General features: G+C 29.4%; 49 protein-coding genes (2 of these 49 only partly in view). 15 read left to right on the top strand and 34 right to left on the bottom strand.

Annotated features, from left to right (window positions below):
- Together ord and ACTG45_RS02505 are read right to left on the bottom strand one after the other, a co-directional pair.
- Positions 1-258, bottom strand: the 5' portion of a protein-coding gene (gene ord / locus ACTG45_RS02510) for a 2,4-diaminopentanoate dehydrogenase (RefSeq protein ID WP_479919734.1). 810 nt of this gene lie to the left of the window's left edge; only the first 258 of its 1,068 coding nucleotides appear in the window; it begins with the start codon at positions 256-258; the stop codon falls past the left edge of the window.
- Positions 259-488: 230 nt separating this feature from the next.
- Entirely contained in the window at positions 489-1,889 is a 1,401-nt protein-coding gene (locus ACTG45_RS02505) for a sigma-54-dependent Fis family transcriptional regulator (protein ID WP_044212443.1), read from the bottom strand.
- Positions 1,890-2,139: 250 nt separating this feature from the next.
- On the opposite strand from ACTG45_RS02505, the gene ACTG45_RS02500 reads away from it, so the two are divergent.
- Complete coding sequence (locus tag ACTG45_RS02500) at positions 2,140-2,961, top strand: MBL fold metallo-hydrolase (RefSeq protein WP_479918025.1); 822 nt, start codon at positions 2,140-2,142, stop codon at positions 2,959-2,961.
- A 253-nt stretch (positions 2,962-3,214) separates the two neighbouring features.
- Here ACTG45_RS02500 and ACTG45_RS02495 read toward each other — a convergent pair whose 3' ends face one another.
- Both ACTG45_RS02495 and ACTG45_RS02490 read right to left on the bottom strand, forming a co-directional pair.
- On the bottom strand, positions 3,215-4,381 hold the full coding sequence (locus ACTG45_RS02495) for a MalY/PatB family protein (protein WP_479918024.1): 1,167 nt from the start codon (positions 4,379-4,381) through the stop codon (positions 3,215-3,217).
- A 14-nt stretch (positions 4,382-4,395) separates the two neighbouring features.
- Complete coding sequence (locus tag ACTG45_RS02490) at positions 4,396-5,301, bottom strand: DMT family transporter (protein ID WP_479918023.1); 906 nt, start codon at positions 5,299-5,301, stop codon at positions 4,396-4,398.
- Between the two features lie 178 nt (positions 5,302-5,479).
- On the opposite strand from ACTG45_RS02490, the gene ACTG45_RS02485 reads away from it, so the two are divergent.
- Positions 5,480-6,370 carry an AraC family transcriptional regulator gene (locus tag ACTG45_RS02485; RefSeq protein ID WP_479918022.1) on the top strand — a complete coding sequence of 297 codons (891 nt, stop codon included), beginning with the start codon at positions 5,480-5,482 and terminating at the stop codon, positions 6,368-6,370.
- 1,031 nt (positions 6,371-7,401) lie between these two features.
- Positions 7,402-7,602 carry a cold-shock protein gene (locus ACTG45_RS02480; protein ID WP_021384215.1) on the top strand — a complete coding sequence of 67 codons (201 nt, stop codon included), beginning with the start codon at positions 7,402-7,404 and terminating at the stop codon, positions 7,600-7,602.
- A 583-nt stretch (positions 7,603-8,185) separates the two neighbouring features.
- On the opposite strand, the gene ACTG45_RS02475 is transcribed toward ACTG45_RS02480, so the two are convergent.
- A complete protein-coding gene (locus ACTG45_RS02475; RefSeq protein WP_479918021.1) occupies positions 8,186-8,335 on the bottom strand; it encodes a phage tail assembly chaperone in 150 nt (49 codons plus the stop codon).
- Between ACTG45_RS02475 and ACTG45_RS02470 the strand changes: the two genes are divergently transcribed.
- Complete coding sequence (locus ACTG45_RS02470) at positions 8,330-8,842, top strand: site-specific integrase (protein WP_479919733.1); 513 nt, start codon at positions 8,330-8,332, stop codon at positions 8,840-8,842. The genes ACTG45_RS02475 and ACTG45_RS02470 overlap by 6 nt on opposite strands.
- A gap of 84 nt (positions 8,843-8,926) precedes the next feature.
- Here the strand turns inward: ACTG45_RS02470 and rlmD are convergent, their stop codons facing one another.
- The 3 genes from rlmD to ACTG45_RS02455 are packed head-to-tail and all read right to left on the bottom strand — an operon-like array spanning position 8,927 to position 11,357.
- Positions 8,927-10,282 (bottom strand): 23S rRNA (uracil(1939)-C(5))-methyltransferase RlmD, encoded by a 1,356-nt coding sequence (rlmD, locus tag ACTG45_RS02465; RefSeq protein ID WP_479919732.1) that lies wholly within the window; start codon positions 10,280-10,282, stop codon positions 8,927-8,929.
- A 23-nt stretch (positions 10,283-10,305) separates the two neighbouring features.
- The gene (locus ACTG45_RS02460; RefSeq protein WP_479919731.1) at positions 10,306-11,028 is read right to left on the bottom strand and encodes a pseudouridine synthase; all 723 of its coding nucleotides are present in this window, start codon (positions 11,026-11,028) and stop codon (positions 10,306-10,308) included.
- Complete coding sequence (locus ACTG45_RS02455) at positions 11,028-11,357, bottom strand: DUF1904 domain-containing protein (RefSeq protein WP_021383005.1); 330 nt, start codon at positions 11,355-11,357, stop codon at positions 11,028-11,030. Before ACTG45_RS02455 ends, ACTG45_RS02460 begins: the two co-directional genes overlap by 1 nt.
- Before the next feature lie 192 nt (positions 11,358-11,549).
- On the opposite strand from ACTG45_RS02455, the gene fba reads away from it, so the two are divergent.
- Positions 11,550-12,476, top strand: a complete 927-nt coding sequence (gene fba / locus ACTG45_RS02450; RefSeq protein ID WP_021382993.1) for a class II fructose-1,6-bisphosphate aldolase — start codon at positions 11,550-11,552, stop codon at positions 12,474-12,476.
- 110 nt (positions 12,477-12,586) lie between these two features.
- On the opposite strand, the gene ACTG45_RS02445 is transcribed toward fba, so the two are convergent.
- From ACTG45_RS02445 to hadA, 9 genes are all read right to left on the bottom strand, one after another.
- On the bottom strand, positions 12,587-12,973 hold the full coding sequence (locus ACTG45_RS02445) for a hypothetical protein (protein WP_479919730.1): 387 nt from the start codon (positions 12,971-12,973) through the stop codon (positions 12,587-12,589).
- Positions 12,974-13,316: 343 nt separating this feature from the next.
- A complete protein-coding gene (locus ACTG45_RS02440) occupies positions 13,317-14,948 on the bottom strand; it encodes a sigma-54 interaction domain-containing protein (RefSeq protein WP_021383016.1) in 1,632 nt (543 codons plus the stop codon).
- Between the two features lie 482 nt (positions 14,949-15,430).
- Entirely contained in the window at positions 15,431-16,468 is a 1,038-nt protein-coding gene (locus ACTG45_RS02435; protein WP_021382901.1) for an electron transfer flavoprotein subunit alpha/FixB family protein, read from the bottom strand.
- 18 nt (positions 16,469-16,486) lie between these two features.
- Positions 16,487-17,272: an electron transfer flavoprotein subunit beta gene (gene etfB / locus ACTG45_RS02430; protein WP_021382957.1), complete on the bottom strand. Its 786-nt coding sequence runs from the start codon at positions 17,270-17,272 to the stop codon at positions 16,487-16,489.
- A 32-nt stretch (positions 17,273-17,304) separates the two neighbouring features.
- Positions 17,305-18,438, bottom strand: coding sequence for a putative isocaproyl-CoA dehydrogenase AcdB (gene acdB, locus ACTG45_RS02425; RefSeq protein ID WP_021382942.1), 1,134 nt, complete (start codon positions 18,436-18,438; stop codon positions 17,305-17,307).
- Positions 18,439-18,485: 47 nt separating this feature from the next.
- Complete coding sequence (gene hadC, locus ACTG45_RS02420; RefSeq protein ID WP_479918014.1) at positions 18,486-19,613, bottom strand: (R)-2-hydroxyisocaproyl-CoA dehydratase subunit beta; 1,128 nt, start codon at positions 19,611-19,613, stop codon at positions 18,486-18,488.
- Complete coding sequence (gene hadB, locus ACTG45_RS02415; protein WP_021382983.1) at positions 19,613-20,839, bottom strand: (R)-2-hydroxyisocaproyl-CoA dehydratase subunit alpha; 1,227 nt, start codon at positions 20,837-20,839, stop codon at positions 19,613-19,615. Before hadB ends, hadC begins: the two co-directional genes overlap by 1 nt.
- A 14-nt stretch (positions 20,840-20,853) precedes the next feature.
- Positions 20,854-21,654 carry a 2-hydroxyisocaproyl-CoA dehydratase activator HadI gene (hadI, locus tag ACTG45_RS02410; RefSeq protein WP_021382982.1) on the bottom strand — a complete coding sequence of 267 codons (801 nt, stop codon included), beginning with the start codon at positions 21,652-21,654 and terminating at the stop codon, positions 20,854-20,856.
- 38 nt (positions 21,655-21,692) lie between these two features.
- Complete coding sequence (gene hadA, locus ACTG45_RS02405; protein ID WP_021382914.1) at positions 21,693-22,892, bottom strand: isocaprenoyl-CoA:2-hydroxyisocaproate CoA-transferase HadA; 1,200 nt, start codon at positions 22,890-22,892, stop codon at positions 21,693-21,695.
- Between the two features lie 685 nt (positions 22,893-23,577).
- Here hadA and ACTG45_RS02400 point away from each other — a divergent pair.
- From ACTG45_RS02400 to ACTG45_RS02390, 3 genes are all read left to right on the top strand, one after another.
- Entirely contained in the window at positions 23,578-24,576 is a 999-nt protein-coding gene (locus ACTG45_RS02400) for a D-2-hydroxyacid dehydrogenase (protein ID WP_021382911.1), read from the top strand.
- Positions 24,577-24,908: 332 nt separating this feature from the next.
- Positions 24,909-25,436, top strand: a complete 528-nt coding sequence (locus ACTG45_RS02395; protein WP_021382968.1) for a TIGR04002 family protein — start codon at positions 24,909-24,911, stop codon at positions 25,434-25,436.
- A gap of 26 nt (positions 25,437-25,462) precedes the next feature.
- Entirely contained in the window at positions 25,463-26,059 is a 597-nt protein-coding gene (locus ACTG45_RS02390; protein WP_021382917.1) for a TIGR04100 family radical SAM protein, read from the top strand.
- Positions 26,060-26,243: 184 nt separating this feature from the next.
- Here the strand turns inward: ACTG45_RS02390 and ACTG45_RS02385 are convergent, their stop codons facing one another.
- The 11 genes from ACTG45_RS02385 to ACTG45_RS02335 all read right to left on the bottom strand — a co-directional run bounded on the left by ACTG45_RS02385 (position 26,244) and on the right by ACTG45_RS02335 (position 35,837).
- Positions 26,244-27,107, bottom strand: a complete 864-nt coding sequence (locus tag ACTG45_RS02385; RefSeq protein ID WP_479919729.1) for a GRP family sugar transporter — start codon at positions 27,105-27,107, stop codon at positions 26,244-26,246.
- Positions 27,108-27,159: 52 nt separating this feature from the next.
- On the bottom strand, positions 27,160-28,092 hold the full coding sequence (locus tag ACTG45_RS02380) for a D-aminoacyl-tRNA deacylase (protein ID WP_479919728.1): 933 nt from the start codon (positions 28,090-28,092) through the stop codon (positions 27,160-27,162).
- Positions 28,093-28,235: 143 nt separating this feature from the next.
- Entirely contained in the window at positions 28,236-28,787 is a 552-nt protein-coding gene (locus ACTG45_RS02375; RefSeq protein ID WP_479919727.1) for a helix-turn-helix domain-containing protein, read from the bottom strand.
- Positions 28,788-29,012: 225 nt separating this feature from the next.
- Complete coding sequence (locus ACTG45_RS02370) at positions 29,013-29,504, bottom strand: hypothetical protein (protein ID WP_021382913.1); 492 nt, start codon at positions 29,502-29,504, stop codon at positions 29,013-29,015.
- Between the two features lie 28 nt (positions 29,505-29,532).
- On the bottom strand, positions 29,533-30,093 hold the full coding sequence (locus tag ACTG45_RS02365) for a 5' nucleotidase, NT5C type (RefSeq protein ID WP_021382987.1): 561 nt from the start codon (positions 30,091-30,093) through the stop codon (positions 29,533-29,535).
- Between the two features lie 151 nt (positions 30,094-30,244).
- Positions 30,245-31,402 carry a class I SAM-dependent methyltransferase gene (locus tag ACTG45_RS02360; protein WP_479918011.1) on the bottom strand — a complete coding sequence of 386 codons (1,158 nt, stop codon included), beginning with the start codon at positions 31,400-31,402 and terminating at the stop codon, positions 30,245-30,247.
- 36 nt (positions 31,403-31,438) lie between these two features.
- Complete coding sequence (locus ACTG45_RS02355; protein ID WP_044212433.1) at positions 31,439-32,380, bottom strand: hypothetical protein; 942 nt, start codon at positions 32,378-32,380, stop codon at positions 31,439-31,441.
- Positions 32,381-32,466: 86 nt separating this feature from the next.
- Positions 32,467-33,159: a metallophosphoesterase gene (locus ACTG45_RS02350; RefSeq protein WP_021382970.1), complete on the bottom strand. Its 693-nt coding sequence runs from the start codon at positions 33,157-33,159 to the stop codon at positions 32,467-32,469.
- 109 nt (positions 33,160-33,268) lie between these two features.
- Positions 33,269-34,081 (bottom strand): GTP pyrophosphokinase, encoded by an 813-nt coding sequence (locus ACTG45_RS02345; protein WP_021382941.1) that lies wholly within the window; start codon positions 34,079-34,081, stop codon positions 33,269-33,271.
- A gap of 50 nt (positions 34,082-34,131) precedes the next feature.
- A complete protein-coding gene (locus ACTG45_RS02340; protein ID WP_021382912.1) occupies positions 34,132-35,043 on the bottom strand; it encodes an MBL fold metallo-hydrolase in 912 nt (303 codons plus the stop codon).
- Positions 35,044-35,087: 44 nt separating this feature from the next.
- The gene (locus tag ACTG45_RS02335) at positions 35,088-35,837 is read right to left on the bottom strand and encodes a YkgJ family cysteine cluster protein (protein ID WP_021382926.1); all 750 of its coding nucleotides are present in this window, start codon (positions 35,835-35,837) and stop codon (positions 35,088-35,090) included.
- An 88-nt stretch (positions 35,838-35,925) separates the two neighbouring features.
- Here ACTG45_RS02335 and ACTG45_RS02330 point away from each other — a divergent pair, with 88 nt between their 5' ends.
- From ACTG45_RS02330 to ACTG45_RS02320, 3 genes are all read left to right on the top strand, one after another.
- Positions 35,926-36,177 (top strand): hypothetical protein, encoded by a 252-nt coding sequence (locus ACTG45_RS02330; RefSeq protein ID WP_021382967.1) that lies wholly within the window; start codon positions 35,926-35,928, stop codon positions 36,175-36,177.
- Positions 36,178-36,402: 225 nt separating this feature from the next.
- Positions 36,403-36,822, top strand: coding sequence for a hypothetical protein (locus ACTG45_RS02325; RefSeq protein WP_021382997.1), 420 nt, complete (start codon positions 36,403-36,405; stop codon positions 36,820-36,822).
- Positions 36,823-36,846: 24 nt separating this feature from the next.
- Positions 36,847-41,904, top strand: a complete 5,058-nt coding sequence (locus ACTG45_RS02320) for a DUF5724 domain-containing protein (protein WP_479919726.1) — start codon at positions 36,847-36,849, stop codon at positions 41,902-41,904.
- A 162-nt stretch (positions 41,905-42,066) separates the two neighbouring features.
- Here ACTG45_RS02320 and ACTG45_RS02315 read toward each other — a convergent pair whose 3' ends face one another.
- A complete protein-coding gene (locus ACTG45_RS02315) occupies positions 42,067-42,804 on the bottom strand; it encodes a LytR/AlgR family response regulator transcription factor (protein ID WP_479919725.1) in 738 nt (245 codons plus the stop codon).
- A gap of 18 nt (positions 42,805-42,822) precedes the next feature.
- Positions 42,823-43,758: a sensor histidine kinase gene (locus tag ACTG45_RS02310; protein ID WP_479919724.1), complete on the bottom strand. Its 936-nt coding sequence runs from the start codon at positions 43,756-43,758 to the stop codon at positions 42,823-42,825.
- Positions 43,759-43,965: 207 nt separating this feature from the next.
- On the opposite strand from ACTG45_RS02310, the gene ACTG45_RS02305 reads away from it, so the two are divergent.
- The 3 genes from ACTG45_RS02305 to ACTG45_RS02295 are packed head-to-tail and all read left to right on the top strand — an operon-like array spanning position 43,966 to position 47,597.
- Complete coding sequence (locus ACTG45_RS02305) at positions 43,966-46,542, top strand: ABC transporter permease (protein ID WP_021382904.1); 2,577 nt, start codon at positions 43,966-43,968, stop codon at positions 46,540-46,542.
- An 11-nt stretch (positions 46,543-46,553) separates the two neighbouring features.
- Complete coding sequence (locus ACTG45_RS02300; protein ID WP_021382936.1) at positions 46,554-47,216, top strand: ABC transporter ATP-binding protein; 663 nt, start codon at positions 46,554-46,556, stop codon at positions 47,214-47,216.
- A gap of 39 nt (positions 47,217-47,255) precedes the next feature.
- Positions 47,256-47,597 (top strand): hypothetical protein, encoded by a 342-nt coding sequence (locus ACTG45_RS02295; protein WP_021382906.1) that lies wholly within the window; start codon positions 47,256-47,258, stop codon positions 47,595-47,597.
- Positions 47,598-47,957: 360 nt separating this feature from the next.
- Here the strand turns inward: ACTG45_RS02295 and adhE are convergent, their stop codons facing one another.
- Complete coding sequence (gene adhE, locus ACTG45_RS02290) at positions 47,958-50,600, bottom strand: bifunctional acetaldehyde-CoA/alcohol dehydrogenase (RefSeq protein ID WP_479918005.1); 2,643 nt, start codon at positions 50,598-50,600, stop codon at positions 47,958-47,960.
- Positions 50,601-51,477: 877 nt separating this feature from the next.
- Here adhE and ACTG45_RS02285 point away from each other — a divergent pair.
- Positions 51,478-53,076 (top strand): putative manganese-dependent inorganic diphosphatase, encoded by a 1,599-nt coding sequence (locus ACTG45_RS02285; RefSeq protein ID WP_021382899.1) that lies wholly within the window; start codon positions 51,478-51,480, stop codon positions 53,074-53,076.
- An 82-nt stretch (positions 53,077-53,158) separates the two neighbouring features.
- Here the strand turns inward: ACTG45_RS02285 and ACTG45_RS02280 are convergent, their stop codons facing one another.
- The 3 genes from ACTG45_RS02280 to ACTG45_RS02270 all read right to left on the bottom strand — a co-directional run.
- A complete protein-coding gene (locus ACTG45_RS02280; RefSeq protein WP_479919723.1) occupies positions 53,159-55,723 on the bottom strand; it encodes a DNRLRE domain-containing protein in 2,565 nt (854 codons plus the stop codon).
- Positions 55,724-56,465: 742 nt separating this feature from the next.
- Entirely contained in the window at positions 56,466-56,990 is a 525-nt protein-coding gene (locus ACTG45_RS02275) for a peptidylprolyl isomerase (RefSeq protein ID WP_479918004.1), read from the bottom strand.
- A 64-nt stretch (positions 56,991-57,054) separates the two neighbouring features.
- Positions 57,055-57,671: the 3' portion of a patatin-like phospholipase family protein gene (locus ACTG45_RS02270; RefSeq protein ID WP_021382895.1), read on the bottom strand. Its footprint extends 136 nt past the window's final position; only the last 617 of its 753 coding nucleotides appear in the window; the start codon falls outside the window, past its right edge; it ends in the stop codon at positions 57,055-57,057.

Here is a 57,671-nt window from a genome sequence, read left to right as displayed (position 1 = left end):
AGCCTTTTTAGTAAATGAATCAGTTGCTAATAAAACAACATCTACACTTTTTTCTTTAAAAACTTCTTCATAATTTCCATTGATAATAACTTCCGGTCTTTCTCCTCTTTCAATTTCTAAGATGTCATACATGCTTTTCCCTGAAGTACTTCTACTACAAACAGATACTATTTCCATACCTTCTTTTTTTAGAATCATATTAGCCATACCTATTCCCATAGCTCCAAATCCCCATATTCCAACTCTTACTTTTCTCATATATACACCCTCCTAAAAATTTATATCTTCTCAATAATTAGTTAAAGCATAAATCATGCCAACTTTGAAATTAAAATAAATATTTATTGAAACGTTGAAACTATAATTACTTTGTTATGTGTTTTCATAAATAAAAAATAATATTTTATTTATGAAATAAAAAAAGAGCAAAAAATTTTGCTCTTTTATAATAATTTTGCTCCTTTATTTTTCTTTTTTATTTTACTTCTTTATAAGACTTTGATATTATATTTTTTCATTTTATATTGTAAATTTTGCCTATTCATACCTAAAATAGATGCAGCCTTAGTTATATTATACGAGGTCTTTTTTAATGATTCACATATATACTTTTCTTCTATCTCACCAAGAATACTATTAAGTGTCTTATTCTCCAAATCATTTAAAGAGTAATTATTAATCTCTTTATTCTCTTTAAGATTGTAATAGTCATTTAGATTAATCATGCTTGTTTCTATTTGTATCTCATCTTCCATCATACTCATAGTACAATAAATTATGTTTTCTAGTTCTCTTATGTTACCTTGCCAGTCATAATTTTTCAAAATTTTGATAGCTTCATCTGAAATACCTACCACTTTTTTATTTAGTTTTTTATTATACTTTGAAATAAATTTTTTGCATAACAAAGATATATCTTCTTTTCTATCTCTAAGAGGAGGAATCTCTATATGAATTATGTTAAGTCTGTAATATAAATCTTTCCTTATTTTATTCTCATTTAAAATAACTCTTGGACTTTCATTTGTTGTTGCAATAATTCTTACATCAACAGGTATGTCCTTAGTTCCACCAACTCTTCTTACATAACCTTCTTGTAAAACCCTTAGTAATTTAGCCTGTAACATAATAGGCATGGAATTTATTTCATCTAATAATAAAGTTCCTTTGTTAGCTTGTTCAAACAAACCTGGTCTATCTACTGCTCCTGTAAATCCTCCCCTGCTAGTCCCAAATAGTATTCCTTCAAATAGTGACTCTGGCAAAGCTGCACAATTTTGTGCTATAAATGGATAATTTTTTCTATTACTTCCATAATGAATAGACTGACTAAATAACTCTTTACCCGTTCCAGTTTCCCCATATATAAATACTGAAGCGTCAGACTTACAGGCTTTCTTAGATTTTGATATTGCCTCTTTAATCAGATTACTTTCCCCTAAAATATCATCAAAGCCATAACCTTTCTTTTGTTGATTATTAACTTTGTTGATTAAATTCTTTTTATAATTTCTGTTTAGTAACGTTTCTATGGTTGTCATATTCTTTGATATTTCAAGTGCCCCTACAAATTCTCCTTTAACATCAATTGGTATCGTAGTATTAATTGCTGTTATTTCTTTCCCATTTTTATCTAGATATTTTTGAACATTGTCTTTGATAATTTTCCTATTCTCCAAAACTTCTACTAGTGTACTTCTATTTATTTTCATTTTGCTGACTATATCAAAAAATGAATTCGTTAAAATATCTTGTCTGTTCATTTTTTCCATTTTTTGTACAGAATCATTGTAGATTATAGTTTTCCCTTCTTTGTTAACAAAATGGACCCCTTCGTCAATATTTTCTAATATTTCATTCATTATTTTAAAAAATATCTCTTGGTTCAACTATATCACCCCAATACTTAAATATATAAAAACCCAAAAAATTAATAAAATGGTATTACTGTATTTATATTATCATATATTTATGATATTTTTTATGCACATTGTATTAATATATCCTTAAGCCTATTCATATATTTCTGTTATTTCATATTTATACATGATATAATCTACTAAATCAAAATTTTGTTAAGCAGTTTTAAGTGTAGATTATTTATGTAATCTAATATTTTACTAAGGAGGTATGATAACTTTGAAATTAAAAATTATTGGTAGTGGTGGTATGTCAATTATTCCAAGTTCATTTTGTAAATGCAAAATATGTGAGGAAGCCAGGCAAAAAGGTGGAAAATATGAACGATTAGGCCCAAGCCTATATATTGATGATATAAAAATGTTGATAGACACACCTGAAGATATTGCAGTAGCTTGTAACAGACAGAAAATCTCAGAAGTAAAACACCTTTCGATTTCTCACCATGACCCAGACCATGTTAAAGGCATTAGAATTGTCGAAAAAATTGGCTATGATTTTATCGCAGATAAAAATACTCCTATTGAATTTTATGCATTGCCTGAAGTGATTGAAGATATAAATCGAATGAACCTTGATTGTCTTAAATATTATGGGGATATTCTACACTGCATTTCTGTTAATGAAACTTCTCATATAAAGATAGATAATTTTGATATTGATTTGTTTAACAACAACCGAGATAGGAATATAACTTTCTATGTTATCAAAGAGAATGATAAAAAGGTCATATATGCTTGTTGCAATCCAAAGCCATTTACTCATAATGATATGTACTTTGATGCAGATGTTTTAATAATCAGTTTAGTTTCTGATGATGGCATATTAAATGATGGAACAGAACTTAAAGATGCACCATTCAAGGATGAAATATTTACTTTGGATGAAGTTATAGAAATTAAAAATTATTACAGAATTAAAAAAGTTATAGTTACACATATTGATGAAATGTGGGGAAAATCCTATGGTTATTATAGTGAATTAGAGAAGGGGCTTGATAATATTTCCTTTGCTTATGATGGTATGGAAATTATAGTTTAAAGTTTCAGATAATAAGCACAATGCAAAGTTGGTAAATTTAACATTATAGTTAAAAGCCGTGACCTCAAACTGACACGGCTTTTATTTGTATAAAATCTCAAGTAATGTATAAAGTAAACATTGAATTCCCACCATTTACTGTAAAAAGTGTTCCTATCTTTGAGATTGCTGAAGCCAACAACAAAAAAATTCTGCCTCAATTTTTTCTCCAATTAAAAAACCTATATTCATTTCATCATTCCTTTTCTTTTGCTCAAATTGAATCATCTATTATGTGTACCATTCTTATCAATGCTGCATCAAGAAGTGAGCGTGGACAAGCTAAATTTATTCGAATGAATCCAGCTCCATCCTTTCCATATTCTAAGCCATCAGAAACGTATACATTTGCCTTTTCAGAGAAAAATTCCTTAATAGATTTTCCCCCAGTCTGTAATTCTGAACAGTCCACCCAAATCAAATATGTTCCTTCTGGATTCACAGCTTTACATCCTGGAAATTTTTTTGAAATGAAGGTCAAAGCAAACTCTTTGTTTAACTTTAAATATTCCTTCAATTTGCTAAGCCATTGCTCTCCATTTTTATAAGCAGTATAAAAACTATACATTGCAAAAATATTAGGCCTTTTACTGTCAATAGCCAACAGCTCCATCTCATATTTCTCCCACATATTTGGATTTGGAATGATATTAACTGCTACCTGCAATCCCGCTATATTGAATGTTTTTGTCGGTGACATACAGGTAATGGTTATATTTGCTATTTCTTCATTCAACGATGCTATTGGAATATGTTTATGTGGTTTATATACCATATCACAATGTACTTCATCTGAGACAATCACGACTTGATTTTTTCTACATATTTCCCCAATACGGAGCAGTTCCTCTCTAGTAAACACACGCCCAGTTGGGTTTTGCGGATTGCATAGCAGAAATATTTTGGCTTTTGGATTTTGCACCTTTTTTTCTAAATCATCGAAATCAATACGATATTGTCCATTTTCATAAATGAGGGAGTTACATACTGGTTGACGCTTGTTTGTTACAATCAGTTCATGAAACAGATAAAATGCTGGGGTTTGATAAACAACCTGATCACCTATGTTTGAAAATGCTCGCACTGCATTTCCCATACTCGCAATTACTCCATGCGAATAACTTAACCATTCTTCTTCTATATTCCATTTATAATGATTTTTACACCACTCTGAAAAAGGATGGTAATAATCTGTTCTTGGAACCACATATCCATATACCCCAAAAGCAGCTATTTTTTTTACTTCATCAACAATAACATCTGGTGTATGGAAATCCATATCAGCTGTGCTGAGTGCAATGCTATTTTTATCTTTTACACCACTCCATTTCATTGAAAATGTATTATTCCTATTTATAATCTCATCAAAGTTATACTCCATAGTACACGTCCTTTCTAAACATTTTTCATAGTTTCTTTAGATGGTCTGCATAATAAAATAAGTGCAGTAATGGTAACAGCCAGCCCAAAGACTGACAAAGCTGTAGAATTTTCCGAGAAAAACATTATCCCAAATATCATAGCAGCTATTGGCTCTCCTCCAGCAACCAAAATGGATGCTTTCACTGTTTCGATAAAAGTGAGTGCAATTGTATATAGAACATAAGGTAGTACAGAAGTACATACAGAGTGCATCGCTAAAAATATAATATTTTCCACTGGAGCTATGTCTATAAAACCACCTACTGTTGCCCAATTTGTAAAAGGCAGTAATACAATCGTATTGATTAACAAACTATAGAACGTAATCGTAAATACGTTATATCCCTTTTCCATCCCTATTTTTGAAAATACACTGTACATCGCATAAAAGAATGCAGATAATACACCTATAAAAATTCCTACCATTGACCATTTTATTGCAGAATTGTTTTCCAAAATTCCACTTGATAGTGTACACCCCACAATTGCTAAACACATACATCCAAATTTCTTTAATGTGATTTTTTCTTTAAAGAGAACAGCCGCCATAAACATAACAAATATAGGGAATAAACTGAGTAAAACTGCTGCAAGGGATAAGGTTAGGCGATTGATAGATTCGTTATAACAGAAATTTAATCCAAGCATTCCGAGTAATCCTCCACCAAGAAACACCCATATATCTTTTACTCTGATTTTAAGCAATGATTTATCATAAATCAGTATACCAATAAGTAATATAAATACTGCTACAAGCGTCCTTGATGATAACACGGTATAGCTATCCATTCCATATGTGTTCAACCGCCTCACAAATATACCAACTGACCCCCACAAAACACCAGATAATATTGGTAGCAAAAGTAATAATTTTTTCATTTTTTCCTCCTTGTGACCTTTAACTAAATTCTAAATAAAAATCTCATTCTTCTCTCTAGCAACTATTTATTTCCCTCAATATTGTATATTATCACATATTAAATCATGTAATTGTTGCAAAATACCACCTATTTATGGTAAAATATCACCAAAATAAAAGAAAGGACACAAAAACATCATGCAGATTTTTGAAATTACAACAGACGATACGCTCAAATCAACTACACAATCTGGCACATCTGAATTTCGCTTTGAGTATTACTTTGATGAAATTGAAAAATATAAAAACCAATGCGTAGAATGGCATTGGCATAATGATTTTGAATTTGTTTATGTTTTATTAGGACCTGTTGTTTGTCAAATTGGAAATACAAGCCTTCTAATGGAAGGTGGCGATGGCTTATTCATAAATAATGGAATTATCCATCGTTTTGAGACAACTGCAAATGGGCAGATGATTTCTATTTTGTTTGCACCTGAATTTGTAGCTCCCTCATCAACTTCCATATATAATAAATACATTTCTCCTGTACTGACTTCTGACTGTAAATATTATTTTTTGCAAAAAAATAATCCAGCACATACAGGATTATTGCAAACATTAAATTCGATTCGCCAGCAAGCGCAGCAAAAAGATTCCTTATGGGAACTTAGAATATTTAGAGATGTTGTTTTATTGTGGGAAAAACTTTTTGTCACGATAAAAGACCAGCTTTCAATCCAAAGAAATTCATCCAATTTTCTTCGTCAAGCTCGGATGCAAAAAATGCTACAGTATATACACGAACAATATATGACATCTCTAACGTTGGATAAAATTGCCCATGCTGCCAATATAAGCAAAAATGAATCTTTACGTTGTTTTCAGGCAAGTATTCAAACTACACCTATCAATTATTTGAATAAATACCGTTTGGAACGTGCTAAGGATATGTTACTTACTACAACAGATACTATCACTTTTATTTCGTCAAGTATAGGGTTTGAGAGTGTTGGATATTTCTGTAAAGTATTTAAGAAATATTTAGGGCAAACACCTGCTGAATATAGAAAATCCAATCTGCCATAATAAAAATTCTTATTTTTAAATATTTTCTCTTGCTGCTTTCCTGCTAGAAATGTTGTATTTAGATGGACACTTAAGAGAAAATATCTGAATTAAAACTACTATGGGCACTCAAGAATGTATTACATCCCTCTAACATTTACGACACCAGATTTATTGAAACTACTGCACTATATCATACTATATTAAATTTTTTAATAAAAAACAAATTATTTTAAATAGGTGGTAAAACATAATTTGCCACCATTTTATTCATCATCTTTTAAATTTCTAAACTCTTCTTCCATCTCATATCGCTCCCTAATTCAGTCTAACTTAAACTGATAATAGGAGCTTTTTAAGACAAAAACTACAGGTGAAATTTACCACACATTCTACTTTTTTAGTTTTTTTTAATATAAAAAATATTATTTCATATCTATAAACTTATTCAGTTTTCAAACATACATGTTGAGTAATAACTAGTTATATTATATTGTTTTAATTGTAGCATAAAACTAAATCAGTAAAACTAGAGAACTTTAGTAGCGTAAATATACATGGACTAAGACTTGTAAAATGAGTTATAAGTTATATTAGCAAGTTATCAAAAACATATACTTTTTTGTTTTTGTGAAAGTTTTTTAGGTGTGTAATAATATATATTTAAAAATAAATTGTATCGATGTACACATATATTAACTGCTTATACTGATATTTAATATGATTATTATAATTTTATAGATATGCACTTAGATGATACTATAGTATAGAATCATCTATTAGAATCTTATTCACATCAAGTGATAGTATTAGTAAGTATAATTAAATAGATTTTGTTTTATAGAAAATCCTTTTTAGCTTTATCTATATTCGTATTAATCTATAGTAATACAAAGGTCTTAAATATATTTTCAATATTAAGAATAAGCAGAAATGTTAACTAAAAAATACAATTAAGTAGACATTTCTATTACTCTGTGATATAATAATATTTGTGTTAATGCACAATTAAATCAAGTATATCTTGATACAGGTTAATAGGAGTATTTTTAATGAATAATGGAATAGTGAAATGGTTTAATAATGAAAAAGGATTTGGATTTATATCAATAGAAGGTGGAGATGATGTATTTGCTCATTTCTCAGCTATACAAACTTCAGGATTTAAGTCATTAGAAGAAGGTCAACAAGTAAGCTTTGATATAGTTAAAGGTGCTAGAGGTCCTCAAGCAGAAAATATAACTATATTATAATATATAGATTTTTCGGGAAAGACTCTTTTAGGGTCTTTTTTTATTGCTAGTATATATAATATATAATTATTGATGAAGTAGGTAATGTTATTTGGAGAAATGAAAAAGTACCCGCCTACATGTTTGTAAGTGCTTACTATATACAACATTTTATAATTAAATTTATTCATCCAGTTATATTCATCATTATTATGTATAAAAAATTTCATCTTTTTATTGACTATAAAAAATATTATAGGCAATATTTTGTATCGGTTGGTGTCCATTGTTCCACCATTTTGTCGCATAATACATTCTACTATACAACATATATCCATCTATTTCCAAAATTGTAACATTTTCATATATTAGTAATGTGACTATACCAATTTAATCTTTAGCTTTAAGTTCTATCTTCTCCTACCTCTCTTTTTCTCTCTTTCAGCTTCTTTCATTGCTTCTTCTTCATCTTCTATCTTAACAAGTAATGAGGTGGCTGCTAATGCTCTCTCATTAACTTCTAAATTCATATATTCACTAGGTTTCCACTTTAATTTTTGGATACAATAATGAGTAAAGCTATCATCAAATCCACCACCTCGAATTAGTTTTTTGCTTCTTCTACTTTATCTTCAAAAGATGTATCAAATCCATTAACTTCATTTACTTTTACTATATAATTTACATACTCTCCTACTGTAAGCATTGTTTTTAATAACTGGTCTTCTTCCATTACTCCATAGCTATTTTGCAAATCAGCATCCTAACTGCTTTACAATGGGATGATATATACTTAGAAAACAAAATTATACACGTTAGACATACTTTGATAAGCAAAGGAAAAGAAGGTTTTGAATTAGGCACACCTAAAACAGAAAGCTCTTACAGAAAAATAAATATCAGTGATACATTAACAAAAGTTTTAAGGGAACATAAGAAGTTGCAAAAAGAAATGAAATTAAAATTTGGTGAATGGTATATAAACTCTAACTTTATATGCACAAAAGAAATGGGTGAATATGTAACAACAAATAGTTTAAAATATTTAGGTAGAGTTGTTAATTATGATCTTAGTATAGATTTTAATTTTCATAGTTTAAGACATACACATGCTACGATGTTATTAGAAAATGGTGCTAATATAAAATATATACAACATAGATTAGGGCATGCTAAAATGTCAACAACTATGGATACATATTCACATGTAACTAACAACATGAGAAACCAAACAGTAAATATTTTTGAAAGCATTGTATAGTAAATTTGCCACCGAAAAATAATTACGGTGGCAAATCGGTGGCAAATTCACCTTTATAGTATCATACAAATAGCTAGAACCCTGCTATTCTCTAATAAGTTTAACTACAGTCTCGCAATGAGGCGTATTCGGGAACATATCCATACACTTAACCATCTTAATCTCATAACCATATCCCTTAAAATCAACCAAATCAACAACCAAAGACTTCGGATTACAAGAAATATAAACAATCTCCTTAGCGCCAAATCCACAAATATCCCTAATAGCATCCTTATGAATACCTGGTCTAGGAGGGTCAACAATAATCAAATCAGGCTTGTCCTTCAAATCCTTAACAACCTTCGCCACATCTCCAGCAATAAACTCACAATTAGTAAGCCCATTCAACTTAGCATTCTCATTAGCCGCAACAACAGCTTCCTCGACTATCTCAATACCATACACCTTCTTAGCTGCACCAGCCATAACCTGTCCAATAGACCCAGTCCCACTATACAAGTCAAACACAACCTTGTCATTGTAATCTCCAATAAAATCTCTAGCGATACTATAAAGAACCTCGGCTCCCTTAGTATTAGTTTGGAAAAATGAGAATGGAGAAATCTTAAATTTAAGACCTAAAATTTCTTCTTGTATATAATCTCTTCCATACAATACTCTTAACTCATCACATTGGACTGCATCTGCTAAACCATCGTTAATAGTATGAAGTATCCCTACTAACTCAGCTTTGAAATCAATCCCTAAAAGCATCTCTTTAAATTCGTTCATGTCAAAATCTTCTTGAGAAGAAGTTACTATATTAACCATAATCTCATTAGTATGAATCCCTTTTCTAACCACAAGATGTCTCAAATATCCTTTATGATTCATTGTTCTATAATAAGGAAGCTCTTTTTTATTAAAAAACTCTACACTAGAAACTAATATCTTTGAGAAGTCTTTATCAACTAACATACACTCCTCAACAGTTTGTATATCTATATGCTTTCCTTTTTTATGAAGCCCTAATGTCAAAGGTCCATTTTTTACTTCATCTCCAAAAGTATACTCCATCTTATTTCTATAATATTTGTTTTCTGGACTTCCTTCTATCCCTAAAAATTGAAATCCAAATAAATCTTGCTTTAAGAATAAATCCATAACTTGCTTTTCTTTTATTTCCAATTGCTTCTCATATGGTACTGATAGTAATGTACATCCTCCACACTCTCTAAAATGCTTGCAAGCTTCTTCAGTTTCAAGTGGTGAGTACTCTAATAATTCTATCATCTTAACTTCGGCTTTCTTACTTCTAACTTTTTTAACACCAGCTCTTACCTTTTGACCACTTATTCCACCCTTCATGTGAATAACTCTGTCTCCAATTTGGCCTAATGATGTACCACCAAATTCCATTTTATCTATTTCAAATTCTACAATATCCTTTTTCTTCACAAACCTTCCTCCAATTTATTATATTATCTTTCTTCAATCATCTTTACTTCTTCATCTGTTAACTCTCTATACTCACCTAATTCTAGGCTCTCATCCAATTTCAAATTACCCATAGACAATCTTTTTAAGTATACTACTTTTTTACCCACACTTTCAAACATTCTTTTTACTTGGTGAAACTTACCTTCATGTATTGTAAGTTCTATCTCTGATTCATCATCGCTCTTTAATATATTTAACTGAGATGGCATAGTTTTATATCCATCATCAAGCACTACACCTTCTACAAAAGCTTCTACATCTTCTTCAGTAACTACTCCGTCAATTTTTGCATAATAAGTCTTAGGCACATGCTTCTTAGGAGATAAAACCCTATGAGAAAGCTTCCCATCATTAGTTAAAACCAATAATCCCTCTGTGTCTTTATCTAGTCTGCCAACAGGAAATGGCTCGAAAGCTAAGTATGATATATCAATTAAATCTAAAACTGTTGGGTCGTATTTATCAGTAGTTGCCGATATATATCCATCTGGCTTATTCATCATTAAATATATATATTCTCTATATACAACTTCTTCTCCATTAAATAATATCTCATCATTTTCAGTGTCTACTTGAGTTCCTGGATTTGAAACTTCACTTCCATTTACTACTACAGACCCCTGCTTACAATATTTCTTTATTTCACTTCTACTTCCATAACCTAAGTTTGAAAGAATCTTATCTATACGTTGCTTTTTAGCCATTAAAAATGTTCTCCATTCTCATAATATTTTTCTTTTTCAAATACTGTAAATGCTAAATCCATACTTTCTACATCTAAATTATTTCTTATACTATCAGTTATTATTCTTGCTACTATATCTTGTACTTCTTGTCCTCTATCAAACCAAGCTACTTCAACAAAAGGATATACATCTGCTATTTTGCCATCCCTTATTGCAACTGACTTTATACATTCTATCTCAAAATAATCCCTTGGACATTTTACAGCTTCAACTAAATCATCTATCATTTTTTCACTTATTTTGCATATATCATTCTCATGAATTCCTCTTATTTTTATCTGTGGCATGGTTAAGTCTCCTTTATCTTAATTCTTCTTAAAATGCTTATATTCTTTCTTATTTTACCTAATCCTATTATCTTATATTTAACATTATACTTGTAATTTATAGTTATTACAATTTACTATATACTTTTTTTGATTTAACGTTATAATATAAGTGATGGGTAAATTTTAAAAGTTAATAGGAGGAGTTTTAAAATGGCATTAATTACTACAAAAGAAATGTTTAAAAAAGCTTACGAAGGTGGATTTGCTATAGGTGCATTTAACATAAGTGACTTAGAACAATTACAAGGTGTTTTAAAAGCTGCTAAAGCTAAAAACTCTTATGTTATGATACAAGCTTCTATGTCAGCTGTTAAATATGCTGGACCTCATACATTAGTTGAAATGGTTAAAGTTGCTTCTGATGAAATAGGTGTAGACGTAGCTCTTCATTTAGACCATGGTCCAAATATGGATGCTATTAAAACTTGTATTGATGCTGGTTTCTCTTCAGTTATGATAGATGGTTCTCATTTTGACTTTGAAGAAAATGTTAAAATAACTAAAGAAGCTGTTGAATATGCACACTCTAAAGGTGTTGTTGTTGAAGCAGAACTTGGTGTTTTAGCTGGAACAGAAGATGATGTTACTTCTGATGTTCACAAATATACTCAACCAGCTGAGGCAGTTGAGTTTGTTGAAAGAACAGGAGTTGATTCATTAGCAATAGCTATAGGAACTTCTCATGGTGCTTTCAAATTCAAAGGAGAAGCTAAATTAAGATTTGATATACTAGAAGAAATCCAAAGCAAGTTACCAGGCTTCCCAATAGTTCTTCATGGTGCATCTGCTGTTGACCAAAATGCAGTTGCTACATGTAATGAATTTGGTGGAAATATAGCTGGAGCTAAAGGTGTACCTGTAGAAATGTTAAGAAAAGCATCTTCTATGGCTGTTTGTAAAATAAACATGGATACTGACTTAAGACTAGCTATGACTGCTGCTATCAGAAAATTCTTAGCTGAAAATCCAAAAGAATTTGACCCAAGAAAATACATTGGTGCTGGTAGAGATGCTATACAAGCTGTAGTTGAAAGCAAAATAGATGATGTTTTAGGTTCTGCTAACTCTATAAACTAATATAACTTTTAAATATTTATAAAAGAAAAGAGATGACTTATAGTAATTAAATTTACTTCTAAGCCATCTCTTTTAAGTTGCATATATCTTTTTATATAAACAAAGATATATTATTTTTCTACTTTATCTTTAATGATAGTACCATCTTCAAGTCCTTTAGATATTTCTTCTGAACTTAATTTAGTAGGGGCTTTATCAGATGTTTTTTCATTATCTATAGTGATTTTATTTTCACCAGTACCTTTTCCTGTATTTGCATCTTCATTCTCTTCAGTAGTTATTTCATACTTATCAGTACCTTCTTTTTTATCTCCATTTTTATTATCTTCTTTCACAGTATCCTTAAATATAGTACCATCTTTAAGTCCTTTAGATATTTCTTCCACACTTGTTTTTACCTTATTAGAAGTATCTGCAAATGATTTATTTGTAAGCAAACCAAATCCACCTAAACCAATCAATCCTGTTAATCCTAAAACCATAAATTGTTTTTTCATAATTATTATCTCCTTTTTATTATTTTCTTAAGAATACTATAAAAATGTTTATTGAATGTTTATGTGCTAATACAAAAAACACTTTTAGCAATAAGACTCCTTACTACGATTGGTGTAATTATAAATGTATTATTCAGTCTAGTAGATTCTTACTTTTTTAGAAGACTGGAACAAGTCAGATGAGTACAACATCTACAGTACTTCTACCAAAAAACAAAAAAATATTACTGGAATCAAAACTTCCAGCAATATTTAATAATAAAAAATATATTTACATAAATCTATGTACATTTTCCTAATAAGTTATATCTTATCAATTCTAATTACCTTACTAAACTAATAACTACACATGAATGTGTCCACTCTTTATCTTTCTATGAATGGTAGAAGGATATATACCTATAACTTCAGCAGCCTTTGTTATTGAACCATACTTATTTATAGCTTTACTTATCATCATCTGGTCTACTATTTTATATGCATCATTAAGATTCATAATTCCATTTACCACTATTGGTGATAAATCATCTGTTTCATTATCAATCATATCTAGGTTTATAAGCATATTAAATTCATCTTCTCCAATTATATTTTTAGCTGATAAAACTACGAATCTTTCAATGATATTTTTCAATTCTCTTATGTTACCTGGCCAAGAATATTCTTCCAATAATTCAATAACCTTAGGTGAAACTTCTACTTCTCTATTATACTTTTCATTGTAAAGTTTTAAGAAATAATTTACTAATGGTACTATATCTTCTTTTCTCTCTCTAAGTGGTGGTATTTTTACTGGGATAACACTCAATCTATAGTACAAATCTTGTCTAAATTTAAGGTTGTTTCTAAGGTCTTCATGAGAAATATTAGTAGCACTTATGTACCTAACATCTATCTTTATAGGTTTGCTACCACCTATTCTAGTAATCGTATTTTCTTGTATAACTCTAAGTAATTTTTTTTGCATCTGCATTGGTAACTCACCTATCTCATCCAAAAAGATAGTTCCACCATTTGCCTCTTCAAAAAGTCCCTTTTTACCTTTTTTCTTAGCTCCAGTAAAAGAACCTTCTTCATATCCAAAAAACTCTGATTCTAATAGTTCATTTGGTATAGCTCCACAGTTTATTGCAATAAAAGGCTTTTCCCTTCTCGAACTATACTTATATATCGTTCTTGCTATTATTTCTTTTCCTACACCTGATTCTCCATTTATAAATATAGAAGAATCTGACGCTGCAGCTCTCTTTACAACTTTTTTTATGTTGTCCATAATCTTACTTTGACTTATATACTCTGTATCCTCTGACATATCACTATATCTTATCTGAGATTCAAGCTTAATGACCCTTGAAATATCTCTTCCTGTAAGTACTCCTCCTGTAAGTTTTCCTTTAGAGTCCCATCTTGGAACTGCTGTATAGGCAATAAGTTTTCCATCAGGATAAACGATATTTCTATAAATCTTTTTCTTCACTTTGAGCATATTTAATATTATTGGTTCTTCTACTAATCCTTGTCTTACAAGGTCTGTTATATTTCTACCAAGTACTTCAGTTCTTTTAAAAGGTAATATCTCATCACTAACATTATTCATCTTTTCAATTACCCCATCTTTGTTAAATACAACGACAACTTCATCTATATGTTCTATTATATCCTCAACTACTTTATCCGATATTACAGATTTCTCAAATAAATAAACTATAGTATTTTCATTATTATTATCTTTCATATTGTATATATGTGCAGTCATTCTTAATTCTCTGAAAGCTATTTTCTTTTTACTCTCTGTCAGAATTTCTTTTTTGTCAAAGTTAGAATCTAATTCATTTATATTTTTAGGCTTTTTTATATCTAGAAAACTAAAAATACTATCTATTAGATGATTACAATATATTATTTCGCCTGATTCCTTACATAAAATAGCTGGATTTTCTACATGTTCTATAAGCCCTATTAAGTTATTATCCATTAATATTCGCACCTTTCATTAAGTAATTTATTGAACTACATACAAAATTTATTGTTTGCTTACAATAAATACCATTAGCACATACAACCAACTCCTTGTAATATTTGTCTTTTTAAATAGCTTTCTTCATTAAAATGTAACTAAGATATAATTTTAATGATTATAGTTTGTTAAAAATTTCATTTTGCTTTTAATTGTATTTTATCACACATTTAGTAATTATTTGTCTATTTAGTACAATTTAATTAAATTTAAGATTTATTTTAAAAAACAAAGATAATCCTTATAGAATATAACTCACATTTTGTAAGCAATACACATATAAGGATTATCCAAATTATCTTGTATTATAAAATTTTATTCAAACAGACTTTTTAATAACTGACAAATACACACTAGCAATAACTTATCAAAGGGTTAATAATTATGTTACTAACTAATAAGACTTATTCAATCAGTAATATTTATATAATTTGTGTCTATTAAGCTTTTATAGCTTCTAATAAATCATCAACGCTATCTAATTTATCTATAAGCATTGGTACTATTTCATGTAAATCTCCAACTACTCCATAATCAGCGATTTCTAAAATTGGAGCTGCTGGGTTTTTGTTTATAGCAATTATGAAATCTGATGATTGCATACCTGCTAAATGTTGTATTGCTCCTGATATACCACAAGCTATGTATAGGTTTGGTTTAACAGTAGTTCCTGTTTGACCTACTTGGTGAGAATGGTCTATCCATCCAGCATCTACAGCTGCACGAGAAGAACCAACTACTCCACCTAATTTGTCAGCTAATTTCTTAAGCATTTCAAATCCTTCTGGTCCACCTAATCCTAAACCACCTGATACTATAACATTTGCATCTGTAAGAGATACTAAATCTTTTTTAGTTTTAACTGTTTCTAAAACAGTAGTTCTTATATCATCTTGAGTTATTTTATAGTCTAATGCTATAACTTCACCAGTTCTTGTTTCGTCTTGTTCAGCTTTATCCATAACACCAGGTCTAACTGTAGACATTTGAGGTCTATGGTTTGGACATATGATTGTAGCCATTATGTTTCCACCAAATGCTGGACGAGTTTGTTTTATTTTCTTATCTTCTGGGTCTATTTCTAACTTAGTACAGTCAGCTGTTAATCCAGTTCCAACTCTTGAAGCTATTCTAGGTGCTAAATCTCTACCTATATGAGTTGCTCCGAAAAGCATTATTTCTGGTTTTATTTCATCTATTGCATCTTTTATTACTTTTGTATATGCATCAGTTGTATATTTTTCTAAAAGAGCATCATCTGCAACATAAACTTTATCTGCTCCAAAAGTGATTAACTCTTTAGCTAATCCATCAACATCTTTTCCTAATAATACTGCACAAAGCTCAGCATCTACTTCTGTAGCTAATTTTCTTCCTTCTCCTAATAATTCGATAACTACTGGAGCTATTTTTCCTTCTCTTTGTTCTGCAAATATCCATACGTTTTTATAAGAACTTAAATCTTTTATATCATTCATAGTTTGTACTCCTCCAACTTATATAATGTGCTTTTGTTTTAGACCGATTATTATTTTGTTAGCTATTTCATCAGCTTTACCTTCTAAGATTTCTCCTTTTCCTCTTGGGTCAGGAGTAAATGATCTAAATACTTTAGTTGGTGATGCTTTTAAACCAACCTCTTCTTTATTTACATCTAAATCATCAATTGTCCAAACTTTTACATCATGTTTATATGCTTTTACTATTTTATCAACAGACATGTATCTAGGTGCATTTAACTCTTTTACTGCTGTTAAAAGTACAGGTGTACTTACTTTTATTAATTCATATCCATCTTCTAATTGTCTTTGAACTATTATGTCTTTTCCTTCTATTTTGAAGTCTTGTACATATGTAACTTGAGGAATGTCTAATTTTTCTGCAATTTGTGGTCCAACTTGTGCAGTATCTCCATCTATTGCTTGTCTTCCTGCAAATATTATGTCATAGTCTCCTACTTTAGCTATCCCTGCTGCAATAGTATTTGATGTAGCCCAAGTATCAGCTCCTCCAAATGCTCTATCACTTAATAATATTGCATCATCAGCACCCATAGCTAAACACTCTCTTAGCATAAAGTCAGCTTGAGGAGGTCCCATTGTTATAACTGTTATAGTTACATCATCATGCTCATCTTTAATTTTTAAAGCTTCCTCTAATGCGTTAGCATCATCTGGATTTAATATACTTGGAACCCCATCTCTTATAAGAGTACCTGTTTCTTTATTTATTCTTACTTCGTTAGTATCTGGAACTTGTTTTACGCAAACTAATATTTTCAAAGTCTATACCTCCAATTTCATTAGATTATTTATTATTTTAATACGTTTGATGAAATTACCATTTTTTGAACTTCTGATGTACCTTCGTATATTGATACGATTCTAGCGTCTCTGTACATTCTTTCGATTTCATAATCTTTTATGAATCCATATCCACCGTGAAGTTGTAATGCTTTATAAGCAACTTCATTTGCAACTTCTGCTGCATAGTATTTAGCCATTGCAGATTCTTGAGCAACTCTCATTCCTGCATCTCTCTTTTGTGCTGCATCATAAACTAATCCTCTAGCTGCACAAACTTTTGTTTCCATATCAGCTATAGTAAATTGAGTGTTTTGGAATTTAGCGATAGGCTTACCAAATTGAACTCTTTGTTTTGTATATTTAACAGCTTCATCTAAAGCACCTTGAGCAATTCCTAGAGCTAAGGCAGCAACACCTATTCTACCTACTTCTAAAGTACCCATTGCTATTTTAAATCCATTACCTTCTTTTCCTATAAGGTTTTCTTTTGGAACTTTAACATTTTCAAATATTAAGTCAGAAGTTTCAGTTCCTCTTATACCCATTTTATCTTCATGAGCTCCTGTTGAGAAACCATCCCATTTACTTTCTACTATAAATGCTGATGTACCTCTAAGACCTTTACTTCTATCTGTAACTGCTATTACTATAGCTATGTCGCAGAATGGTCCATTAGTTATGAAAGTTTTTCTACCATTTAATATATAGTGGTCTCCAACTAATTCTGCTGTTGTTTGTTGCCCACCAGCATCAGAACCAGCTCCTGGCTCAGTTAAACCAAATGCTCCTATTAATTCACCTGTTGCTAAACCTTTTAAGTATTTTTGTTTTTGCTCTTCAGTACCATTGTAAAGTATTGGTAATGTAGCAAGAGAAGAACCTGCTGTAACGAAAGTAGCTGTTGATGCACATCTTCTAGCTATTTCTTCCATTATGATAGCATAAGAAACATATCCTGCTCCCCCACCACCATACTCTTCTGGAATATTACTGCTTATAAATTTTGTTTCAGCTAATTTTTTGATTAATTCCTTAGGCATTACACCTGTTTTATCCATTTCTGCTGGCAAAGTGTCTAATTCTTTACTAACAAAATCTCTTACTGCTTTTCTTAAAAGTTCTTGTTCTTTGTTATATAACATAGCTTCCTCCAATTTTCACATTTTATAGTAAATTTATTTTAATGAACTTACGCTAAACTCATCATCTCAGCAAAAGTTTGAATACGAGTTCTGGCTTGTTCATTATTCTGAGTTTGTTGGTCAATTTCAACATATAAAGTAGGTATTCCACTATCTTCTATATCTTTTCTAACTAAAGGATAATCGTATTCTTCTGGGTCACAGAATTTCATCATACAGAAGATAACACCATCTATATCTTTCTTTTTAACTTCATCTACTATAAGTGACCCACGTTTTTTCTTAGGGTCATAAGCTAATGAACATCCTTCTATATTTGACCATTGTCTTGCTAATCTTTCTAACGCATCATCACCTGCTGGTACATCTGTTCTGAATTGTCTTGTTTCCTGAGCTAAATCATCTGCTACAACTGATATATTGTTGTCTTCTAAAATATCTAATATATCTTTAGAATCAGCTACTATACCTGTTAATAAAACTTTCTTTCCAGAACAGACTTCTTCTGGCATAGCATTTAATTTTGCTATTAATTCTTTTACTAATTCAGTGTGCTCTTCTTTTCTCATAAAGAATCCACTTTTGATTACTAAGCTTCTTACTGATGGTTTTATAGTATTAGAATGTTTATAAGCTACTTCAACAAAGTCTCTCATAGTTTTTCTATGTTCATTGTAAACTTCTATACTTTCATGAATTTTTGCTTCTTCTATTTCATAACCACATATTTCTTCAAGCTCTCTTTTCACACCTTTGTACTCACTGATTAGGTATTTTACACCAGCTTCAAGTTTTCTATTTTGTGGGTGTACTAATGATATATATTTTATATGAGGTACTGCTGATTTCCAGTTTTGTCCTAGACAAATTAGTGTATCACACATACCTGGTATAATAACTCCAGATAATTCATCATAAGCACCTTTTAATCCATATTCTAAACATGATTGCATTATTGAACATGCAAATGCAGGGAAATATTGTTTAGCTAAATCTAATTCTGTTTGTCCTCCCCATATACCAACTGGAAGCATTCCAGCTGCATGTATAATCTCTTCTGGGCAGTAAACTGGGAAACAACCTATAGCTTTTTTACCAGTTTCACTTTTATATCTTTTTACAGCCGCATTTGGATTTTCAACTACTTCTTTCATTTTAGATAAAATAGCTTCCATTATATCTCACCTCTATTAAGTTTTTTTCTTTCTTCCATTACTTCAACTAAACCTTGAATTCTTGTTTCAAACTGAGCATTAGTAAAAGCTCTAGGGTCTGCTTGATCACCATCAAATCCAGCATATGGTAATCCAGTTTCTTCAGCTGCTCTTCTTTGCATTTCATATTGTATTAAACTCATAAGTTTACAGCTTCTGTTCATATGATAGAATGCTCCATCACATTTACCATCTACTAAAGAATCAACTCTATATTTTGTCATACGGTCTAAGTTTACGTTGTTAAACATAGTACTGTATGCTACTGCCATTCCATCTAAATCATTAACTTCATATTGTAATGCCCAAGCATGTGGGTAAACACTACCTGTCATGTTAACTCCAAATTTAGCTAATGTTTTCATTTTGTATCCTATATATGGCCAACAAGGTATACCTTCCATCATTATTCTGTATTTTTCTTCTCCTCTGAAAGAAGATTTACCAGTTTTCATGTTGTCCTCTAATTCTTCTATAAGTAATTTAAATGCTTCTGTAGTTTCTTTTTTACCTCTAGCACAAACTATTACAGCCATGTAAGTAAATAAGTCAAATCCATTCATTGGTGAAGGTGAAGAATCTGCTGGTAAACTCATAGAGTATTTCCATAGTCTTCCGTTTTCAGCTGATATTTTCATTACTTCTTCAAACTTCTTAGGGTCAAATTTCTTCCCTGATATAATTTCTAATTGCTTTATAGCTTCTTCAAATTGAGCTTTTATATAGTCAATTCTTGATTGAGTAACTTCATCTTCATTATTGAAAGTTGTATCAATCATTATTAGAGGTATATCTAATTCTCTTGAAATATTTTCATACCATTTTATAACTTGGTTACATATATTGTTACAGCAAAGTAGGAAATCTGGAGCTGGCATATCTAAAGCTTCACAGCCTCCATTTTCTAAAAGACCAAAATTTGTTCTTGCATATGCACATAGGTCGATAGAATATCCTTTAGATTCAGCCATTTCACATAACTCTAAAGAACCTTTTTTAGCCGCTACCCCAGCTGCTTGATTTTCTGGATATAATACGTTTAAGTCAAATACTTCTGCTAATTCTTGAGGAAATACTGATGTTGACCAACCTACAGGTCTTCCTTCTTCTTTAGCTTTAAATGCATTTGCATATTGTTCAGCTAATAAATCATTTATTACTACTCTAGCTTCTTTTTTTTCAGACATTTTCATCCCTCTTTTTATATATTTTTCACTTCTTTTTGTGATGTTTTTGCTTCATCAAAAGCGTATAACGCTGCTCCTAAAGCACCCGTTAATTGAGGTATATCAGGTACAATAATTTCTGTGTTGATTTCTCTTGCCATGGCTCTTACGATGCCACTATTTCTAGCAACTCCACCAACCATAACTACATTTCTTTGTACTCCTATTCTTTTTACTAGGCTAGAAACTCTCTTTGCTACTGAAGTATGAATACCTGCCACTATATCTTCAATTTTTGCATTTTCAGATAAATGTGATATAACCTCAGACTCTGCAAATACTGTACATGTACTGCTTATTGATACTTCATTTTGAGAATTCATAGATATACTTCCGAGTTCAGATACATCAACCTCTATTATCTTTGCCATTACATCTAAAAATCTTCCTGTACCTGCAGCACACTTGTCATTCATAAGAAAGTTTAGTAGTCTTCCATTATTATCTAACTTTAATACCTTTGCATCTTGACCACCTATGTCAATAATGGTTCTTGTCTCTGGAATTATGAAGTTTACTCCCCTGGCATGACAGCTTAATTCACTTATTTGCTTATCAGCATCTGAATAATTCATTCTTCCATATCCTGTAACTACCACTTTTTCAATATCTTCTCTTGCAAGACCAGTCTTGCCATATAATTTTTCTAAAACTCTTGATGGTCCAGTAGTCCCAGTACCAGAAGATATTGTCTCATAAGCTACAATATCTTCTCCATCTTTTAAAATTACTCCCTTTGATGCAGTTGAACCTATATCTAATCCCATTGTGTACATCTTTAGCATTCTCCTTTTATTAAATCTAGAATTACTAATTAGTATCTTACAACTTTACTATCTTTGAAGCTGTTTATTTTTTCTTCATCATAGCCTAAAGATTTTAATACTTCTACAGTATGTTGACCTACTTTTGGTGCTGGTGTATAATCTTTAATTCCTTCATTTCTAAACATAACTGGAGTATTAACTAAGACACCTGTATTTCCGCTATCATATTCTTTCTTAAATAAGAAGTCATTTGCCCAAGCTTGTTCGTCGTCTAATAAATCTTCACAGCTTTGGATTTTTTCAAATGGTAAGTCTGCTTCTTCTAATAAAGCTGACCACTCGTCTAATGTTTTTTCTAACATAGCTTCTCCAACTATCTTAACTAAACCTTCAACATGATTAACCATTGAATCTATGTTATTGTATCTATCATCTTCTAATATATATTCTCTATTTATAACCTTACAGAATTTACCTAACCACTTATTGTATTGTATTAAAGCTAATTGAATCCATCTTCCATCTTTACATTTATATGTAGTCATTAATGGACTGTTTGGATTTTCTCTTGATAAAGGCATTTCATTTCCGTATTGTGCTGTTGTTATCATTGTTCCCATTCCATATATAGCAGTATGGAAAAGACTTACTGTTACTCTTTCACCTTTACCAGTTTGACCTTTTTTATGTAATGCTGCTAAACTTCCTGCTGCTAATGCTAGACCTGCATAATGGTCACCAAATCCTGCTGCTGTATTTGCTGGAGATGTTCCTTTTTCCATAACAGATTGGCTAACTCCTCCTCTTGCGAAGTATGCAGTGTAGTCAAATCCTGGTTTATCTTTTAAAGGTCCTTTTTCACCATATCCTAATATTTGAGAGAATATTAATCCTGGATATTTATCTTTTATTTGGTCATAAGCTATTCCCATTTTTTCTAATGCTTGAACTCTAACATTAGTTACAAATATATCTGCTTCTGATAATAATTTATGTAGTATTTCTACTCCTTCTTTTGATTTTACATTAATACTTACACCCTTTTTATTTCCATTTTCTAATTCAAACATAGGGTTTTCATCATCTGATGCTGGAGATTTAAATGTTCCACCCATAACTCTTATTCCATCACCTTCTATAGGTTCAATCTTAATAACCTCTGCACCCCAGTCACCTAACATTTTTGCACAACATGGTGCTGCGATGAAACTTGAAAGTTCTACTACTTTAACTCCTTCTAAAAGCATAACGTTTTCCTCCTTAATAGTATCAATTATAAAATTTCGATTAACTCACTCATAAAATACTTTAAATACTTTTTTCTGATATTAACTATTTGATGTCAAAGTTCCTAATCTTATCTAAAATAACTTAAAAATTATTAAAATTATTTTTTATTGTTTTATTGTCTTACACCTATATTGTTAAGCATTTATCGTGCCAACTTTATATTTAAGCAAAATATCGCTTGATTTGAATGTTTTTTAACAATATGCAATTAAATTATTTTTTCCAAATCGTGGCATTATGCAACTCTCCATTGCATTTTGCTATTCTTTCTATGCATATAAAAGTTTTTTTTATATATTTTTTTGTGAAAAAGCTTGACATTTCAAAAAAAGTTTTCATTGCTAAACTCAAAAACACATGTTATCATTGTAATTAATCAGCAAGTTAGTTAACTAATTTCAAACTTAGATAAATTTTTAATAATATTTAATCTAAAAAATAACAATTTCTTTGATAAATTTTTAAAGCAATTATTACATTAAATAAAAAATAACTAAATATCGAAATATGACAGGGAAAACAATTTCAAAACTAAATTTTTAACCTTAAAAATTTTGTATAAAAAACATAGCCTTATATGTTACATATTATTTCTAAATGAAAGATTACCATATAATTTAATAATTACAGGAGGGTATTGATATGAAAATACTAGTATTTGGAGCACGCGATTATGAAGAACCAGTAATAAAACAATGGTCTGAAGAGCATAAGGATGTTCAAGTGGATATTTATCCTGAAAACATGACTGAAGAAAACGTGGTTAAAGCTAAAGGATATGATGGTATATCTATACAACAAACTAACTATATAGATAACCCTTATATTTATGAGACTTTAAAAGATGCTGGAGTTAAAGTTATAGCTTCAAGAACTGCAGGAATGGATATGATACATTTTGGTTTAGTTAATGAAAATGGGCTTATTGTTACTAATGTTCCTTCTTATTCACCTAATGCAATAGCTGAATTAGCTGTTACTCAAGCTATGAACCTTTTAAGAAAAACTCCTTTAGTAAAGAAAAAAGTCTGTGAAGGTGACTATCGTTGGATAGCTGAACTTCTTGGAACAGAAGTTAGATCTATTACAGTAGGTGTTATAGGTACTGGAAAAATAGGTGCTACTTCTGCAAGATTATTCAAAGGCTTAGGGGCTAACGTAATTGCATTTGACCAATATCCAAATAATGATTTAAATGATATATTAACTTACAAAGATACTTTAGAAGACCTTTTAAAAGAAGCTGACCTTATAACATTACATACTCCTTTACTTGAAGGAACAAAACATATGATAAACAAAGATACTCTAGCTATAATGAAGGATGGAGCTTATATAGTAAATACTGGACGTGGTGGTTTAATTAAGACAGGGGACTTAATAGAAGCACTAGAATCAGGAAAAATCAGAGCTGCTGCCCTTGATACATTTGAAACAGAAGGATTATTCTTAAATAAAAAGATGAATCCAGGTGAATTAACTGACCCAGAAATAAACAAACTTCTTTCTATGGAACAAGTTATATTCACTCATCACCTTGGCTTCTTCACTAGTACAGCGATAGAAAATATAGTTTATTCTAGTTTAAGTAGTGCTGTAGAAGTTATAGAAACAGGAACTGCTACTAATAGAGTAAATTAGTATTTTATAAATATATTTTTTTATTAATTAGCTATTATCTAACAAAATAGCCTTTAATTTCCCAAATATAAGAGAGTCCACTCAATGGACTCTCTTATATTATTTTTTATATCATTTCATTACCTCTAATACATTCCATATTATGTTTATACTTATCCTATTTTGACTATTACTCTATTATATTTTTCTATTTATATACATTTGAATGGGTACAATCTGTGTTTTGCAAAAAAAACGCCAAACAAACTATGAAAATTGTATGATTAATATTAATATATGTATAAGAAAACATTACAATTATGTTAGTTCTGGATTTCTAGGGAGGGAGTATATTGGAAAAAATGAATAAAGTTACTTCTAAAAAAACGACCTATATTGTTACTTCTGCGTTATTTGCATCCATAATATGTTTGACAATAGCGTATATACTACATATCCCAGTCGGTGGAAATAATGGATATGTTCATATAGGAGATGCTTTTATTTATCTAGCTGCAACTATTTTACCAACAAACTATGCTATAGCAGCCTCTGCAATAGGTGCTGGTCTAGCTGATTTATCTACAGGTGCTGCTATTTGGGTAATACCAACTATAATCATAAAGCCAATACTTGTATTATTTTTCACTTCTAAAAGCGACAAGATAATAAATAAAAGAAATATAGTTGCTTCTATTGTAGCAGGTATAGTGGGGTTAGTCTTATACATGTTTGCTGAAGGAGTAATCATTGGAAGTTTTACAAGTGCATTTGTAATGAGCTTACTTGGTTTATTACAGCCAATAGGAAGTTTTATTGTCTTTATAATTTTAGGTATAGCACTCGATAAACTTGATTTTAAAAGACGTTATTTTAATTAAGAATTTAAATTTATGGAGGGAAAATTATGAATATCTTATATACAATTGAAAATAGTATCTATGTAAATATAACTAATACATGTCCATGTAGTTGTGTTTTTTGCATAAGAAATGAAAAAGATGAAGTAGCAAATAGTGGTAGTCTATGGTTGGAACATGAACCAAGTATAGACGAGGTAAAAGAAGCTTTCAACAAATACAATTTAGACGATTACGATGAAATTGTATTTTGTGGATATGGCGAACCATTAATGAGAATAAATGAATTAATAGAAGTTGCTAAGTTTATAAAAGAAAAAAGCAACATAAAGACAAGAATAAATACAAATGGTCTAAGTGATTTAATACACAATAAAAAAACAGCTATTCTATTAAAAGATGTTATAGATGCAGTATCAATAAGTCTTAATGCTCCAAATAAAGAAGCTTATAACAGGGTTACACAACCAAAGTTTGGAGAAAAATCATTTGATTATATGTTAGATTTTGCTAGAGATTGCAAAAAACATATAAAAGATGTAGCTTTTTCCGTAGTAGATGAAATATCTCCAGAAGAAATAGAAGAATCTAAGCAATTAGCAAAAGAACTTGATATCCCACTAAGAGTTAGACATAAGAACTAATGATTGTAAGATTCATATTATAAGATATAAAAATCAATATAATCAAAATAGGGAATATAAACGAATTTATCTAAATAAATATGTTTGTATTCCCTATTTATTAACTATGTATTGGCTATTTATCAAACTGCTTTTAATTATCATACTTCTTGATTACTTCTTTTTATATTACTTAATATAATGATTAAAGCAACAGTAGCCATCCGCCAATTAGTATTAAAATTGAACCTGGTATCTTTTCTTTTATATTTTCTTTGAATATAAAATGAGCAAGTATCAAAGTTATTATCATAGACACCTGAGAAAATGGTTCAGCTATACTAAGTTCTAGATTATTTAAAGCGATTAATAATGCTAAATAAGAATATCCATTAATAGCACCACTTACAATTGAAAGACCCTTTTTATTCCTAAAAATCTCATAAATTACTTTTTGCTTCTTTTTAAATGCTAAGAATACAAATAGATTTAATCCCACAAAGAAATAAAGTATAGTCGAATATAGTATAGGAGATACTTGCACAAAAAAAGCCTTATCCAACACTCTCCCTACTGATTGTAAAAATATGTACAAAAACATTAATCTACATGGCAAGTTGTTAAAAATTACAGATACATTTTTTAAAAAAGAACTTACTTTTTTTAATATGAACACTCCACCAATCATAACTATGATTCCTGCAACTTTTGCTAAACTTAAACCTTCACCTAAAAATATAACTGATAAAAGTAATAGAAACAATGAATTTAAACTATTTATTGGAGTCACAAGTGAAACTTCACCAGTTGCTAAAGATGTCACATATGCTACTGAGCCAATTGAATAAACTAAGCTACTTATATAACATGGTATTAAAAATGACCAATCACTAACTCTATCCATTATACTAAATGGCAATAAACATACTCCCCCAATAAAGAAAAATAGAAATGATGAAGCTATATTTTTATAAATATCACCTTCTTCATCACCTAATAACCTTACAACTACTCTCTCAAAAGCTAATAGAACTACTCTAATTAATAATGCAAAATAAGATAATATCATTTTTGACCTCACTTAAAAATTAATCTGACTTATTATTATATTGATTGTATAATTACCATATAGGCAAATCTTTTGGATTTTTTAATATTTTATGTTTAAATACAGGTACATTAAGTTTTTCACCTAGTTTACGGCATTGCTCTTTATAAGTACCTTTTAATTTATCATGAAAAACTATACCATCAATTCCACCTTCAATACTATTTACACACTTCTCTAATTTCTCAAATCCAGATTCATCATCATACATTCCACTTACAATCCACTGATTTGGCAGTACATGTCCAATTGATATGTTGTATTCTTTATTTTTTATAACATCTGCAAAAGATTTTTCAAAATGTACTCCTCCAACACACAATAGAGTTTTTAAAGGTTCATCATTATCAAATACTCTAACCAGTGCTTTTGCTAATACTTGTATTGCTATCTTATTATTAAAACTGTCACTACTACTTCCTATCTCAATGTCTAACATAGGTACAGAATATTCTGTAATTAATTTAGACACTTCTCCATATGTTGTTCCAGACCAATGAGTTGCCTCTGTTAATGTAGTAAATTCATCAAGTGAGTTTTCATTTTTTATATCTTCAATTGCATTAATTAGATTTTTAAAATATTTTGGATTTGAGTTTCCAAACTCTCCTGTTGGTACATCTCCAATTGTATGAGCTGTTAAAATATGCTCTGGAGCATTTTCTCCTTCATGCCAATTTACAACTCCTGCGAAATCAAAATTTTTAAAATGCTTATTTAAAATTGGCAGATAATATTTATAGTCATGGCTTATTACATCTTTTGTCTTTACAAACTGAAATAAATTGTTATTTTTATCTGTAAATTCCAATACAAAGTTATCATCAACAATAATATTAGTTTGTTTTAAATCCATTATTTCCCTGCAACAATTAAAAACATTGCTAGCTACTGGGTCTCTATTTAAATCATTACAAAAGAAGAAAACAGCTTTTTTATTATTCATATATGAATCACGCTCCTTATTTAAATATATTTTCATTATATACCTTTACTTTTTATCACTCTAAATACATTACTTCACTATATTATTTATACAGTAAGATACCCTCTTGTAATATACTATTTTGATTCTATTTATAATGGTGTTTACACATAATATACTACCATACTCATTTTAGCTATCCCCTTACCTGAATTTCTATATATATGTGATACATCTGCTTTAAACCTTATAGAATTTCCACTACACACAACATAATCTTCTCCATTTATTTTAATAGTTATCTCACCACTAAAAACAGTGATAAACTCTTGTGTCCCTGCAAGTTCAGCATTTGAATCTAAACTTCCACCCTCTTCTATTTCAATCATAAATATCTCAAATCTTCTTTTGGAATCAAAAGGAAATATTGGATAGCTTATATATTTTCCATTATCTTCAATAAAATGGTCTACATCACTTTTTTGAACCAATTCTATATCACTTTCCTGTCTCTCCATCAATGATGTAAATGAGATTTTTAGTCCATTAGTTATTTTCTTTAAAGTAGATATAGTAGGATTTACCTCACATTTTTCTATTTGAGACAACATACTCTTGCTCACTCCACTAAGTTGAGCAATCTTATCTAAACTAAGATGTTTTTCTTTCCTTATTTTTTTTAAATTCTCAGAAATTATTTCATTTAAATTTTGCATAAATTTTCCCCCTAATATACTCAGATAAAAATAAATTATTTTAACCATTTAATAGATTTAATAATTCAACTTTTATCCAATATATCGAACATTACGTTTAATATACATTACTTTTATAAGAATGTAAATAGTTTTCTGAAATTTTGTGAAAATGTACAAATAAAAAACTAGTAGCCTAATACTTTTACAAGGCCACTAGTTTTTTTAATACAATAAGATTCTATTTTAACTATAAAATTTAGATGCACCTATAAGCTGTCTTTTAGAAACAATCTTAGCTAGGTTTGCTAATGAAGAAATTTTTATATCTTTAAAAGAAACTAAAAATACAAACTTAAAATCGGTAAATTCTTGATTTATGTTGTATATATCAAAATAACATCTCAAATTATCAAATAAGTAATTTTCTTGCAAGTCTGCTTCTATCTCATCCGTAGCATCTTTTAAATAAGCTCTTACATCTTCAAATAAAACATTGAAATAAGACTCATCTATTTCTTCACCCAATTCTTCCAATATTTCTTCTATATCTAAATCATCCATATCAAAAGAATTTCCTGTCAACTGACAATCAAACACCAATATGTTTTCTTGATTTATAGTATTTGATATATCTTGCACATATTCAAAGTCTGGACGTAATTCTAAAATATCTTTTACTTCACTGCTCTTTACATGAATCTTTCCTTTTCTATTTTCAAGTTTTAAATCTATCATATGCTCCCCCTTTCGATTTACAAATCTTTTAAATACTTTGTTTTATAATCTTTTCAATATCTATCCAATTATTAACTCTAATTATATTTTGATGTCTAACAGCTTTATTATAGTTAGTATCTAGAAGTATTACTTTAACACCATCATCAGCTAATTGTACTGAATTTAAAGGATTATCTTCTATAAATATATCACAGCTCAGTTCTCTTGCCTTTTCAACTTTATAATCACTTCCTAATAAGTAAACATCTATATCTGAAAATCCTTGTCTCGATAGCCAGTTTTTAGTTACATCAGTTAAACACTCATGCCTAGCTGTTACAAAAGATAAATTATGTCCTTTAGATAATGTGCCAATTACCTCAGTAGCACCCTCCACAATCTTTGCTTCATCATAGGAATGTATATACTTATTATTAAATTCTGCATATACATCTCTTATTCCTGAACCATATAATTCTTCCCAATTATGTGTTATACACTCTGCTTCAGTTATGTTTTTATTAAAAATATCATTTAGGTATGGAAGAAAATGATATGGGCTTGTTATTGTTCCATCTATATCAATACATATATTCAATTTGTTCATTTTTACCTCCATGTAACGTTTATTGATTTGATTAATCACATATTATAGCACAGCTTTAATTATAAATCAAAACTCTAGATATGACTATACCTATATAATACCAAAAAGCTTGCATATTTAAGCAAGCTTTTTGTAAATTTTACATTTTTAACTAATATATAAGTTTTTCTAAGGTTGGTTCAACTCCAAATTGTGCTTTCAGTTCTCTATATTCTTTTAATGCTTTGTCATTATTTGTTTTAGTTTTTATTGCTCTTATCATTAAATTTTTTGGTGTGTCAAGTGGAGATATGTATTCTACTACAGAAGTATCATATCCATTGCCTTCTAATAACAAGGTTCTTAGGCCATCAGTTATTAAATCTGCAAATCTAGCTTTAAATACTCCGTGTTTTAATATTGGTTCCATAGCTTCATATTTATATTGCCCTAATAACTCCTTATGGCAACATGGTACTACTACTATAGCTTCAGATTTTGCTCTAATCCCTAGACCTATTGCCATATCTGTTGCTGTATCACAAGCATGTAAACTTATCACAAGGTCAACATCTCTATTTGGTGTATAATTAGTTAGGTCCTCTTTTATAAACGACATATTTTTATATCCTAAGTTTTTAGCCATATTTCTTGATGCTTCTATAACTACATCTGAATAATCTATCCCTATAAAATAACAGTTTTTCTTTAACACTTCTTTTATATAAAAGTTTAAAACAAAACTTAGATAAGATTTACCACAGGCACAATCAAGGATTGTTATACAGTCTTTATCCTGTATTTCCTTTAGAATACTATCTATCAATTCCACAAAATGGTCTATCTGATTGTATTTTCTTATTTTATCATTTTTTATCTTACCATCTTTTGTAAGTACTCCAATTTCTTTTAGAAGTGCATTTGCCTGTCCTACTTTTACATAATAATCTCTGTTTTTTATTTGAGATGCTGTAAACTCATCTATTTTAGGTACTTCTTCTATATTGTCTAGATACTTTACATTTACCTTCTTATTATCGCCTTCAATTACAACAATAGTTCCTCTCTCAATATATTTAAATACTAAGCTATCATAGTTTTCTGCTTCTTTAGAAATATTCTTAAGCAATTCATTAAATGTATATAAATCTGATTTTCCTTTAAAATTAAATTTATACTTATTATCTTCTTCTATTGCCATTCCTTTAAATTCTTTTCTTCCAGATTTAAAAATCACTTCTAACTCAATAAAAAAATCCCTATTATCAAGGTTTCTTTGAGTAATCCCCATAAAAAACATGTTTAGTTTTCCAATACTCTGCTTATTCATCTTAATCTCCCTTTTAACTTATATCCTTAATTCTTATTAATTAATATTATTTATTTCTGCTCCATCTATTTCTTCTTTTAAATCATTTAATCTATTTTTAAAACTTTCTATCTGCTTATCTGACAAATCAAGGTACTCAGTTATCTTCCCTATATATTTAGGGCTTTTAGTATTTATTAACTTTAAAGCACTTTCCATAGATTTTTGTCTAAGTTCATATGCTTTCTTTACATCATCTCTAGCATTACTCAATGTTTCTGTATACTCTTCCTTAGAAAGTTCTGGAATCTGCATATTTTTATACTCTTTTACAACTTCTTTACACTTATCTCTAGCATTTGTAACGTCTTTTTTTATACTAGACAATTTAGTTATATTTTTTGCTATATCCTTAGTATAAGGTATACATTCTCTCATTGGAACTAAAGCTACTCTTTCTATATTATAAATTTCTTTCTTAAAAATTCCTATACTTTCTATATCTATTTTTTTTATATCTTCACTATTTTTTTCTTTACTTGTTTGATTAGTATTTTCTTTTGTTGTGCTTTCTTGTTCTTCTGATTTATCATTTACTGAAACATTATTCTTTGAATCACTATCTTCTTTTACATCCTTATTTTCTTCTTTATTACTTTCTTTATTTTGTGCATTTTCATCTTGCTTACTATTTAAATCTTTATTATTTGATACCTCTTCATTCTTTTCCTTGTTCTGTTTTAAATCAGCACTTTCTTTTTCATTAAAGTTTGATACATACTTTTCATCATATGTCTCATCAGAAATATAATTGTGATAATACATAGATTCTTTTATCTTATTAAGTCCACTCATATAAATATTACTTATCATTATTGTTGTAGCTAATACCACGTAAATACTACTGTAGATACAAGACCTCTTAAAATTCTTGTAATTTCTGAATATCACTACTAAAGGAATAAGATATAAAAATATAAAAACTAATATCCACCTCATAAGTCGTGTCTCCTTTCTCAAAACCGAAATCCCTCAAATATTTATTTTTAATCATGTATCTTATAGTATTTACCAATTTATGTTTTTTAATCGTTAACTTTTATTAAATTAAATTCTGTATAGTCACAGGATGCTAATATATATTCTACTCCATTTCGAACTCCCTTTAATCCCATTTTAAAAGATTCTTTACCATGTAAATGACCATAAATCACTTTCTCTACGTTATATTCTTCAAATAACTTTGTAAATAGAGATTCTTCTAGTTTATCATTTGTAGGAGGATAATGAGTAATCACAATTATTTTTGAGTGACCTCTTTTACGAGCAGACTCTAATGATAATCTCAGTCTATTTTCTTCCCTTTTATAAACTTTCTCATCAGTCTCATCAAATTTAACATCATTAGGGCATATCCAACCCCTACCTCCACAAATTGCATAGTCTTTATATTCATAAAAATTTGTCTGAATGAAACTCATATTTTCATATAATTTATTTAAACTTGTAACGGTTGTCCACCAATAATCATGGTTTCCCTTTATAAGTATTTTCTGTCCTGGAAGTTCGCTTATTATATCTAAGTCTTTTTTAGCTTCTGATAAATTAATTCCCCAAGATGTATCTCCTAATACTAAAACTAAATCTTCTTCCTTTACAACCTCTTTCCAATTATCTATAATCTTCTTTTCATGACCATCCCAATTACTTCCAAAGATATTCATTGGCTTATTGACTGATGTTGAAAAATGTAAATCTCCTATAGCATATAAACTCATAATATCATTCCTTTCTTGATTACACTAAATAGGCTGTCTCTTTTTAGAAATTATTTTCCATTAAGAGGCAGCCCCATTAATATTTAGCAAATTTTATATAAGTAGCTTTTTATTGAACTACTTTATCATCTACCTTGGTATTTTTATATTGCTCTAATAATATATCTATTTCTTGTTTTAATTCCAAAATTTCGGTTATATTTTTATCCGTTTCAGTTCTATCCAGTTTTCTTTGATACTGCATAGCTTTATGTGTATCACCCAAGTCGTATAACTCTTGTATTCTATTTAGAGTGTCTCTAATAGCTATAGACTTCATTTGATACATAGCCTGAGCTTTCATTATATCCTCTCTTATTTCGCTCATTTCTTGGTCTAAAAGAAACGCAGCATCAGATGCCCTTCTAAGTCTTTCGGCAAGAGTCTCAGGTATGTAATGGTCATATTTATATTTTAATGAATGTTCTATTGTAGCCCAGAAATTCATTGCAAGAGTTCTTATTTGTATTTCACATATGATTTCCTTTGAACCCGCAATTGAGTTTATAGGGTATTTTATTATAACATGAAAGCTTCTATAACCACTATCTTTGTAATTTGTAATATAATCTTTTTCTCCTATTATAGTCATATCATTTCTTACTTTTATCAAATCAACTATAGCATATATATCTTCAACAAACTGGCACATTATTCTTATACCAGCAATATCATCAATTTCAGTTTCTATATCTTTTGCATTTATCCTTTTTAATTTAGATATTATGGAAGATATTTTTTTTGTTCTACCTGTGACAAACTCTATGGGAGAATATTCACCTTTTGCTAAATATTCTTTTCTTATATTTTTAAATTTTATTTTCAATTCTTCTACTGCATGTTCATAAGGTGCTAGTATCTCATTCCATTTTTCGTATTCCATATTGCTCACCCTTTATTTGTTTTTTATGACCTTCTTTATTTTATCATAATTTATTTTGTTTTTGTATAGTAAAGCAATTCCCCATTCTCCAATATATATCCTATTTCTTCTAAATCAACTAAGTAACTTATAACAGATACTAATGAAGATTTAAAAAAATGATACTCTTTATAATTATTGCTTAAATTATTGTTATTTATAATGTTTTTTAATAAAATTTCTAAAGATTTTGGCTCTTCAAGTAACTTTCTTATTTGACATAGATATTTTTGTAGTGCATTTAAATGTTTTTCGATTAATTTATAGGAATCTTCTTTTGATATTACTTGCTTACCATGCCCTAAAACTAAGTACTCAAAATCTATATCCTTTAATTTCTCTAATGAATTTATTTGTTCTTGTATATCATATAGAAACAAGAAATCATATTTTGATAGAATTTCATCTCCTATTAATAAATCTCCAACAAAAATTACCTTATCTTTTGTCAAAACGGCTATACTGCCAGGTGTGTGACCTTGGAACTCAATTATTTCAAACATTTCATTGTTTAATTCAAGCTTACCAGCTTCTATATATTTATCTATTTTTATATCATCCAGCATTTTACTTTTTAAAATATTATCCATAAATACATTGCTCTTTCCCCCGACAATATACTTTGAAAATAGTTCTGGATTTTCTATATATAATTTATCGTATTTAGATGACATTATGCACACATCTTTATAATACTCTTTAAATTGATTACATGCTCCATAGTGGTCATCATGACCATGAGTATTTATAATATATTTAACATGTATTTTATTTTCATCTAAAACTTTATTTACTCTCCTAGGCCTTGAACCACATAATCCTGGGTCTATCATAAGTGCTGTGTTATCTTCAAATACATATATTCCTGTGTTTGTGCCACCTTTTATAAAAAAGGTATTTCCTTTTACTTTTGTAAGATTCACCTTCTTCACCTCATTTTGACAATATTTATGCTACAATTAATTTATTACTTACTAGTATGAGAATCTACAAGAATAATCCTTTTTATTCTATCAATAGTTCTTCTTCTTATGTTGGACTCTTTAGATATCCTTATTTTTACATTATACGATAAGTCTCTATAAAGTAATGACTCCATAAAATATTCAACTATACCTCTATCTCTAAAATCTATATCTATAAGCCCATTAGAATAAATTTTTGAATCTAATATCATAAGTTTGTCAGAAAAGCTTAATCTCTCAGATTTATTTAAATAAGCTTTATTTGGTATAAAGCTGTCGCAATAATCTATTCTATAATTTACTACTTTATCATTTATTTCAAATCCATACTGTTTCTTCATCAATACTTTATATTCGTTATTTTTCTTAGTAACATTAGCTAAATTTTTATTATAGTCTTCTTTTTTCCAATGTCCAAAAAGTCTACAGTTTAATGGTCTAACTTCATATATTAAGCATTTGTTTTTATTATCTTTAAATGGACATGGATTCTTTCTCGTATACTCTTCAAAGTAGTAATCTAATATCTTGCTTGTACAGCTTTCTTTTAAATCAACTCTATCTTCAAGATAACAAAATATATTCAAAAACTCAATTAAATTTATACCTACCGATTCCATACAACAATTTCCACATCCAGAACAATTTCCTATTGGTAAGGATTTATATACATCATTTAGTTCATCAAAGAGCTTGTTTTTAATGGAATAATCTATACAATTTAAAATATCTTTATTTTTTATACTAGTCATTATTAATACTCCTTGTTATAATTATTAAGTTAATACAAACAATTATTATAACATATTTTTAAAATTTAATCGCATGAGGAGGCATTTTATGAATAGATATACAAAAATAATCAATATGATGGGAAGTTATTACACAAAAGACTTCGAGAAAGAAAAAAAGAATGTAATAAAGGTTAGAGAAGTTAAAGAAGATACTGTTAAAAAATTTTTCTTACAAGGTGACTGTGAAGTTCTTGTAGTATTTGAAGATACTGGGAAAGAAATACTTATTGATGACTTTTCTCCTGAAGAAGAAATCAAAAAATATTTAGGACCAAAATTCGTAAATAAAAAAAGATAGCTATCAAAAGTAATTCTAAAATTAAAATTTAATAAATGTATAGTTATAATTTTATATACTCATAGCTAAAAGTTATCTTTTATTGCTTTTTTAGACTTTAAGATAGCTTTTTTTCTATTTTTTGTAAAATAATCTCATAATTCACATTAATAATTCACAAAATGATATAATATAACAAATAGATAAATTTTTAAATATATAATTAATGTTTTGCGAGGTGATTTTATGCAAATTTATTTTAGAGTTAAAGCCGTTGGCAAACGCAAACCTATGCTAGAACTTACCCCTTTTGATTTATCTGACAACATCAATTGCCTAAAAGAGGCTATCTCTGAAATTGTATCTAAAAATGTTCTTGAATATAATGAGAAAATCCCAGAAAAATCAATAATAAACTTCTTAACTAATGAAGAAATTGAATCTCAAGCTGATATTGGAAAGGTTGGATTTGGTTCTATTTATAATGAAAATAAACAATCTGTAGAAAAAGCAATAGAAGTTGCATTACAATCATTTGAAGATGGAATCTACAAAGTGCTTATAAATGAAGACGTTATTGAAGAACTTGATTCCCCTATAAATCTAAAAGATGGAGATATATTTACCTTTATAAGACTTACCTTACTTGCTGGAAGAATGTTTTAAAATAAATAATTTGGAGGTACATAAATGTTGGAACGTACTAGAGTAGAAAAAAATCCTAAAATAATTGAAAATTTTAAAAATAATTTCACTAAATCTTCTTCAAAAAAGTACTATGACTTAGCAAAATCTCTTTGGGATTGTATGGAAAACAGCTCATACTATTATAGAGAACCTGAAGATAAATTCTTAAATATGATAAATAAATACTACAATTGCTATTACTATGAGATTAAAAATATTGATGAACTCCTTTCTGGACCTTTAAAGAATGCATTGGAATTAATATTTACTTCTGAGCAAGTAGAAGAACTTTGTCAGTTAATTAAAAGAAAGATGGATTATACATATTCAGGAGGCTATTATCGCAAGGGTTATCGTTCAAATAAACTTGTAGATTATTTTAGAAGTATAATCAGATTTATTTCAAACTATGTCGATTTAATTTATTATGATTTCTCAGTTATAGATTATCTTACCCTTCCAAATAAGGTCTTATACTATGACTCTGTAATGAGTGATAAAATAGCACTAGAAATAGATAACGGAAATCAAGAAATAATCAGTGCCTTGGAAGAAGTAATATTTGGAGAAAATCAAACTGCCCTACTTACAAGACAAATGATAATTGGTATTATGAAAAGCCATAGTGAGAAATGCTATGAAATGCTTTCTAAACTTCTTTTGGCAGCTAAGCAACAAGAAGGTCTTAGACAACAAATTATAGAGAGTTTAGATGAAGGTACAATTTCTGCATCAATATACATGTTAAAAACTATCTTGGACAATAATTTAGAGAGATTTAGTTCTATTATAAGAGCTTTGGATACATGGACAGGACTTGGTTTTTCAGACCAAAAACCTGGAATAATACGTAAGTGCTTAGAACTTTCATATAAATCATTGACTGATGAAAAATTCCGTACAGAATCAGTTAATAGTGATGATAATCTCGAAATTTATTTTGCTTTATGGGCTACTGCAACTTACAATATATATGACTCTTACTCTCTTATTGAAGATTTACTTTCTTGTCAGGAAAAATATAAAAAACTTGTAGGTCTTTACTTCCTATCACATACAGAAAGTACATATTTCAAACACTCGATAGCATCTAAAAATATCAAGGGAGATGATTTAGAGATTCTAGCATGGGTAATTAGAAATTTCTATGTAGAAAGTTCTGTTGGCTACTACTATAATTGGCAAAATAAAGAAACTGACTTTGACCTATCAAACACTCCAATTGATAAAGACTTTAATGCTAGAAAAGAACAATTTGAAAATTTAAAACATACCTTAGAAATTTTAAATTCAAAGACTAAATCCTTTTTAGGAAGTGTATTTCCATGGACTTGGATTGAAATTTCTTCTCACGATATACTTAAGTGTATGATGACACTAACAGCGTATGATATGAATGAACAGTTTATAGAGGTTCTTATGGAAAATTGTCACCTTATGAGCTCAGACTTAAGAGCTTCACTTATAGTTAATTTTATAAATGAACCAAAAACGAATAGACAACGTGAGTTCTTACTAGAATGTTTAAGTGATAAGAGTGTTTCCAATAGAGAAACTGTACTTAGCCTACTTAGAAAACTTGAACTAACAGACATAGAACTAGACAAAATAACCAATCTACTTTCTTTAAAGACAAGCTCTATTAGACAAACAGTAATAAAAATTTTACTTGAACAAGATGATTCAAAATTAGAGAATATTACTTCCTCACTTATAAAATCTTCAAACTCACAAAAATGCCTGGGAGGTCTTGAAATTGTAAACTTATTAAAAAACAATTCTGGTAGACAAGAATTATATGATAAGCTTATTTTACTGATAGAAGATATTGATAAATCTAAAAAAAATACATCTCAAGTTCAAATATTAATTGATAATTTATTAGGGAAAGCAAAAAATGATTATTGTAAAGAAAATGGTTTTGGAATATACAGCCCTAAAAACAAGGTTCAAATTCCTGAGCAATTTGGTTTTAAAGATGATTCTTCTACTACATCAAAACTTAATAAAATTATTTCAAATATAAGTTTATCTTCAAGTGAAGAATCTGTTTCTATATCAACAAAAAAAGAAGCTAAAAAAATTCTTGATACGGACATAAATAAAATAATACAAGTTTATGAAAAATTTGATGAACTTATTACTGAAAATGCAGATTATGAATATGAAGTTGAAAGATGGTCAGGAAATGTGGAAAAAGTGCTTTTAGGTTACTCTACTTATAATCTGACTCCTATTAAATATAAGACTTCTAATGATACTCTTGATAATTATCCATTGGCAGGACTTTGGAGGGAAATTAGTAAAAAACTCGATTTAGACTACAAATTAATACTTGATATTTTATTTTATAATATAAGTACATGCGGATATAATGAAATAGAAAAAAGTTGGTTTTCGTCTATCTATTCAAATGTTCTTGACTATAAAAAACAAAAGAAAATATCTACAAGACTTCAGAAATTAAAATTCGATGCACTTACAAGAAGACTTCTAAGAGTTTTACTAAATGAGTTTGACCATAAAGAGATATTTGACTATTGTTTAGAAATATATTATAAACTAAGAAATTTATTAACTACAGAACAATGTAAAAAACAAAGAGTTGAATTTACTAAAAACTATTATAGACAAAATGAATACTGCCCTGCTTTAGATGCCCCTATTTTAAATTATTGGCTTGATAAAGCACATTCATTTATTTATGATGATATTTCTTTTACTAAGTTTTTCTATACTACATTTTCAAATTATCAGTTATTAGAATATAAATTTCCTTTTTATACTAGCATAGGTGTATTTGCTCGTGCTCATGAATTAGGATTAATGACTGAAGAACAAGTTAATAGAGAAATTATAAGTGGATACAATTCATCAAATATAATAAGAACACTAACAAATCCTAGATGGGCTGGAGACACATTAGAAAAGTATCCTTGGCTTAAAAACAATTTAAAAACTGTTACAAATAGAGTTATAGAAATTGAATCACGTAGAGGTGATATGCCAACAGAAGTTTCTCATCTAACTAATAACATACAATATTTTGAAGGTATAAATTATTTTGTCAATCTGTTAGTTGCTCTTGGTAAAGAAACTTTCCAGAGAGGATATTCATATGGTAGCAATTATTCAAAAAAAGACGTTTTAAGTTCTCTTCTTAAAAATTGTTATCCTACTAAAGAAGATGACTCAAAAGAATTAAAAAAATTGCTTAAAGGCACTGACATTACTGAATTAAGATTGATAGAAGCTGCTATGTACGCTCCTCAATGGGTTAATATAATTGAAAAGTATTTAAACTGGAAGGGTCTAAAGAGTACAATTTGGTACTTCCATGCACATATAAATGAAGGATTCTCTGCACAAAAAGAATCAGAAGTTGCTCTATTCTCTCCTATTTCACCACGTAGTTTCATTGATGGCGCATTTGATGTAGATTGGTTTTTAGATTCATATAAGACTATTGGTGAAGAGAGATTCAATATACTTTACAAATCAGCTAAGTATATAACTAGTGGTGGTAACTCTCATAGACGTGCACAACTTTATGCTGATGCTACACTTGGTAAACTTGATAAGGAGATGTTAATGAAAGAAATTGAAACAAATAGGAATCAAGACAAATTGAGAAGTTTTTCTTTACTTCCTATGAAAAAAGGAGACCTTAAAGAAGCAACTTTCCGTTATGAATTTATTCAAAAATTTGCTAAAGAAAGTAAACAATTTGGAGCACAACGTCGTGAAAGTGAATCAAAGGCTTGTACAATAGCACTAGAAAATCTAGCTAGAAGTGCTGGATTTGGAGATGTCAATCGTATGATGTGGGCTCTTGAAACTGAAAAACTAAATGAAGTTGCTCATTTATTTAAGCCAAAAGATATTGATGGAACTTCAATTTGGATAGATGTTGATGAAAATGGTAAAGCATCTACTAAAGTTCAAAAAGGTAATAAATCTTTAAAAAGTATACCAAAATCCATTGCCAAACATCCATATGTACTTGAACTTAAATCTGTTCAAAAAGATTTAAAGAGTCAGTATTCTCGTGCAAAACAGAGTTTAGAGCAAGCTATGAAAAATGAAATAATATTTACAGTTAAAGAAATCTCCAATATTTATAAAAATCCAGTTATCTGCCCTTTGATTAAGAATCTAGTGTGGGTGTGTGATGATAATATTGGATATGTTTATAATGATAAATCTAAGTTTTTTATTTGCAATATAGAGGGCGAAACTTATAAATTAACAGCAAAAAATAAATTAAAACTTGCACATCCGGTTCATCTTTTTGAGTCTGGTAAATGGAGCGAATTCCAACATGACTTATTTAATAAGCAAATTGTTCAGCCATTTAAGCAAGTATTCCGTGAGTATTATAGAATAAATAGTGATGAATTATCTGAAAAAACTATATCTCGCAGATATGCTGGGCACCAAATCCAGCCAAAGAAAACTGTAGCACTTCTTAGAAATCAGCTTTGGACTGTTGATTATGAAGAAGGTTTACAAAAAGTATTTTATAAAGAAAATATAGTAGCAAAAATGTTTGCACTTGCTGATTGGTTTTCTCCAGCAGACATTGAGCCTCCTACTATTGAAACAGTAGAATTCTTTGATAGAAAAACTTATAAAAGCTTAGAATTGGCTTCAATACCTCCAATTTTATTTTCAGAAGTTATGCGTGATATAGACCTCGTTGTAAGTGTCGCTCATGCTGGTGGTGTTGACCCTGAAACAAGCCACTCTACTGTAGAGATGCGTATAGCAATTGCTAAAGAATTACTATTATTGTTAAAGATTAAGAATGTAAATTTTGAAGGTTCTCACGCTCTTATAGCAGGTAATTTAGGTGAGTATTCTGTACATATGGGTTCTGGTGTTGTACATAAAAAAGGAATGGGAGCTTTAAATATACTTCCTGTACATTCTCAAAGTAGAGGTAAGATATTCCTTCCTTTCGCTGATGAAGACCCTAAGACTGCTGAGATTATGTCTAAAATCTTATTACTTGCTGAAGATAATAAGATTAAAGACCCTAGTATCTTAAGCAACTTATAAATATACATCTTATCTCTAAAATATATTGGACTTTCTATCTTTTCATGAAAGTCCAATATGTTTTTATATTATATTTTATATAAATTAATTTATAATTATAACGAATTTATATGATATCTTCATAATACATATTCTATAGGAATGAAAGTTTTTTTCTCTTCACTAGAACCTTTTAACCCTATAAAACCTATATAGAAAATCTTTTTCTAGTGATTTATTTAAGATAGCACTTTCTTGAAAATTTATAAATTTTATCTCTAGAGAAGACTTATTTATAGGTATAACCTTATGTATAAGCCTTAAATTTACTATGTATTGTTTATGAGTCATAAAGAAATTAGGAGGTAGGCGTTTTTTTAAATCATCAAAGTTCTCATAAAATTTTATCGTATCTTCATCTCTAGTATATAAATTGATAGCTCTTGAATTTTTCTCAAACATGACTATATCATCAAAATTAATCATATGTATCTGTTTCCTTATTTTATATACAAAAAGAGTGTCTTCTATAAAATTATTTTTAGCAATTTTATGAGAGTTAATATGGTCTATTGCTATGTTAATTGAATCAAGAATTTTTTCTTTTTTAAATGGCTTAACTATAAAATCTATAGGATGTACTTTAAAACTCTCAAGGCTATAATCAGCAAAACCTGTTACAAATACTATATGTATATCTTTATCTATAGAAAAAATTTCTTTGGCAGAATCAATTCCATTTTTATATGGCATATCAATGTCAATAATCAATAAGTCTATTTTCTCACTTTTTATAAATTCAATTGCTTCTATACCATCTTTTACTTTCTTAACATAATCTACATATCCAGACTCTTTAACTATATTTGCTATATCATCTCTTACAATTTTATCATCATCACAAATCAAAACTTTTATCACAGACTTCTCTCCTCCTAACTAATAATATTTTGGTATTAAGATTACAAATTCAGTTAAAAAATCATCACTATTTACAAGTATACTATAGTCATACTTATCTAGTATATTTTTAACTAGATATAACCCAAAACCTCTGTCTTGTCCTTCTTTAGTGCTAAACCCATCCAAAAATATACTTTCGGCATTAGGTATTTTAGGACCATTATTTTTTATGGCTATAATATACTGAAATTCATCTTCATATGCATGTAATCTTATATACTTATTTTCCTTTTGTACAGCAGACAAAGTTTCTATTGCATTGTCTATTATATTTAATAGTACTGAACTCATATCGTTAGGTTCAATTTCTAAATTATCCATAAAATCTTGGATATATACATCAAAAGATATGTTCTTTTCAAGACATTCCTCATATTTTAAGGAAGCTATAGCATCTAAATAAGATACTTTCCCATATCTTGAATTTTTTGATTTGAAACTATTTGATATATTCATTATATATTCTTTGGCATCTTCAGCTAAGCCAGTATTTAATAAAGAATATACTACTTGTAAATGTTTTAAATAGTCATGTTTTTGACTTCTTAATTTCACGATTATATTGTCCTTATGATTTATTTTACTATCTAGTTTTTGTAACTTGTACTCTTGTTTATTGTTATTGTCTAGCAATCTTATAAATTTAAATCCTATATAAAAACTTAAAATAATTAAACTTAAAAAAAGTATAATATTTAATACTCCTTCAAGTAAAAAATTATATCCTAAACTTAATTGTATATACTCAATACCCTCCATGAATAAAATCCATACAAAACACGATACAAAAAATGTTAATATTCCTCTTTTTAATATGTCTAATTCTTTATAAAACCTGTACTTATTCATTATAAGATTGCTAAATATAAACAAAGTTAGTATTACTATAGGAAATACAAAATGGTTATCCATGATTCCCCTCCCCTCTACAATTTATATAGGGATTATATCATTTTAAAAAAATTATGTAAAAAGTCAAAATTTACATGTACATTAATTAAACTTGCAAAAACATATATAAATTTGTACAATTAAGTACTCAAAACTTGAAGATACTTACTTTGATATATATTTTAAATAAACATATAATTAAGTTAGCTAAGAAAGGAAGTGGTAAATATGAAAGATAATTTGAAAATAGTACTAAGATACATAAAAAGTTATAAAGCAAGATCTTTAGCAATTACTCTGAGTATAATTCTTGCTACATCACTCATTGTTGGTATTGGCACCCTCTCAAGAAGTGCTCAGCAAGCAGATGTAGATAGATTGAAAAGAGAGCTTGGAACTGACCATGCATACTTTAAAGATATAAAGAGAAATCAATTAGAATCCATAAAATCTGGTAAAGATATTAAAAACCTAGGTATAACATCTTATTATGCATCTACAGATGTTAATGAAAAATTACCTATAAACATACAATATGCAAATAAAAATTACTTGACTAATCAATCTAAACTTATAAAAGGTCACCTTCCAAAAGCTAGCAATGAGGTGGTAGTAGAAAAATGGGTTTTAAATAGTATGGGTCTAAAACCAGAAATAAATCAAAACCTTACTTTTAAATTATATCAAAAAGAAAAACCAGAGACTTTTAAAGTTGTAGGAATACTTGAAGATAGATTTATAGAGAAACAAAAGGGGAAATGTGAAATTTTTTTAAACCTACATGAATCAAAATTGAATAAGTTTACAGCTTCTATTGAATTTAATGAAGGCAGTGATATAAATACAAACATAGACAATATAGTAAAAAATGCTATGTTGGATGAGAAAAGCGTAGGAAGAAACTCAATGCTTATAGACGCTACTATGGAAAATGGTACTTTAGATAATTCAAGTAAATATGTTGCAATTGCTATGAGTATATTTTCTGGTATTGTAATCTATAGTATCTATGTTATATCAATATACCAAAGAGTACAAGAATATGGTATCTTAAGAGCTATTGGCTCCACTAACTTTAGGATTTTCAAACTTATGTTTTATGAACTTTTTATACTTGCTCTGATAGCAATGCCTCTAGGTATATGTACAGGTATGGGAGGTGCACAAATATTTAATAGGTCTGCAGGAAATATTCAATTTGAAGGAAATATAAATGTTACCCCTTTTGTTATTCCAGATAAAATAATCCTCTTATCAATTGCATGTATAATACTGACAATACTCATTATAAGTTTCTTTACATATTTAAAGATAAGAAGAATTTCTCCTATTGATGCTATAAGAAAAACTTTTGGAACTGATAAAAATATAATCAAAGTTAATTCTTTAATATCAAAATTGACTTTAAATATGTCAGTAACAAAATCTATATCTGCAAAAAACATCTTTAGAAATAAAAAGGGATTCCTTATAATTGTATTATCTATGAGTATAGGGGGTATAATTGTCATAAAAGACAATTATAAATATTCTTTTTTAGATGTCCAAAATAAAAACATCCAAGAGCAAGCATATATGAATGCAGATTTTATTCTATCAAACACTCATCTCAATGAAATTGGCGACAATACTTCTTTTAAAGATATAAGGGGTTTTAATGATAATCAGATAGATAAAATTAAAAATATAGATGGAATTGATAAAGTCAAAACTGCTAGCATCTTAAACACTAGAATAGAGGTAAATAAAATAAATAGATTAGATTACTACGAAACTATAAATTCAGCTCCTTATTATAAGAAAAATCCTCTATTCATCAAAAATAAGACTACTGGAAAATATACATTAAAGCAAAAACTAAAAGGTTATAATGATGAGATGATAAATTCATTAGAAGATTACTTAGTAAGTGGAAGTATAAACTTGAAAAAAATGAAAAAAGAAAACTTAGCTATAGTATATGTACCAGAAATTTCTGAAACACAGAAATACACAAAGACCTTTACTCCTGGTGAAGGAACACCAGCTATAGATATAAAGGTAGGTGATACTATAAAAGTTAAATATCCAAAGGCCGGAATGGATACAGGACTTTATGAAAGTCTAAAAGATAATTATGAATACTTAGAATATGAATTTAAAGTTGGAGCTATTATAAGTTATACTTTTGCAGATAATGGTATGTACTCTGGAGATGATGGTGTAGATGTAATAACGAGTAGCGAATATCTAAAAAAATTAACTGGTGTAGATAAGTATAACTTAGTTTATACAGACCTTAATAAAAATGCAAACAAGAAAAAAATAAATAAACTTCTAGGCAAAATTGGAAGTGAAGTTCCTGGAACTACAACAGTAGATATGATGGTAGAAAAAGAAAATTCTGATAAGATGACATCTAGATCCATGATTTATAGTTATGGCATAGTAGCAGTAATGTTCATAATTAGTGTACTTAACATAATAAATAACATAAGTTATAACTTAACTTCAAGAACTAGCGAATTTGGAATGTTGAGAGCTATTGGTATTTCTGAGAGAGGCTTTAAAAATATGATACTTTATGAAGGAATATTATATGGAACACTCTCAAGTGTAATTACCATTGTTGCAGGACTTATAATACAATTTAAAATGTATTATATGCAAGGCTTTGTATCATATGGATTAGATTTTTCAATAGATTACAAAATATATATCCTAATTGTTTTAGCAAACATAATTGTAGGTATTCTAGCTACATATATTCCATTAAGGAAAATAAATAAAATTAGTATAGTTGAAGCTATAAACATTACAGAATAGGAGGAGTAATTATGCCTATATTAGAGATTCTTAACTTAGGTAAGATTTATGGAAAAAAGGAAACATCTGTACATGCACTAAAGGATGCAAATTTAAAAATAAATAAGGGTGAATTTGTTGCGATAATTGGCCCAAGTGGAAGTGGAAAAAGCACATTTCTACATTTAGTAGGAGGTCTTGAGAGACCAAGTAATGGAACTATAAAAGTAGATGGTAAAGATATATGTTGCCTTTCAGATAAAAGATTAGCAAAATATAGAAGACAAAAAGTAGGATTTGTATTTCAACAGTATAACTTAATTCCAGTATTAAATGTAAAAGAAAATATAGAATTACCACTAAAGTTAGACAATAAAAAAGTTGATGAAGAATACATCGAAGACCTTATAAATTTATTGGGTCTTAGTGAGAGAAAAAATCATCTTCCAAATCAATTATCTGGTGGTCAACAACAAAGAGTTGCTATTGCTCGTGCTTTATCTGCAAAACCAAGTATAATCCTAGCAGATGAACCAACAGGAAATTTGGATAGTAAAACTACAGAAGAAGTCATGGATTTACTAAAAAATTCTATAAAAAAATATAACCAAACTCTTATAGTAATAACACATAATGAAAATATTGCTAGAAAAGCAGATAGAATTATATCTATAATAGATGGAGAGCTTAGTTAAACTAATACTCTAAAACTACTTATAGAAAAGAGGATTTAAATGTTATTGGTTTTAGGTAATTTAAATTTAGACTTGGATTTTGACTATAGAATAATAAGAGAAGAAAACGATGATGTAGATGTATTTATAGATATTAATTATCGTAGCTTAGATATAGATACTGACGGTTCTAACTTATTTAATTCTAGAATCCAATTTCCCTTTGTAAGAGCATTGATTCTAAGGGTAAATAAGAACAATCAATGTATGACAATTCATTTATTAAGGGACATAGATTTATTCTCTGCTTTTGCTAACTTTGAAGTAGATTATACTGATTCTATAATAAATATAAAAAATCAAAGTGAGAAAGTTATTCTAAATAAATCTATCAAAAAATAGTAAGGGGGCCTTAATAGGCCCCAATTCTTTTTCTTTTCTAAACTTATTATATCATGATAAATAAATTAGTCAATAGAATTTTCTGAATATTTTTATAATTTTTTCATAAAGTTTTTTATATATTCTGCTTTAAAATTATATGTAATAAAAAATTTTTCCGACTAATTTTAAAGTTAATTGATTAAATACACATATTCAAAATCAATATGAATTTCCTAACTTTTTATCATTTCTATTTAAGATTTAAGTTATAATGTATTATTAACAACTATTTATATACGAATCTAATAAAACTCTATTTATATTCAAATCTAATAATTTATATACAAGTCTAATAGAACATATATTGTACAATGAATATTATTTACCATAATAAACTTTTAGATATATCTCTTTTAATTCACTCATCAATGGGTATCTAGGATTAGCTCCTGTACATTGGTCATCAAAAGCTTGTTCAACCATAGCATCCAATCCTTCTAAGAATTTAGATTCCTCTACCCCAGCCTCTTTTATAGTCTTAGGAAGACCTACTCTTGCCTTTAAGTCATCTATTGCTTTTATAAGGTTATCTACTTTTTCTTGGTCTGTGTTTCCCTTAATTCCTGCAAAAGAAGCAAATTCAGCATATCTTTGTATACAATCAGGATATCTGTATTGTGAGAATGCACCCATCTTATTTGGAGCTTCTGCACAATTGAACTTGATTACTTCATTTATTAACAATGCATTTGCAACACCGTGTTGAACATGGTGGAATGCACCTAATTTATGTGCTAAAGAGTGGCATATTCCTAAGAAGGCATTTGCAAAAGACATACCTGCCATAGTAGATGCCATTGCCATTTTTTCTCTTGCTTCTTTATCATTCTTTCCATTTTTGTATGCACGAGGTAGATATTCAAATATTATCTTACCTGCTTGAAGTGCCAATCCATCAGCTGGTTCAGTTCTTAACATAGATACATATGCTTCTAGGGCATGTGTTAATGCATCAACACCTGATGCTGCTGTTAATCTTGGTGGCATTTCCATCATCATATCAGCATCAATTATAGCCATGTTTGGCATTAATTCATAATCTGCTAATGGATATTTTACACCTGAATCTTGGTCAGTTATAACTGCAAATGGAGTTACTTCTGAGCCAGTTCCTGCTGAAGTTGGGATAGCAGCAAAGTATGCTTTTTCACCCATCTTAGGGAATACGTATACTCTCTTTCTTATATCCATAAATCTCATAGCCAAATCTTGGAAGTCTACCTCTGGATGCTCATACATTACCCACATTATCTTGCCAGCATCCATTGCACTACCTCCACCTACAGCTATTATTAAATCTGGTTGGAAATCAGCCATGGCTTTAGCTCCTTCTCTTGCACAAGCTAATGTTGGGTCTGGAGCAACATCAAAGAATGTAGTATGCTTAATTCCCATCTCATCTAATAAATCAGTTAGTTTCTTAGTGTATCCATTATTATAAAGGAAAGAGTCTGTTACTATAAAAGCTTTCTTTTTATCCATAACATCTTTAAATTCTCTTGCTGCTACACCTAAACATCCTTTTTTGAAATAAACTTTTTCTGGTGCTCTAAACCAAAGCATATTCTCTCTCCTTTCAGCTACTGTCTTGATATTAAGTAAATGCTTTACTCCTACGTTTTCAGATACTGAGTTTCCACCCCAAGAACCACAACCAAGAGTAAGAGATGGTGCTAATTTAAAGTTATATAAGTCACCTATACCACCTTGTGATGATGGAGTATTAACTAGTACTCTACAAGTCTTCATTGCATTTACAAACTTTTCTACTCTATCTGGATGATTTATAGCGTCTGCATATAATGAAGATGTATGACCATATCCACCATCTGCAACTAATTTTTCAGCTTTAGCAACTGCATCTTCAAAACTTTTAGATTTATACATTGCAAGTACAGGAGAAAGTTTTTCATGTGCAAAAGGTTCATCTAATTCAACAGATTCTACTTCACCAATTATTATTCTAGCTGTTTTTGGAACTTCTACATCTGCCATTTTAGCTATAATATGAGCTGGTTGTCCAACTATTTTAGCATTTAATGAACCATCAATTATTACTACTTTTCCTACTTTTTCTGTTTCTTCTTTAGTTAAAAAATGTGCTCCACGATATTTAAATTCTTTTTTAACTTCTTCATATATTTTTTCTGGTACTATCACTGCTTGCTCAGAAGCACATATCATACCATTGTCAAATGATTTTGATACCAATATTGAACTTACAGCCATTTTTACATCTGCACTCTCATCTATTATTGCAGGTACATTTCCAGGTCCAACTCCAACAGCTGGCTTTCCTGAAGAATACGCAGACTTAACCATTCCAGGTCCACCAGTAGCCAATATAAGGTCTGCCTCTGCCATAACAACATTAGTAAGTTCGATTGAAGGTACATCTACCCAACCTATAAGTCCTTTTGGTGCACCCGCCTTGACTGCTGCATCATGTACAACTCTAGCAGCTTCTATAGTACAGTTTTTAGCTCTTGGATGAGGAGAGAAAATTATACCATTTCTAGTTTTTAGTGCTATTAGAGATTTAAATATTGCTGTTGATGTAGGATTAGTTGTTGGTATAACTGCTGATAAAACACCTACTGGTTCAGCAATCCTTGTAAAACCAAATGCTTCATCTTTTTCTATGACACCACAAGTTTTAGTATCTTTATAAGCATTATAGATATATTCTGACGCAAAATGATTTTTTATAACTTTATCTTCAACAATACCCATACCAGTCTCTTCTACTGCCATCTTTGCTAGAGGTATTCTTTGTTGATTTGCTGCAGTTGAAGCAGCTAAGAAAATTTTATCCACTTGCTCTTGTGTAAATGTTGCAAATTCTTTTTGTGCTAGTCTTATTTCTTCTAATCTTATTCTTAATGTCTCAACACTATTCACAATTTCAGGACTACATACTTCAACACTTGATTTTTCTACAACCTTTTCTTTTTTCTCCATACTAAAAACCTCCCTAAATAATTATGCATCTCCTATTTTTATAAATCTTAAATGCATCATCTATATTTTTACTTATACTTAAAATAATTTTATAGATTTCATCTCTATACTTTAGATTTTATTTACTTTGTGCTCCTAGGTCAAGAAGTTTTTTTCTGAATATTTTGTCAATTTATTTTTTAACAAATACATTATTTTTTTTACTTTTATTTAAATTTTTTATCTAAATGAGATATTTTTCATTTAAATAATTTACTTTGACTAAATAAAATACTAAAATGATAATTTATATCTTTCACTTTTTTTACTTATTAAATTTTATATGTTATTTATGTATTATTTGTATAAATATAAGATAAAATTTTTGTCGTATTTTCATAAAATAACGATTATTTTTGATTTATATGCAATTTTTCTTTCTACAACCTCTGTATAATTTTTTTAAAAATATAAACTGGAATTATTATAGTTTATATAAGTTATTTTTTAATCAATATAGCATAATTATGCTTTTCATATGTATAAATAAGTTTTATGTTAAATCCGTTAATTTTTTACTTATAATATATATACAAAAATTTTTATAGTATAAAATATTTATAAATTTTTAATTTATTATCATATTAATTAATTTTTTCGCAGGTATATTTAATCAATTTATTTCAAATAAAAGTAAATTTAATTGTGTATATGATTGGGTAAAAGTATAATATAATAATAATTTTTATATTAAATTCGCAGTATTTATGTAAGAAATAAAATTTTATATAATATTTTTTCACTAAATTTTTTTCTTTTTACAACAAATACTCACCACCTTTTGATATAATATTTTTATCAATTATTATTATATTCAAGTTTTGAAAGGAGTATTAAAATGAGTTTATTAGTTTTCGGACATAAAAATCCAGATACAGATTCAATATGTTCTGCAATTTCATTAGCACATTTAAAGAACAAATTAGGAATGAAAGCAACAGCTTATGCTTTAGGAGATATCAGAAAAGAAGCTAAATATGCCTTAGATTACTTTAAGGTAGATGCACCTGAAATCTTAGATAATGTTAGAATACAAGTTAGAGATTTAAATTATGATAAAGTAGTACCTTTAACTCCAACTTCATCTATATTAGAGGCTTATAATCTTATGGATGAAAAAAATGTTAAAACACTACCTGTAACTTATGATGATGGAACTTTTGCTGGTATCATTACTATGAAAGAAATAGCTAAAAACCTACTTCATCAACACTTTACAACTATACACACATCACTATCAAACATTTGTAAAAATCTTGATGGTACTATCCTTGTGAATTGCGGAGAGGATGTAAAAGGTAGAGTGGTTACTTTATCATTTGGTATGGAAACCCTAATAGAAACTTTAAAAGAGGGAGACATAGCTATCGTTGGTGACAGATATGATAGTATTGAATATGCCATTGATACAAAAGTTAAACTTTTAATACTTACTAATCATACAGAAATTTCAAAAGACTTGCTAGCTCTTGCTAAAATAAATGGAGTGTCTGTTGTTTCTGTTGAAAGTGACAACTACAAAACTTCTAATGTGATAAATCAGTGTAGTTTCTTGGACTCTATAGAAGCTACAGAAAATTTAATTACATTCAAAGAAGATGACTACATGGATGAAATAAAAGAGATTATGCTAGAGACAAACTTCAGATCTTATCCTATATTAGATGATGATAATAAGTTTTTAGGACTGATTTCAAAAGGTCATCTATTAAATCCAACTAAAAAGAATGTTGTTTTAGTTGACCATAATGAATATGCTCAAAGTGCTGATGGAATTGAACAGGCAAATATAGTTGAAATAGTTGACCATCATAAACTTGGTGGTATTTCTACTGATGTTCCTATGTCTTTTAGAGTTATGCCTGTTGGATGTAATAGTACTATAATTTATCAAATGTACAAAGAAAATAATGTTGAGATACCTTATGAAATAGCCGGACTTCTTTTATCTGCTATATTATCAGATACATTATTATTTAAATCTCCAACAACAACTGACATGGATAAAAGAGCTTGTGAAGAACTAAGTAAAATAGCAAAAATAGATATGGAAAAATATGCTATGGATATGTTTAAATGTGGTACTTCTCTAGATGAATATACTATAGAAGAAATAGTAAATATGGACTTTAAAGAGTTTAATATGAGTGGACACAGAGTTGGTATTGGACAAGTATTTACTTTAGACATAGACTCTATATTTGCTAAAAAAGATGACTTTTTATCTTATATAAATTCAACTGATTATGATAAATTGGTTCTTGCAGTTACAGATATAATCAAAGAAGGTTCTTATTTAATTTATAAAGCAGAAGATAGATTAATTGCTGATGCTTTTGGTGTTGAGGGTGTTCAAGGTACATTTGCACCAGGTGTTGTATCTAGAAAGAAACAATTAGTGCCTAATTTAACTACTGCAATTAAGAACTTTAAATAATATAAAATTTTTAAACAATAAAAAACTGTTTCAAATATATATTTGAAACAGTTTTTTTGTTGTAGATATATTAAATATAAAATTAAGTCATAATAGTATCAGCTATTCTAAATATAGTCAAAGTAGCTGCTGTTCCTGCTGATTGACCATTTAGTATTCCTACTGACACGGATGAAAAGTTATTTATAGTAAATGTAGTTCCACCAAATAGAAAACCAACGAAATATCCAGAAATCAAACCTCCACCACCTGGTTCAGTAGTAAGACCTGCTAAGTCTTTACCTCCTAAAACAGGAAATAAAAATGAAAAAGAGTATTGATTTATACTTGATGAACCTGGTTGCAATGCTATTGAAACTGAGATATAGTACACACCATTTTCTTGTACTTTAAATGCCCCATTTGCATCTACTGTTATACTTGAACTATTTCCTATCACTGCCTGCCAATTTTTTATAGCTTCCCCATTGCCTAAAATTTGTGCAGATGGTGCGTTTAAAAGAAAGTTAGCAATCGGCTGTGAGGAATTGCCTGTCGCTCCGGTTGGACCAGTTACTCCCGTTGCTCCTGTATTTCCTGTTGGGCCGGTTACTCCTGTTGGACCTATTTCTCCTGTATTTCCTGTTGCTCCTGTTGGCCCTATTTCCCCTGTCGCTCCTGTGTTTCCTGTTGGACCTGTTACTCCCGTTGGCCCTATTTCTCCTGTCACTCCTGTATTTCCTGTTGGGCCTATCTCCCCTGTCGCTCCTGTGCTTCCTGTTGGACCGGTTGCTCCTGTTGGCCCTATTTCCCCTGTCACTCCTGTGCTTCCTGTTGGACCGGTTGCTCCTGTTGGCCCTATCTCCCCTGTCGTTCCTGTGTTTCCTGTTGGACCGGTTACTCCTGTTAGACCTATCTCCCCTGTCGCTCCTGTGCTTCCTGTTGGACCGGTTGCTCCTGTTGGGCCTATCTCCCCAGTCGCTCCTGTGTTTCCTATTGGACCGGTTGCTCCTGTTGGCCCTATTTCCCCTGTCACTCCTGTGCTTCCTGTTGGACCGGTTGCTCCCGTTGGGCCTATTTCCCCTGTCACTCCTGTGTTTCCTGTTGGACCGGTTGCTCCCGTTGAGCCTATTTCCCCTGTCACTCCTGTGTTTCCTGTTGGACCGGTTGCTCCTGTCTCTCCTGTATTCCCTGTTGGACCGGTTGCTCCCATCGGTCCTATTTCTCCCGTTGCTCCTGTATTTCCTGTTGGCCCTATTGCTCCTGTTGCGCCCGTTGGGCCTGTTATTCCTATTCCTGTTGCTCCTGTTGGGCCTATTTCTCCCGTTGCTCCTGTATTCCCTGTTGGACCAGTTGCTCCCATCGGTCCTATTTCTCCTGTTGCTCCTGTGTTTCCTGTTGCTCCTGTCTCTCCTGTATTCCCTGTTGGGCCAGTTGCTCCCATCAGTCCTATTTCTCCTGTTGCTCCTGTGTTTCCTGTTGCTCCTGTTTCTCCCGTTGCTCCTGTATTTCCTGTTGGACCGGTTACTCCCATCGGTCCTATTTCTCCCGTTGCTCCTGTATTTCCTGTTGGTCCTATTTCCCCTGTTACTCCTGTGTTTCCTGTTGGACCAGTTGCTCCTGTATTCCCTGTTGGACCAGTTACTCCCATCGGTCCTATTTCTCCCGTTGCTCCTGTATTTCCTGTTGGGCCTATTTCCCCTGTCACTCCTGTGTTTCCTGTTGGACCAGTTGCTCCTGTTGGACCTATTTCTCCAGTTGCTCCTGTATTCCCTGTTGGGCCAGTTGCTCCCATCAGTCCTATTTCTCCTGTTGCTCCTGTGTTTCCTGTTGCTCCTGTTTCTCCCGTTGCTCCTGTATTCCCTGTTGGACCGGTTACTCCCATCGGTCCTATTTCTCCCGTTGCTCCTGTATTTCCTGTTGGTCCTATTTCCCCTGTTACTCCTGTGTTTCCTGTTGGACCAGTTGCTCCTGTATTCCCTGTTGGACCAGTTACTCCCATCGGTCCTATTTCTCCCGTTGCTCCTGTATTTCCTGTTGGGCCGGTTGCTCCCATTGGGCCGGTTGCTCCAGTTGCCCCTGTTGGGCCAGTTATTCCCATTGGAGGACACCAAGATTTAGGAGGACAACACTCTTTTTTTCTTTCTTCAAACGTTATAAGTATATATGGTTTGTTACGTCCTCTACTAGACGTAAATTCTATAATTTTACAAGGATAGTTTAAAGATAGAGCTAATCCATAATTAGGATATTTACCTACTGCCCATGCTTTTACAACATTTGTAATATTTAAACAAATATAATTAGATGTATCACTTATGCCAATTGGTAGATATCCTCCAATATTTTCTATAGGCAATTTATCATTCCATGATATAGTCCTTGAATTATAATATTCGACTATTCTTTTTACTTCAATATCTATTTTTTCATTAAAAACATAATTATTCTCTGAATTAATATGAATAAATAACTCTGCTTTTAATATATTTTTATCTTTTAATATCTTTGGTATTCTTACTTTAAAAAAAGTAAGGAGCCTTTCTTCTATAAAAGTACTTGAATATTTAGTTCCTATCAAACAATATTCTAAAAAACTAAAATTTTTATCTGGATATTTTTTTGATATAAAGGTATCATCATTTAAATAAAGTATAATATTTCTCATTTATAATCCCTCCATTTTGGGTCTATATTATACTATGTTAAAGTACATACTTAGTTACAGCATAGTTAGAAATTTACTCATTAAATATTTATATAATAATACTAATTTCTACAAAAAAAGAACATGTATTAGAAATTTCTAATAACATGTTCTTTTTCATTATTATATATTACACTTTAAATTATTCCTTGACTGGCCTAGCTGGTGTAAACTAAACCAGTCTCTCTCAAATATTAAGCACTTTTTTCTTCTTATGTTTTTTAGGATTTATTGTCTCTATTATTGTAAACCAAAGTTATAAAATTGTAAATAGAATATATTTCCATAATGATATTTTTTTATAAACAAAAAGTACAAAAAAACTTATTTTTCTTAAATAAAATAGATAAAATAACTTCAAAAAATACTGAAATAAGTGTTTTCCATATATCTTCTGTATCTATTTAATATATTATTATATAAAAACTTAGATAAAAATAATTTTAGTAAACTTTTTTTAATTATACTTTACCTTTCAATTAAAATTTCATAATAATAATTTTATAGAATAAATAATTTGAAAATTCAATACTATTTTTAATTAATATATTTTGTAATTTACCATTTAATATTTTGATATAACTTTTCCTTATATAAAACAAATTAAAAAATGAGATGTATTCGTCTAAAGACGCAACTACATCCCACTTTATCTTCATTAAACAACATATATCTTTACTTATAGTTAAATTTTATATATGTTTTAGTTTTTTTCTACATCTGAGTAATCTATTCCAAAAGTCTCCACAGTAACAGATTTCATAACTTGTGGAGTTTGTGGCTTATCACCTGCATCTGTTCTAACTGATGCTATTTCATCAACAACATCTATACCTTCTATTACTCTACCAAAACCTGCATATTGACCATCTAAATGTGGTGAGTTTTTATGCATTATGAAAAATTGAGAACCTGCTGAGTTAGGTGCCATAGTTCTAGCCATTGATATGACTCCTCTCTCATGTTTTAAATTGTTAGTAAATCCATTACCACTAAATTCACCTTTTATAGAGTGACCTGGCCCACCCATTCCTGTACCATTTGGGCATCCACCTTGTATCATAAATCCTGGTATTACCCTATGAAAGATTATACCATTATAATATCCTTCATTTACTAACGATACAAAGTTTTTAACTGTGTTTGGTGCTATATTTGGATATAACTCAATTTTAATTTCTTTTCCATTTTCCATTTCTATAGTTACTATAGGATTTTTATTTTCCATAATTCATTACCTTCCTTTTCATTAGTTAAATTATACAATTACATTTATTATATTATACTCTAAATTAAAGTCTATCAAGTATATTTTTTCCTATTTCATATCCTTCTTGGTAAATAGCTTTGCAAAACTCATCATCAAAATTAAGAGTGTCTTTAGGTGCAAATTGAGTATTTGGTCTAACTACTATTATTCTGTCTTCATCATATATTTTTTTAATATCTTCTGGTAACTCATAATTATATTTTGTTGATATTAAAATAATCTTATCCACATTATCCCCAATTAAAGGTTCAATTAATGCACTCCTAATTAGACCTCCATCTAATTTAAAACCATCATAGAGTCCTTCTTGAACATCTTTTACAAATTGTTCTTTAAATCCAAGAGTAGCCTTTGGATTCGATGGTAACAATCCACTGTATGAAATGCTGATAATTGCTTCATTACGAGTCATTTTTGATACATTAACAATCTTTTCTGATACTACCTTATTATTGACTTCTACATAATTAACATAAAAGTTCATTTCTTCTATTTTGCTATCATCCAGTTCCCTTAAATTGTCTATAGCAGGAGAGTTATCCACAGTATTATTTACTATTTTTACATTTCCATTCTGGATATCTTTTATATTTGTCCACATTTTTTCCAACTTATCAACATTACCTGTGTACAAATAAT

Source organism: Clostridioides sp. LIBA-7602, assembly GCF_056688945.1.
This window is presented reverse-complemented; position numbering and strand designations above follow the sequence as displayed.

Excerpts from the sequence above, each read along its gene's own strand:
- ACTG45_RS02495 (WP_479918024.1), bottom strand. The coding sequence starts at position 4,381 with ATGGAGTATAACTTTGATGAGATTATAAATAGGAATAATACATTTTCA.
- ACTG45_RS02490 (WP_479918023.1), bottom strand. The coding sequence starts at position 5,301 with ATGAAAAAATTATTACTTTTGCTACCAATATTATCTGGTGTTTTGTGG.
- ACTG45_RS02485 (WP_479918022.1), top strand. The coding sequence starts at position 5,480 with ATGCAGATTTTTGAAATTACAACAGACGATACGCTCAAATCAACTACA.
- ACTG45_RS02480 (WP_021384215.1), top strand. The coding sequence starts at position 7,402 with ATGAATAATGGAATAGTGAAATGGTTTAATAATGAAAAAGGATTTGGA.
- ACTG45_RS02460 (WP_479919731.1), bottom strand. The coding sequence starts at position 11,028 with ATGGCTAAAAAGCAACGTATAGATAAGATTCTTTCAAACTTAGGTTAT.
- ACTG45_RS02455 (WP_021383005.1), bottom strand. The coding sequence starts at position 11,357 with ATGCCACAGATAAAAATAAGAGGAATTCATGAGAATGATATATGCAAA.
- fba (WP_021382993.1), top strand. The coding sequence starts at position 11,550 with ATGGCATTAATTACTACAAAAGAAATGTTTAAAAAAGCTTACGAAGGT.
- ACTG45_RS02445 (WP_479919730.1), bottom strand. The coding sequence starts at position 12,973 with ATGAAAAAACAATTTATGGTTTTAGGATTAACAGGATTGATTGGTTTA.
- ACTG45_RS02440 (WP_021383016.1), bottom strand. The coding sequence starts at position 14,948 with ATGGATAATAACTTAATAGGGCTTATAGAACATGTAGAAAATCCAGCT.
- ACTG45_RS02435 (WP_021382901.1), bottom strand. The coding sequence starts at position 16,468 with ATGAATGATATAAAAGATTTAAGTTCTTATAAAAACGTATGGATATTT.
- acdB (WP_021382942.1), bottom strand. The coding sequence starts at position 18,438 with ATGTTATATAACAAAGAACAAGAACTTTTAAGAAAAGCAGTAAGAGAT.
- hadC (WP_479918014.1), bottom strand. The coding sequence starts at position 19,613 with ATGGAAGCTATTTTATCTAAAATGAAAGAAGTAGTTGAAAATCCAAAT.
- hadB (WP_021382983.1), bottom strand. The coding sequence starts at position 20,839 with ATGTCTGAAAAAAAAGAAGCTAGAGTAGTAATAAATGATTTATTAGCT.
- hadI (WP_021382982.1), bottom strand. The coding sequence starts at position 21,654 with ATGTACACAATGGGATTAGATATAGGTTCAACTGCATCAAAGGGAGTA.
- hadA (WP_021382914.1), bottom strand. The coding sequence starts at position 22,892 with ATGCTTTTAGAAGGAGTTAAAGTAGTAGAACTTTCAAGTTTCATCGCA.
- ACTG45_RS02400 (WP_021382911.1), top strand. The coding sequence starts at position 23,578 with ATGAAAATACTAGTATTTGGAGCACGCGATTATGAAGAACCAGTAATA.
- ACTG45_RS02390 (WP_021382917.1), top strand. The coding sequence starts at position 25,463 with ATGAATATCTTATATACAATTGAAAATAGTATCTATGTAAATATAACT.
- ACTG45_RS02385 (WP_479919729.1), bottom strand. The coding sequence starts at position 27,107 with ATGATATTATCTTATTTTGCATTATTAATTAGAGTAGTTCTATTAGCT.
- ACTG45_RS02380 (WP_479919728.1), bottom strand. The coding sequence starts at position 28,092 with ATGAATAATAAAAAAGCTGTTTTCTTCTTTTGTAATGATTTAAATAGA.
- ACTG45_RS02375 (WP_479919727.1), bottom strand. The coding sequence starts at position 28,787 with ATGCAAAATTTAAATGAAATAATTTCTGAGAATTTAAAAAAAATAAGG.
- ACTG45_RS02370 (WP_021382913.1), bottom strand. The coding sequence starts at position 29,504 with ATGATAGATTTAAAACTTGAAAATAGAAAAGGAAAGATTCATGTAAAG.
- ACTG45_RS02365 (WP_021382987.1), bottom strand. The coding sequence starts at position 30,093 with ATGAACAAATTGAATATATGTATTGATATAGATGGAACAATAACAAGC.
- ACTG45_RS02360 (WP_479918011.1), bottom strand. The coding sequence starts at position 31,402 with ATGAATAAGCAGAGTATTGGAAAACTAAACATGTTTTTTATGGGGATT.
- ACTG45_RS02355 (WP_044212433.1), bottom strand. The coding sequence starts at position 32,380 with ATGAGGTGGATATTAGTTTTTATATTTTTATATCTTATTCCTTTAGTA.
- ACTG45_RS02350 (WP_021382970.1), bottom strand. The coding sequence starts at position 33,159 with ATGAGTTTATATGCTATAGGAGATTTACATTTTTCAACATCAGTCAAT.
- ACTG45_RS02345 (WP_021382941.1), bottom strand. The coding sequence starts at position 34,081 with ATGGAATACGAAAAATGGAATGAGATACTAGCACCTTATGAACATGCA.
- ACTG45_RS02335 (WP_021382926.1), bottom strand. The coding sequence starts at position 35,837 with ATGACTAGTATAAAAAATAAAGATATTTTAAATTGTATAGATTATTCC.
- ACTG45_RS02330 (WP_021382967.1), top strand. The coding sequence starts at position 35,926 with ATGAATAGATATACAAAAATAATCAATATGATGGGAAGTTATTACACA.
- ACTG45_RS02325 (WP_021382997.1), top strand. The coding sequence starts at position 36,403 with ATGCAAATTTATTTTAGAGTTAAAGCCGTTGGCAAACGCAAACCTATG.
- ACTG45_RS02320 (WP_479919726.1), top strand. The coding sequence starts at position 36,847 with ATGTTGGAACGTACTAGAGTAGAAAAAAATCCTAAAATAATTGAAAAT.
- ACTG45_RS02310 (WP_479919724.1), bottom strand. The coding sequence starts at position 43,758 with ATGGATAACCATTTTGTATTTCCTATAGTAATACTAACTTTGTTTATA.
- ACTG45_RS02305 (WP_021382904.1), top strand. The coding sequence starts at position 43,966 with ATGAAAGATAATTTGAAAATAGTACTAAGATACATAAAAAGTTATAAA.
- ACTG45_RS02300 (WP_021382936.1), top strand. The coding sequence starts at position 46,554 with ATGCCTATATTAGAGATTCTTAACTTAGGTAAGATTTATGGAAAAAAG.
- ACTG45_RS02295 (WP_021382906.1), top strand. The coding sequence starts at position 47,256 with ATGTTATTGGTTTTAGGTAATTTAAATTTAGACTTGGATTTTGACTAT.
- adhE (WP_479918005.1), bottom strand. The coding sequence starts at position 50,600 with ATGGAGAAAAAAGAAAAGGTTGTAGAAAAATCAAGTGTTGAAGTATGT.
- ACTG45_RS02285 (WP_021382899.1), top strand. The coding sequence starts at position 51,478 with ATGAGTTTATTAGTTTTCGGACATAAAAATCCAGATACAGATTCAATA.
- ACTG45_RS02280 (WP_479919723.1), bottom strand. The coding sequence starts at position 55,723 with ATGAGAAATATTATACTTTATTTAAATGATGATACCTTTATATCAAAA.
- ACTG45_RS02275 (WP_479918004.1), bottom strand. The coding sequence starts at position 56,990 with ATGGAAAATAAAAATCCTATAGTAACTATAGAAATGGAAAATGGAAAA.